The 57,671-nt window shown below is 35.0% G+C and carries 42 protein-coding genes and 5 tRNA genes (2 of these 47 running past the window's edge); 34 read left to right on the top strand and 13 right to left on the bottom strand.

Going from position 1 to position 57,671, the window contains the following annotated elements; genetic code table 11:
- The 6 genes from dnaK to phnW all read left to right on the top strand — a co-directional run.
- Nucleotides 1-1,685, top strand: partial view of a molecular chaperone DnaK gene (gene dnaK / locus BKH44_RS01320; RefSeq protein WP_095269311.1) — the 3' portion only. Its footprint begins 196 nt before the window's first position; only the last 1,685 of its 1,881 coding nucleotides appear in the window; its start codon lies beyond the left edge, outside the window; its stop codon occupies nt 1,683-1,685.
- A 181-nt stretch (nt 1,686-1,866) separates the two neighbouring features.
- Nucleotides 1,867-2,877: an extracellular solute-binding protein gene (locus BKH44_RS01315; protein WP_095269309.1), complete on the top strand. Its 1,011-nt coding sequence runs from the start codon at nt 1,867-1,869 to the stop codon at nt 2,875-2,877.
- Nucleotides 2,874-3,860: an ATP-binding cassette domain-containing protein gene (locus BKH44_RS01310; RefSeq protein ID WP_095269308.1), complete on the top strand. Its 987-nt coding sequence runs from the start codon at nt 2,874-2,876 to the stop codon at nt 3,858-3,860. The genes BKH44_RS01315 and BKH44_RS01310 overlap by 4 nt, the downstream gene beginning before the upstream one ends.
- Nucleotides 3,854-5,512 (top strand): ABC transporter permease subunit, encoded by a 1,659-nt coding sequence (locus BKH44_RS01305; RefSeq protein ID WP_095269306.1) that lies wholly within the window; start codon nt 3,854-3,856, stop codon nt 5,510-5,512. Before BKH44_RS01310 ends, BKH44_RS01305 begins: the two co-directional genes overlap by 7 nt.
- Nucleotides 5,509-6,291, top strand: coding sequence for a phosphonoacetaldehyde hydrolase (gene phnX, locus BKH44_RS01300; RefSeq protein ID WP_095269304.1), 783 nt, complete (start codon nt 5,509-5,511; stop codon nt 6,289-6,291). The genes BKH44_RS01305 and phnX overlap by 4 nt, the downstream gene beginning before the upstream one ends.
- A gap of 1 nt (nt 6,292) precedes the next feature.
- Nucleotides 6,293-7,393 (top strand): 2-aminoethylphosphonate--pyruvate transaminase, encoded by a 1,101-nt coding sequence (gene phnW, locus BKH44_RS01295; RefSeq protein ID WP_095269302.1) that lies wholly within the window; start codon nt 6,293-6,295, stop codon nt 7,391-7,393.
- Between the two features lie 8 nt (nt 7,394-7,401).
- Here the strand turns inward: phnW and feoB are convergent, their stop codons facing one another.
- The 5 genes from feoB to BKH44_RS01270 all read right to left on the bottom strand — a co-directional run bounded on the left by feoB (nt 7,402) and on the right by BKH44_RS01270 (nt 13,067).
- Nucleotides 7,402-9,573 carry a ferrous iron transport protein B gene (feoB, locus tag BKH44_RS01290; protein ID WP_095269300.1) on the bottom strand — a complete coding sequence of 724 codons (2,172 nt, stop codon included), beginning with the start codon at nt 9,571-9,573 and terminating at the stop codon, nt 7,402-7,404.
- A gap of 67 nt (nt 9,574-9,640) precedes the next feature.
- On the bottom strand, nt 9,641-10,864 hold the full coding sequence (locus tag BKH44_RS01285; protein ID WP_095269298.1) for an Opr family porin: 1,224 nt from the start codon (nt 10,862-10,864) through the stop codon (nt 9,641-9,643).
- Nucleotides 10,865-10,875: 11 nt separating this feature from the next.
- Complete coding sequence (gene panC / locus BKH44_RS01280; RefSeq protein ID WP_095269296.1) at nt 10,876-11,712, bottom strand: pantoate--beta-alanine ligase; 837 nt, start codon at nt 11,710-11,712, stop codon at nt 10,876-10,878.
- Complete coding sequence (gene pyrF, locus BKH44_RS01275; RefSeq protein WP_095269294.1) at nt 11,709-12,404, bottom strand: orotidine-5'-phosphate decarboxylase; 696 nt, start codon at nt 12,402-12,404, stop codon at nt 11,709-11,711. Before pyrF ends, panC begins: the two co-directional genes overlap by 4 nt.
- A complete protein-coding gene (locus BKH44_RS01270; RefSeq protein ID WP_257842561.1) occupies nt 12,405-13,067 on the bottom strand; it encodes a DedA family protein in 663 nt (220 codons plus the stop codon). It lies immediately after the preceding gene.
- A gap of 111 nt (nt 13,068-13,178) precedes the next feature.
- On the opposite strand from BKH44_RS01270, the gene BKH44_RS01265 reads away from it, so the two are divergent.
- From BKH44_RS01265 to nusB, 4 genes are read left to right on the top strand one after another with little or no spacing between them, the layout of a single operon-like run.
- Nucleotides 13,179-13,826: a carbonic anhydrase gene (locus BKH44_RS01265; protein WP_095269292.1), complete on the top strand. Its 648-nt coding sequence runs from the start codon at nt 13,179-13,181 to the stop codon at nt 13,824-13,826.
- Nucleotides 13,823-14,629: a 3-deoxy-8-phosphooctulonate synthase gene (gene kdsA / locus BKH44_RS01260; RefSeq protein WP_095269290.1), complete on the top strand. Its 807-nt coding sequence runs from the start codon at nt 13,823-13,825 to the stop codon at nt 14,627-14,629. The genes BKH44_RS01265 and kdsA overlap by 4 nt, the downstream gene beginning before the upstream one ends.
- Nucleotides 14,626-15,105, top strand: coding sequence for a 6,7-dimethyl-8-ribityllumazine synthase (ribH, locus tag BKH44_RS01255; RefSeq protein ID WP_095269288.1), 480 nt, complete (start codon nt 14,626-14,628; stop codon nt 15,103-15,105). Before kdsA ends, ribH begins: the two co-directional genes overlap by 4 nt.
- Entirely contained in the window at nt 15,095-15,526 is a 432-nt protein-coding gene (gene nusB, locus BKH44_RS01250) for a transcription antitermination factor NusB (RefSeq protein ID WP_095269286.1), read from the top strand. The genes ribH and nusB overlap by 11 nt, the downstream gene beginning before the upstream one ends.
- On the opposite strand, the gene BKH44_RS01245 is transcribed toward nusB, so the two are convergent.
- Nucleotides 15,523-16,920 carry a mannose-1-phosphate guanylyltransferase/mannose-6-phosphate isomerase gene (locus BKH44_RS01245; RefSeq protein ID WP_095269284.1) on the bottom strand — a complete coding sequence of 466 codons (1,398 nt, stop codon included), beginning with the start codon at nt 16,918-16,920 and terminating at the stop codon, nt 15,523-15,525. The genes nusB and BKH44_RS01245 overlap by 4 nt on opposite strands.
- Nucleotides 16,921-17,053: 133 nt before the next feature.
- On the opposite strand from BKH44_RS01245, the gene BKH44_RS01240 reads away from it, so the two are divergent.
- On the top strand, nt 17,054-18,676 hold the full coding sequence (locus BKH44_RS01240; RefSeq protein ID WP_095269282.1) for a DNA methyltransferase: 1,623 nt from the start codon (nt 17,054-17,056) through the stop codon (nt 18,674-18,676).
- Nucleotides 18,676-19,464, top strand: coding sequence for a TdeIII family type II restriction endonuclease (locus tag BKH44_RS01235; RefSeq protein WP_095269280.1), 789 nt, complete (start codon nt 18,676-18,678; stop codon nt 19,462-19,464). The genes BKH44_RS01240 and BKH44_RS01235 overlap by 1 nt, the downstream gene beginning before the upstream one ends.
- A 20-nt stretch (nt 19,465-19,484) precedes the next feature.
- Here BKH44_RS01235 and BKH44_RS01230 read toward each other — a convergent pair whose 3' ends face one another.
- Entirely contained in the window at nt 19,485-22,073 is a 2,589-nt protein-coding gene (locus BKH44_RS01230) for a TonB-dependent receptor plug domain-containing protein (RefSeq protein ID WP_095269278.1), read from the bottom strand.
- Between the two features lie 190 nt (nt 22,074-22,263).
- On the opposite strand from BKH44_RS01230, the gene BKH44_RS01225 reads away from it, so the two are divergent.
- The 21 genes from BKH44_RS01225 to BKH44_RS01125 all read left to right on the top strand — a co-directional run bounded on the left by BKH44_RS01225 (nt 22,264) and on the right by BKH44_RS01125 (nt 50,721).
- Nucleotides 22,264-22,339, top strand: a tRNA-Thr gene (locus BKH44_RS01225).
- A gap of 83 nt (nt 22,340-22,422) precedes the next feature.
- A tRNA-Tyr gene (locus BKH44_RS01220) sits at nt 22,423-22,507 on the top strand.
- Nucleotides 22,508-22,574: 67 nt separating this feature from the next.
- A tRNA-Gly gene (locus BKH44_RS01215) sits at nt 22,575-22,651 on the top strand.
- Nucleotides 22,652-22,698: 47 nt separating this feature from the next.
- Nucleotides 22,699-22,773, top strand: a tRNA-Thr gene (locus BKH44_RS01210).
- A 106-nt stretch (nt 22,774-22,879) separates the two neighbouring features.
- Nucleotides 22,880-24,079 carry an elongation factor Tu gene (tuf, locus tag BKH44_RS01205; protein ID WP_095269276.1) on the top strand — a complete coding sequence of 400 codons (1,200 nt, stop codon included), beginning with the start codon at nt 22,880-22,882 and terminating at the stop codon, nt 24,077-24,079.
- 14 nt (nt 24,080-24,093) lie between these two features.
- Entirely contained in the window at nt 24,094-24,252 is a 159-nt protein-coding gene (rpmG, locus tag BKH44_RS01200) for a 50S ribosomal protein L33 (RefSeq protein WP_095269274.1), read from the top strand.
- A gap of 19 nt (nt 24,253-24,271) precedes the next feature.
- A tRNA-Trp gene (locus tag BKH44_RS01195) sits at nt 24,272-24,347 on the top strand.
- Between the two features lie 36 nt (nt 24,348-24,383).
- Nucleotides 24,384-24,563 (top strand): preprotein translocase subunit SecE, encoded by a 180-nt coding sequence (gene secE / locus BKH44_RS01190; RefSeq protein WP_095269380.1) that lies wholly within the window; start codon nt 24,384-24,386, stop codon nt 24,561-24,563.
- Between the two features lie 11 nt (nt 24,564-24,574).
- On the top strand, nt 24,575-25,108 hold the full coding sequence (nusG, locus tag BKH44_RS01185; RefSeq protein ID WP_095269272.1) for a transcription termination/antitermination protein NusG: 534 nt from the start codon (nt 24,575-24,577) through the stop codon (nt 25,106-25,108).
- 26 nt (nt 25,109-25,134) lie between these two features.
- Nucleotides 25,135-25,560, top strand: a complete 426-nt coding sequence (gene rplK, locus BKH44_RS01180; protein ID WP_095269270.1) for a 50S ribosomal protein L11 — start codon at nt 25,135-25,137, stop codon at nt 25,558-25,560.
- A gap of 29 nt (nt 25,561-25,589) precedes the next feature.
- On the top strand, nt 25,590-26,294 hold the full coding sequence (rplA, locus tag BKH44_RS01175; RefSeq protein WP_095269269.1) for a 50S ribosomal protein L1: 705 nt from the start codon (nt 25,590-25,592) through the stop codon (nt 26,292-26,294).
- 101 nt (nt 26,295-26,395) lie between these two features.
- Entirely contained in the window at nt 26,396-26,878 is a 483-nt protein-coding gene (gene rplJ / locus BKH44_RS01170; protein WP_095269267.1) for a 50S ribosomal protein L10, read from the top strand.
- A gap of 17 nt (nt 26,879-26,895) precedes the next feature.
- A complete protein-coding gene (gene rplL / locus BKH44_RS01165; protein WP_095269266.1) occupies nt 26,896-27,270 on the top strand; it encodes a 50S ribosomal protein L7/L12 in 375 nt (124 codons plus the stop codon).
- 161 nt (nt 27,271-27,431) lie between these two features.
- On the top strand, nt 27,432-36,089 hold the full coding sequence (locus tag BKH44_RS01160; RefSeq protein ID WP_095269264.1) for a DNA-directed RNA polymerase subunit beta/beta': 8,658 nt from the start codon (nt 27,432-27,434) through the stop codon (nt 36,087-36,089).
- A gap of 88 nt (nt 36,090-36,177) precedes the next feature.
- Nucleotides 36,178-36,567 (top strand): 30S ribosomal protein S12, encoded by a 390-nt coding sequence (rpsL, locus tag BKH44_RS01155; RefSeq protein ID WP_095269263.1) that lies wholly within the window; start codon nt 36,178-36,180, stop codon nt 36,565-36,567.
- 11 nt (nt 36,568-36,578) lie between these two features.
- A complete protein-coding gene (gene rpsG / locus BKH44_RS01150; RefSeq protein WP_095269261.1) occupies nt 36,579-37,046 on the top strand; it encodes a 30S ribosomal protein S7 in 468 nt (155 codons plus the stop codon).
- Nucleotides 37,047-37,137: 91 nt separating this feature from the next.
- Entirely contained in the window at nt 37,138-39,216 is a 2,079-nt protein-coding gene (gene fusA, locus BKH44_RS01145; protein WP_095269260.1) for an elongation factor G, read from the top strand.
- 122 nt (nt 39,217-39,338) lie between these two features.
- Entirely contained in the window at nt 39,339-40,439 is a 1,101-nt protein-coding gene (locus BKH44_RS01140; protein ID WP_095269258.1) for a Fic/DOC family N-terminal domain-containing protein, read from the top strand.
- A 425-nt stretch (nt 40,440-40,864) separates the two neighbouring features.
- Nucleotides 40,865-44,533, top strand: a complete 3,669-nt coding sequence (locus tag BKH44_RS01135) for a hypothetical protein (protein ID WP_095269257.1) — start codon at nt 40,865-40,867, stop codon at nt 44,531-44,533.
- Nucleotides 44,515-49,533 (top strand): autotransporter outer membrane beta-barrel domain-containing protein, encoded by a 5,019-nt coding sequence (locus tag BKH44_RS01130; protein ID WP_095269255.1) that lies wholly within the window; start codon nt 44,515-44,517, stop codon nt 49,531-49,533. The genes BKH44_RS01135 and BKH44_RS01130 overlap by 19 nt, the downstream gene beginning before the upstream one ends.
- Before the next feature lie 498 nt (nt 49,534-50,031).
- Nucleotides 50,032-50,721, top strand: coding sequence for a hypothetical protein (locus BKH44_RS01125; RefSeq protein WP_095269253.1), 690 nt, complete (start codon nt 50,032-50,034; stop codon nt 50,719-50,721).
- Nucleotides 50,722-50,734: 13 nt separating this feature from the next.
- Here BKH44_RS01125 and BKH44_RS01120 read toward each other — a convergent pair whose 3' ends face one another.
- The 6 genes from BKH44_RS01120 to BKH44_RS01095 form a co-directional block, all read right to left on the bottom strand.
- Nucleotides 50,735-53,242 (bottom strand): autotransporter outer membrane beta-barrel domain-containing protein, encoded by a 2,508-nt coding sequence (locus tag BKH44_RS01120; RefSeq protein WP_095269251.1) that lies wholly within the window; start codon nt 53,240-53,242, stop codon nt 50,735-50,737.
- 67 nt (nt 53,243-53,309) lie between these two features.
- Complete coding sequence (locus BKH44_RS01115; protein WP_095269249.1) at nt 53,310-54,089, bottom strand: TIGR02757 family protein; 780 nt, start codon at nt 54,087-54,089, stop codon at nt 53,310-53,312.
- Entirely contained in the window at nt 54,086-55,906 is a 1,821-nt protein-coding gene (gene flgK / locus BKH44_RS01110; protein WP_095269248.1) for a flagellar hook-associated protein FlgK, read from the bottom strand. Before flgK ends, BKH44_RS01115 begins: the two co-directional genes overlap by 4 nt.
- A gap of 8 nt (nt 55,907-55,914) precedes the next feature.
- Complete coding sequence (locus BKH44_RS01105; protein WP_095269246.1) at nt 55,915-56,343, bottom strand: hypothetical protein; 429 nt, start codon at nt 56,341-56,343, stop codon at nt 55,915-55,917.
- A 61-nt stretch (nt 56,344-56,404) separates the two neighbouring features.
- Nucleotides 56,405-56,605 carry a flagellar biosynthesis anti-sigma factor FlgM gene (locus BKH44_RS01100; RefSeq protein ID WP_095269243.1) on the bottom strand — a complete coding sequence of 67 codons (201 nt, stop codon included), beginning with the start codon at nt 56,603-56,605 and terminating at the stop codon, nt 56,405-56,407.
- Nucleotides 56,606-56,676: 71 nt separating this feature from the next.
- On the bottom strand, nt 56,677-56,886 hold the full coding sequence (locus tag BKH44_RS01095; protein WP_095269241.1) for a hypothetical protein: 210 nt from the start codon (nt 56,884-56,886) through the stop codon (nt 56,677-56,679).
- 145 nt (nt 56,887-57,031) lie between these two features.
- Here BKH44_RS01095 and BKH44_RS01090 point away from each other — a divergent pair, with 145 nt between their 5' ends.
- Nucleotides 57,032-57,671 carry the 5' portion of a peptidoglycan DD-metalloendopeptidase family protein gene (locus BKH44_RS01090; protein ID WP_095269239.1) on the top strand. It continues 515 nt past the right edge of the window, so only the first 640 of its 1,155 coding nucleotides appear in the window; it begins with the start codon at nt 57,032-57,034; the stop codon falls past the right edge of the window.

Below are 57,671 nucleotides of genomic sequence, written 5' to 3'. Positions count from 1 at the left end.
TTTATTCAATAAAGAGGATTATGGGCTTAATGTTTAATGAAGACAAAGCCAAAGAAGCTGAAAAAAGGCTTCCTTATAAAATAGTAGATAGGAATGGTGCTTGTGCTATAGAAATTGCTGATAAGGTCTATACACCTCAAGAAATTTCAGCTAAAATTTTGATGAAACTTAAAGAAGATGCAGAGGCTTATTTGGGTGAAGAAGTAACAGAAGCTGTTATCACAGTGCCTGCATATTTTAATGACAGTCAAAGGAAAGCAACAAAAGAAGCTGGGACTATTGCTGGGTTAAATGTATTGAGGATTATCAATGAGCCTACTTCGGCTGCATTGGCTTATGGACTTGATAAAAAAGAGTCTGAAAAAATTATGGTTTATGATTTGGGTGGGGGTACTTTTGATGTCACTGTATTGGAAACTGGTGATAATGTTGTAGAAGTGCTTGCAACAGGTGGGGATGCATTTTTAGGTGGAGATGATTTTGATAATCGTATCATTGATTGGGCAGCTAAAGAATTCAAAGATGAAACTGGTATTGATATAAAATCTGATGTTATGGCACTTCAAAGGCTTAAAGATGCTGCTGAAAATGCAAAAAAAGAATTGAGTTCTGCTCAAGAAACTGAAATCAATCTACCTTTTATCACTGCAGATGCGAGTGGTCCAAAACACTTAGTTAAAAAACTTACTCGTGCAAAATTTGAAAGTTTGATTGATGATCTCATTGATGAGACTATCAAAAAAATAGAGTTTGTTATTAAAGATGCAGGATTGAGTAAAAATGATATTTCTGAAGTTGTAATGGTGGGTGGTTCTACTAGGATTCCAAAGGCACAAGAGAGGGTAAAAGATTTTATCGGTAAAGAGTTGAATAAATCTGTCAATCCTGATGAAGTTGTGGCTGTTGGTGCTGCGATACAAGGAGGGGTATTAAAAGGTGATGTTAAAGATGTATTATTGCTTGATGTAACACCATTAAGTTTAGGTATAGAGACACTTGGTGGTGTGATGACAAAAGTCATTGAGAGGGGTACGACTATCCCATCAAAAAAAGCTCAAGTTTTTTCAACTGCTGAGGATAATCAACCAGCTGTTTCCATCCATGTATTACAAGGAGAAAGAGAGTTAGCTAAGGATAATAAATCTTTGGGTAGATTTGACCTCACAGGTATTCCAGCTGCTCCAAGGGGTGTGCCTCAAATTGAAGTTACCTTTGATATTGATGCTAATGGTATCCTCACTGTTTCGGCAAAAGACAAAGCGAGTGGCAAATCTCAAGAAATCAAAATTTCAGGTTCTAGTGGCTTGAGTGATTCTGAGATTGAAAAAATGGTTAAAGATGCTGAAATGCACAAAGAGGATGATTCTAGACGCAAAGAGGTCATTGAGATTAGGAATCAAGCTGATAGTTTGGTATATCAAACTGAAAAAAGCCTCACTGAATTGAAAGAAAAGCTTGAAGCGAGTGAAGTTGAAAAGATTCAGAAAGCTTTAGATGAACTCAAAAATGCATTGAAAAATGAAAATGCTACCAAAGAAGAATTAGAATCCAAACTTAAAGCACTCACAGAAGCAAGTCATAAGCTTGCAGAAGCGATGTATTCTAAAGACAACAATGCACAAAATCCAAATTCAAACAATACGAATAAAAAAGATGATGATGTTATTGATGCAGAAGTAGAGTGAGATTTTCACTCTACTTTAGATATTTGAAATAATTATCCAACCACTCCAATCCACCTTTTTCTAAACTTCCAAAATATTATAAAATTGTCTTCATGATGAATAATTAAGTTTTTGTTAGTGTTATCAAAAAGTAATCTGTTTATTCTAAAGTCTGTTTTGTAAATCATTTGAAGGACTTGGAATGAGGTTTATATTTTTTATATTCATAATGTTATTTCTAAATGCTTGTATTTCGCAGGATCAAAAATCTTCATCAAAGACTTTGACTATCTATTCTGCTTTTGAAAATGAAGAGGTGAAGCAATATATTGATGCTTTTAGGCAAAAATATCCTGATATTAAAGTAGAGATGATCGTGGCTTCAAACGGAGTTTTGACAGCACGACTATTAGCAGAAAAAAGTCATCCTAGGGCAGATATTATTTATGGGCTTTCAGCTATGAATATGGAAGAACTCAGAGATATAGGTTTGTTGGAAGCTCATTATTTAGCAATAGAGCCTGCCATAAAATTAGATTTTCAAAATCCATATTATATAGGGCTTAATAATGTCGAAGGTGTGATTTTAGTTAATACCAAAGAACTTCAAAAAAAGGGTTTGAGTACACCTTTGAGTTTTAAAGATTTGACTAGAGCTGAATATAAGGGTTTGATTACAATGCCAAATCCAACATTTTCTGGTACTGGATTTGTAGATGTAGTTGGTTGGATAAGCTTGTGGGGAAGGCAAAAAGCTTTTGAATATATGAAGAAGCTGGATAAAAATATTGGTATTTATACACTTTCTGGCTCAAAGCCTGCTTATTTTGCAACTAGTGGAGAATATCCTATTGCTTTATCTTTCAGTTATAGAGGGTTACAGATAGTCAAAAAAAATCCTATGATGAAAATGATTTTTCCTAAGGAAGGATCACCCGCAGATTTGGAATCAATTGCTTTAGTCAAAAAACAAAATGAAAATGTCAATGCGAAAATATTTTTTCAATGGGCAATTTCTCAAGAGGCTATGAGGTTGTATGAAAAAAACAATGCTCATATAGCGATCAAGCGTAGCACTCCTTTACCTTCAGGATATAGGGATGTTTTTCCTAAAGTTATTTTGATTGATTTTGCTAAGTTCGCTAGAAATAGGGGAGAGATTTTGGATGAGTGGAATAAGCTTTTTTCTAACAAAAGTGAAGGCAAACAATGACTTATTTACAACTTCAGGGAATTTATAAGGGTTTTGATGATCAGAAGGTCTTAAGAGGGATTGATTTTTGTGTGAATGAAGGAGAGTTTGTGTCAATGTTGGGACCAAGTGGTTGTGGTAAAAGCACTCTTTTAAGGATAATAGCTGGATTGGAGTATCCTGATAAAGGAAAGATATTTTTAAAAGACACAGAGATTACTTTTGTCCCACCTATGGGGAGAAAATTTGGGATGCTTTTTCAGTCTTACGCACTTTTTCCAAATATGAATGTTTATCAAAATTTGCAATTCCCACTCAAGGAATGTGGGTTTGAGTCAAAAAAAATATCATCTTTAATCAATCAGAGTCTGGAGTTAGTAGGTCTTGAAGGCAGTGAACATAAAATGCCTTTTGAGCTCAGTGGTGGTCAACAACAAAGAGTAGCTATTGCTAGGGCTTTGTCTTTGAAGCCAAGAGTGTTATTGCTCGATGAGCCATTGAGTGCGTTGGATGCAAAGGTGAGGGTCAAACTACGTAGAGATATCAAAAAGATACAGAGGGAACTAGGAATGACAACTATAATGGTTACCCATGATCAGGAAGAGGCTATTGGTATATCTGATAAGATTGCTATTTTAAATAATGGAAAGATTTTACAGATAGCTACACCTAAGGAGCTTTACTTGCATCCAAAGGATTATTTTAGTGCAGTTTTTATTGGTCAGAGTAATCAAATACGATTGAAAAAACATATTTATGTCATACGACCTGAAAATGTAGAGATTTCAAGGATTAGAGGAAAATTTGAGGCGAAGATCAAAGATATTGAATTTTTTGGGAATTTTTTTAGGGTTACACTTAAACCAAAATGGAAATGGGATAAGGCCATTATCAGTAATCTTTTTTCTAGGGATTTTTATAAACTTGATTTAGAGATAGGGGAAAGGGTATTTTTTAATATTGAAAAAAAGTATTTTTTGAAATATAAGGTTCCTGTATGGTGATAGAAAAAACTTTATTCTTTATCTCATTGATTTTAGGGGCTATATTTTTTGTAACTCCATTGGGGTATTTATTTTTATATTCATTTATGGATAATCAGGGTGGATTTGTTGGTTTAGAAAATTTCATCATTTATATGAGTCGAGAATCTTTATTGATTTCTCTTTGGCATACATTATTTGTTTCTTCTTTTGTGACTATTATTTCAGTAATGAGTGCTTTTGTTTGTGCATATACTTTGAGTCGGACTTTGGTGATTGGTAAAAACATATTATATTTTTTATGTTTGATAGCTTTGTTTGTTCCTAGTCTTATACAAGGGATTGGGTTGATTTATTTATTTGGTCATCAAGGGATTTTTACTCAATTTTTTGGTTTTAGGCTTCCTTTGTATGGACCTTTTGGGATTATATTAGCCCAGAGTATTTATATTTTCCCTCAGATTTTTATTCTTTTGTATTCTGCATTGCATAAAGTAGATTTTAGACTTTATGAACAAGCAAAAATAATGGGGATTTCTAATATAAAAGTTTTTTTAAATATTACTTTGCCAGCTTTGAAAAATACTTTGATGAGTGCATTTGTGATTGCTTTTAGTTTATCTTTTAGTGATTTTGGTGCACCTGTTGTTGTAGGTGGGAATTATAGTGTGTTGGCTACAGATATTTATAAATATATTATTGGTCAGCAAAATTTTGCCATAGGTGGGGGTATTGCTATGATATTGTGTATACCAGCTATTGGAGCTTTTTTTGTTTTGAAAAAAATCAAGGTTCAAGAAATCAGTTCCAAAGCCACACCTTATAGGATAGGGAAAAATATATATAGGGATCTATTTTTAGGGAGTCTTACGAGCATTATTTTAGGTTTTGTGGTTTTGATTTTATGTGCCATTATTTTTACTTCTTTTGTGAAAAATTATCCTTATGAATTAGGTTTTACTTTCGAGCATTTTAAATTTAAATCTGAAGTAGATGGATGGAATATTTTTTATCATTCTTTGTTTGTTTCATTTTTTACAGGTTTGTGTGGGGCTTTAATTGTTTTTATGCTAGCTTATCTGAGTGAAAAAACAAATTTTAATAGATTTTTAAAATTTGTTTTAAAATTGATGATTTTATTGCCTATGGCTATTCCTGGATTAGTTCTAGGGATTGGTTATGCTTTGTTTTTCAATCAAGCAAATTTTAAGATCGCTTCAGATCTTTATGTGCATAATTGGTTTTATATCCTTTATGGTGGGTTTGCTTTGATGATTATTTGTAATATTGTGCATTATATTCCAGTGCCGTATTTGAACAATACCGCAGTATTTCAAAAAATCGAAAAAGATTTAAAAAGCGTAGGGGAATGTATGGGTATTTCGAAAATCAGTATGATTAAAAAAGTATGGTTTCCTTTATGCTTCCCTATAGTGATGGATAATTTTATTTATTTCTTTTTGAATGCGATGGTGAGCATATCAGCTGTTATTTTTATTTATAGTCCTTCTACGAAACTTGCTGCTATTAGTCTTGTACAGCTTGATGATAAGGGGTCATTGCAGGAAGCTGGGGCATTGTGTGTGTTGATTTTATTGGTAAATTTATTCATAGGCATTGTTTACAAGATGATTAGAAATAGATTTTATCAATTATTGAAAGGAAAAAAATGAAAATTCAAGCAGTGATTTTTGATTGGGCAGGGACAACGATTGATTATGGATGTTTTTCTCCACTTGGGGCTTTTGTAAAAAGTTTTGATGAAGAAGGTATTTTACTGAGTATACAAGAAGCAAGGAAACCTATGGGGTTGCTTAAAATTGATCACATTAGAGCTTTGCTTAAGATGCCTGAAATTTTGGGACAATTTTTAAATATATATGGGTATCAGCCTAAAGAAGAGGATATTTTAAGGATTTATGAACGATTTGAAAAGAATATTTTTGAAGTATTGAGCGATCATGTAATTTTGAATCCTTATGTATTTGAAACTACAAAAGAACTTGAAAAAATGGGCATAAAAATAGGTTCGACTACTGGCTATACAAAGTCAATGATGGAGATTGTTTTGCCACTTGCAAAAGATCAAGGGTATGTGCCTGAATGTTGTGTTGCCTCTGATGAGTTAGGTTATGGGAGGCCTTATCCCTATATGATGTATGAATGTGCTAGGAGGCTTAATGTTTATCCCCAAAATTCTATGATAAAAGTAGGGGATACGTCTGTAGATATTGAAGAAGGAAAGAATGCGGGTTGTGTGAGTGTAGGAATTGTTTATGGAGGTTCAGTTTTGGGTCTTAGCGTTGATGAAGTGGCAAGATATCCTCAAAAAGATCTTCAATTTTTGGTAAATCAAGCAAAAATTGAGCTTTATGATGCTGGAGCAGATTATGTCATTGATGATATGAGGGATTTGTTGCCTATCATTGAAAAAATACAACAAAAGGCTTGAAATGAAAAATTATGATTTGATAGCAGATAATGATTATTTACTATTGACACCAGGACCACTTTCTACGAGCAAAAGAGTTCGTTTTGCGATGCTAAAAGATCTATGTACTTGGGATGATGATTATAATCAAATTGTTCAAGATATACGTAATAAACTTCTTGATATTGGTTTTGTTGATGATAACTATACTTCTATACTTATGCAAGGGAGTGGGACTTTTGGGGTGGAAAGTGTATTTGGAAGTGTATTGCACTCAAAAGTTCTTATTTTGTCAAATGGTGCTTATGGAAGACGGATGGCAGAAATCGCCAAAATTCTAAAAATCCCTTATTTGCTCAAAGAATTTGATGAAAGACAGGTTGTCTCAGCAGAATCTGTTCTGGAAATATTAGAAAAAGATAAAGATATAGACAGTGTGTGTTTAGTGCATTGTGAGACCACAACAGGTATATTAAATCCATTGGAAGAAATAGCAGCAATTGTAAAAAGCTTTAATAAAACCTTAATAGTAGATGGGATGAGTTCTTTTGGTGGGATTGAGATTGATGTGCAAAAATTAGGGATTGATTTTTTGATCTCTTCGGCAAATAAATGTATACAAGGTGTTCCGGGATTTAGTTTTGTGATCGCCAAGAAAGAGGAGTTAGAGAAAGCAAAATCAAAAGCAAGAAGTTTGAGTTTGGATCTTTATGATCAATGGAGATGCATGGAAAATGGTAATGGAAAATGGCGTTTTACTTCTCCTACCCATAGTGTCAGGGCATTTTATGAGGCTTTGGGTGAGCTTGAAGATGAGGGAGGAGTTGTGAAACGTTTCAAGAGATATTCTTCAATGCAAAAACATCTTGTAAAAGGAATGAAAAAAAATGGTTATGAATGTTATATTGATGAGAGATTGCATTCGCCTATTATCACAACTTTTCTTTACCCAAGTATTGGTTTTATATTCAAAGATTTTTATGTTTTTTTAAAAAGCAAAGGCTTTGTGATCTATCCGGGAAAACTTAGCGGAGTAGATACTTTTAGGATAGGAAATATTGGGGCTATTGAGCTTAAAGATATAGAATCTTTATTGAAAACAATCGCTTCTTTTAGGCAATAGTTTTGGATTCAAGAGATCCAAATCATTAAATATTTCATAGCATAAAATCCAACTAGAGAAAAAATATAAGCCACAATAGTAGTGAAAACAAATAAATATAGGATAAAACGACTTCCCCCTGCTTCTCTACCAAAGGTAATAGTTGCTGCAAAGCAAGGTATATAAAACATTATGAAAATAATAAAAGCAATTGCAGTTGGCATACCGATATTTTTATGCAGGATTTCTCTGAAGCCTTCAGAGCTTTCATCAATAGTATCTCCAAGCGAATAAAGTACCCCAAGAGTAGAGACAACCACTTCTTTTGCTGCAAATCCTGCAACTAGTGAAACTGAAAGACGCCAGTCAAAATTCATTGGCTCAAAAATAGGTTTGATAAAAATCCCAATTTGTCCAATGTAGCTTTGCTGTAAAGATAATTCTTCAAGTTCATTTTTTAGCTCTTTGATTTGTTTTTGTTTTTTATTTTCTTTGATATTTGGATCTTTTTGTACAAAAGTGATTTTGGCGTGGTATTCTTTTTCTAGTTGATGACTTTTAGGATATTGAGAGCTGAACCATATAATCATTGAACCTATTAGGATAAAAGTGGCTGCTTTTTTCAAATACATCAAGGATTTTGTATAAATACTAAACCAGACAATTTTGTAGCTTGGAAATCTATATTTTGGCATTTCCATTACAAAGGGTTCATCTTTTCCTCTAAAAACACTTAATTTGAGTAGTTTTGCCATAAAAAGAGCAATCAAAGCTCCAAAGATATATATCCCAAATAAAACAATCCCAGCATATTTATCAGGGAAAAAAGCCCCTATGAATAACACATAAATTGGAAGTCTAGCACTACAACTCATGAAACCGATAATAAAAAGAGTGATAAGACGTTCATTTTTATTTTGGAGCGTTCGTGTTGCCATATATGCAGGTACGCTACAGCCAAATCCAGTAACCAAGGGTATGAAACTTTTGCCATGCAATCCAAATTTGTGAAAAATACCATCAAGCAAGAAAGCTACACGAGACATATAACCTGTAGCTTCCAATAAAGAAATACCAAAATATAAGATAATAATTAAAGGTAAAAATGAAATTACAGCTCCCACTCCACCAATAATACCATCACCAATAAGAGATGCAATATCTTCATTGTCAATAACTGTTTTTACCCATTCTCCAAGCCAAGCAATGCCATTTTCTGCCCAGCCTTGTGCCACTCCTCCTACGATGAAACTGAGATAAAATAGTGCAAACATAAAAAACAAAAAAATTGGCAATCCTAGATATTTATTCAATAAAATAGTGTCAATTTTTTGACTTTGTTGGAGAGGTTTTTTAGGTTTTAAAGTAACTTCTTGTGCCGCACCTTTGGCGAATGCTAAGGCATCTGAAGCGAATATATTATGCAGGTTGTTTTCTCCAGAAGATTTATAAAGAACTTGGAAAGAAGCATTCAGAAAAGCTGATAATTCAAGCCAGCAGGGCTTGTCATGTAAATAAGCATAGATCTGAGCTTGTTGTGATAGCAACATTATAGATATTTGTCTCAAAGAATAGGGTTCTTTGTTTTTTTCGCCAATCAAAAAAGTTGAAATTTCAGGGTAGTTTTTTTGTGCTAGGAATTCATTAAGTGAAATGATTTGAGCTTCAATAAAATCTGTATAAATTCTTTTTGAATGGGTAAATTTTGTTTCATAAAGCTTAATAATAGATTGAAGTAGTAGTTCAATATTGAGGCTTTTATTTGCTGAGGTTGGGATACATTGAACTCCTAAAATTTCTGAGAGTAATTGATGGTTGATGAGGATATTTTCTTTTTGAGCCTCATCCCACATATTCAGTGCAATGATGGTTTTCTTATTGAGTTCAAGGACTTGTGCACTCAGTGCTAGATTTCTTGCTAAATTCGTTGAGTCTATTACATTAAGGACAATATCATAAATACCATTTTCTAAAAAATTTTTAGTGACTTTTTCCTCAAGGGTAAAGTCATTCAAAGAATAAGTGCCAGGAAGGTCAATAATTGTGATCTTTGTATCGTTGTAATATAAACAAGCCTCTGCTTTTTCAACAGTCACGCCACTAAAATTTCCTACTTTGAGGTGAGCACCACTGATACTATTAATTAAAGAACTTTTTCCAACATTAGGTTGTCCTACAAGTGCTACAGTAATTTCTTGCATTTTTGTCTCTATTTAAAGTTTAAATTTTTTACAATCATAGCAAATTAGTATTAATTATTATTATTTTTTAAAAATATAGTCGAATCCCTCCATTTATTTGTGTGGTATTGGGGATGGATAAATTGTTTTTATGTGTATTGAGGATATTTAATATTCCAGATACATTGTGTGTGAATCCAATTTCTGTAGAAAAATCAATTTCATTTTGCCTCTGTCCAATTCCAAAGGATGTTGTTCCATAGATGAGTGAAAATTTGAATCTTTGCACATTGGCTTGAATGCTTGCATAAAATAAATTTCCATTATTTTGTGTTTTTATTGCTTTGCCTCCCCAAACAAAGAATGGGTCAATGCTATCACCCATAATATCAAGGTTTCCCCAACCTGAATCTTTTCCTGTGTGGATATAACCTGCTGCAATTTCAAAAAACTTCATTCCAAAAAAGATTTTAGCATCAAGTGCAGAAGCATTGTGTTTGTAGCGACTATAAAATTCTTTTCCTTCAAAACTATAAGCATAGCCAACATTCCCACCGATAAAGAAACTTGATATATTGTATTTTCCTTCAATTCTAGCTCCAAGTGCGGTAAAGATTTTAGGGGTGAAAAAAGTATAGGCTTTTAGAGTAAGCGTTTCTGTGATGTAATATTTAGCAGCTAAGTTGAGTAGTCCAAAGCTTGCATAAGGGTTTACTCTATCGAATTTTGTCATTTGATAATATGCCACTCTCCCATAATCATTTATCCAAAAACCTTCAAGCATTAAGTTTGTCAAAGAGCGGTTGCGTATCCATATCCCATCACTCATTGTATTTATCCATTCGTTCGGAATGATGAACCTTCCTGCTTTGATGTTTGTATCCCCATCAAAATATTCAAAAAATGATTCTGCAAGGGTAGCTTGATTGTGGTTGAAAAAGTCTTTAGAGGCATCGCCTTTACCTGAATCCCTTATATTTGGTATGGCTGGTATGGATAAATTTTTATGTGCATCCCAAAAAGGTGTAGCTGCCCTGAATCCAATAGCCGCACGTATATTTTTATAAAATCCTGATGTGTAACTCAACCCCACACTACCTAAAAGATACCCAGTATTACCCAAATAACTATAAGTAGCAAGACTATTTCCAATAGAGGTTGCTTGTCCATGATTGAGACCTTGATAATCACCATAAAAAATCACATCACCTTTAGATACTCCATTTTTGAGTGCCTCATCAATGCTATCATAAGCATAAACAGAACCAAAAGCCAAGCCATAAAAAAAGATAAAATTTAAAAGTTTTTTCACTATTTTCCTTATCATATCCAGAGGTTATCAATCAGTCTTGTTTTCCCTGCTTTTGCAGCTAAGAGTGCAAGGCTTTTATTTTTTTGGACTTTTGAGAGTGGAGTTAGATTATAGTCGCAAATATCAAAGTACTCAATATCTAGACCTTCAAGTATTGTTTTGGCTGATTTTATCAAAATAGAAGTTTTGTTTTCTCCTTTTTTTATAGAATCACTTATATGCTTTAGTGCTAAAGGGATTTTGATAGCATTTTGTCTTTCTTCTTTATTCAAATAAATATTCCTTGAGCTTAGGGCAAGACCATCAATATCTCTTTGTGTTGGACAAGGAATGATATTTATAGGTAAAAATAGGTCTAAAACTAGTCTTTGTATGAGTAGAAGCTGTTGAGCATCTTTTTGTCCAAAGTAAGCATTAGTTGGATAGATAAGATTAAATAGCTTTAAAACAATCTGCAAAACCCCTTCAAAATGTCCTTCTCGTATAAAACCTTCATAAACATAGGCCATATTTTTGGGTGGTAGTATGGCGATTTCATCTGTATTATGATATATTTCAGAGGCTTGTGGGGCAAACACTATATCCACTCCATTTTCTTCACATAACTTGAAGTCTTTTTGTAAATCTCTAGGGTATTGTTCAAAATCTTCATTTGGTCCAAATTGTGTTGGATTAACAAATATTGAAACAAAAGTACAGGCATTATTTTGTTTTGAAGCTTCAATCAAACTCAAATGTCCTTTATGTAGATAGCCCATTGTTGGCACAAAACCAATGCTAGAATTTTTAGTTAATTTGTTTTTGTAAGCTATGAGATCATTGATTGTAGTGATGAGTTGTGTTTTCATTTAAATTTTCCTAAGTTTGTTAATATTTTTTGAGTTATTTTTAATGGATCATTGGATTGATAAATAGGTCTCCCAATAACGATAAAATCTGAAAGTGCGTTTTTAGCTTCTTTGAGATCAGCAACTCGTTTTTGATCATCTTTGGTTTCATTAAAGGGACGAATACCGGGTGTGAGTGTGAGGAAATTGAAATTTGTAGCTTGCTTTATCAAAAGGCTTTCATGCACAGAGCAAACCACCCCATCAAGACCGCTTTGATAAGCAATTTTAGCTAGGTTTATCGTATGTGGTTGTAAAGAAGAATTGTAAATGCTCTTAAAACTCTCTTCATCAAAACTTGTTAAGGCTGTAACACCCATAACAAGAGGTCTTTTTAGGTTTTTTGATAGATTTTGCATTACTTTTTCCATTGCTTCTGCTGCACTGCTTGTATGTAAGGTAATCATATCCACACCAATTTTTGCACATTCTAAGGCTGCATTAGCCATTGTATTAGGGATATCATAAAGTTTAAGGTCTAGGAAAATTTTAAAATGTGAATCAATTTTTTTTATTTCTTCAATGAAACTAGCACCATCTCGAATATAAGCTTGTAAGCCAACTTTTATCCATATGTTGAGTCCTTTAAGTTCTCTTAAAAGGGATATATTTTTAGATTTTTCTTCAAAGTCCAAAGCAATACACAACTGCATTTATTTCCTTTTTTTTCGATACAAGATATATATCAAAGCAATAAAAATCACTATACCCAACATTGTAAGTATAATATAATGCAAATAAGATTTAATGTTAATTTCCACACTATTCAAAGAAGAAGTATTGAAAGTTTGTATGATTTCTTTAATATTTATTTCATTTCCTAGCCACACTCCAAGATAATAACCAAAAAATGTTAAAATCATAATCCATATGCCTGCCCCAATAGCAGTATAAAGACAAAACTTATACAAATTCATTTTTGCTATACCTGCTGGTAGGGAAATATATTGCCTCACACCCGGAATTAGCCTGCCTAAAAAAGTACTGATTTCGCCGTGTTTTTTAAAAAAAGATTCCATTTTTTTCATTGAAGATTCTGTAAAAAAAAGATACCTCCCATATTGAAGGATAAATCTCCTACCCAATTTCAAAGCAATATAATAATTAAAAAATGCCCCAGCTACACTGCCTAAAGTCCCTATAATAATTGCAATATAGATATTGATTTCTCCTTTATAAGCTAGATAACCTGCAGGTATCATTGCTATTTCAGAAGGAAAGGGGAAGAAGCTTGATTCTAAAAACATCATCAAAAAAATACCAAAATACCCCAGATTCCCTACTATTTTTACGATAAAATCAATAATTTCTGACAAATTTATCCTTTAAATTAGTCTAAGGCTAGATAAGCATCAATGTTTAATGTTGGTATTATATGCTATTAGTTTGGTATAATTCAAGACTTTGTTTGAAAAATAAGGGAAGGGATGAGAGAGTTATTTGAAGGGGCATTGAGATTTCAAGAGGATGATTATACTAAGTATAAAGATCTTTATGAAAGTTTAAAAAAACATCAAGAGCCTCACACTTTATTTATTTCTTGTGTGGATTCTAGGGTGGTTCCTAATTTGATTACCAATACCTTGCCTGGAGATTTGTTTGTCGTGAGGAATATGGGGAATATTATCCCCCCTTATAGAGAAAATGATAATATGATGCGTGCAGGATATTTGGCTACGACAGCTTCAATAGAATATGCACTTAATATCTTAGGTATTAAAAATATCATTATTTGCGGGCATAGTAATTGTGGGGCTTGTAGTGCGATTTATCATCCTGATGAGAGGCTTGAAAATACCCCATATGTAAAAAAATGGATAGAGCTTTTAGAACCTGTGAAGAAAAAAGTCCAAGCACTCAAGCCTACGAGCAAAAGTAAACAAATTTGGCTTACTGAACAAATCAATATTGAGCAACAGCTTGAGAATCTTATGACTTATCCTTTTGTAGAGGAGAGATTTGATAGAGGAGAGATTAATATTTATGGGTGGTATTATATTATCGAAACAGGTGAAATATTCAATTATAATATGATAACGCGTGAATTCAAACCTATCAATAGGGAGAAAAAATGACTAAAATGATACTTTTGAGTGGTCCTTGTGTGATAGAAAGTTATGAAAATTTATATGATGTTGCTTTGGCATTGAAAGGCTTGGCTCATAACCCTAAAATAGATTTTTATTTTAAAGCAAGTTTTGATAAAGCTAATCGTACTAGTCTTGAAAGTTATCGTGGTCCGGGTCTTGATGCTGGTTTGGAAATGCTAGCTCAGATTAAAAAAGAATTTGGTTACAAAATCATCACAGATATTCATGAAAGTTTTCAAGCCCAAAAGATTGCACAAGTAGCAGATATCATTCAAATACCTGCATTTTTATGCAGACAGACTGATTTGATAGTCAGTGTAGCTAAAACTGATAGGATTATCAATATCAAAAAGGGACAATTTATGAATCCTGCAGATATGAAATATTCTGTACTTAAAGCCATTAAAACTAGAGGTGGTGATAGGGTTGAATATGATGAGGCACAAAAATATAATGTTTGGCTTTGTGAACGTGGTTCGAGTTTTGGGTATGGCAATTTAGTCGTGGATATGAGGAGTTTGGTTATAATGAGGAGATTTGCTCCGGTTATTTTTGATGCTACTCATAGTGTGCAAATGCCTGGTGGTGGGGATGGAAAAACTAGTGGTGATAGTTCTTTTGTCCCTTACCTTTCAAGGGCTGCTGCTGCTGTAGGCGTAGATGGATTTTTTATGGAAACCCACCCTGATCCAAAAAATGCACTTAGCGATGGACCTAATATGGTTGCTGTTGATAAACTACCTGCATTGATTGATGAAATTTTATATATACAAGGAGGTTTGAAATGAATACAATAGAAGGCAAAATTAATTTAAACGGGGATGAAAAAGTCGCAATCATTGCTTCAAGATTCAATCATATCATTACTGATAGATTGATAGAAGGGGCTCAAGATAGTTTTTTACGTCATAATGGTGATGAGAAAAATCTTGATTTGATTTTAGTCCCTGGTGCTTATGAGCTACCATTTGTTTTAGACAGGGTGCTTGGTAGTGCTAAATATGATGGTATTTGCACATTAGGTGCTATCATTAGGGGTGGGACACCCCATTTTGATTATGTGAGTGCTGAAGCCACCAAAGGTATAGCAAACACGACGCTCAAATATAATATACCTGTGAGTTTTGGTGTTTTGACAACAGATAGCATTGAGCAAGCTATTGAGAGAGCAGGGAGTAAGGCAGGTAATAAAGGTTTTGAAGCGATGAATGCTTTAATAGAATTGATAAATCTTTATAAAAAATTGGTTGAATATGGCGACTAGGACTCAAGCTAGAGAAGCGGTAACAGGACTTCTTTATGCTTATGATAGTGGCAATACAAAGATTGATAATTTTGCCAAAAGCCTATTAGAGGAGAAGAAAATAAAAAATAAGCAACAAGAGTTTGCATTAGAACTTTTTAAGGGTGTTTTGGATCACTTAGATGAGCTTGATGAGCTTATCAAAGCACACTTAAAGGATTGGGATTTTGGAAGGCTTGGGGGTATGGAAAGAGCAATATTGCGTTTAGGGGCTTTTGAAATAAGATTCACACAAACAGATTCGCCAGTTATCATCAATGAAGCCGTAGAATTAGGCAAAATATATGGTGGGGATAACGCACCTAAATTTATCAATGGAGTCTTAGATGCCTTGCATAAAATCTGCAGACAAGACATAACAGACTCAAAAAAATCTATTTAACATCGTCTGAAATCATCTTCTATACGGATAATATCATCTTCTCCTAGGTATTCTCCGACTTGGATTTCAATCACTTCCAGATCAATTTTTCCGGGATTTTCTAAACGATGGGCTTGCCCCATTGGAATATAAGTAGATTCATTGGCTTTGAGGAATATTTCTTTTTCTCCTATGGTTACAATAGCACTCCCACTCACCACGACCCAATGTTCATTGCGGTGAAAATGTTTTTGTAAACTTAGACGAGATTTTGGTTTGACAATGATTTGTTTGATTTTATATCCGTTAGATTCAAGCAAAACGCTATAGTTTCCCCAAGGGCGATATGCAGTTGTGTGAATTTTAATTATTTCTGGATGATTTTTTTTGAGTTCTTCGACAATATCTTTTATCTTTTGTGATTGCCCTTTTTTTGCTATCAGTAAAGAATCTTTTGTATCAATGACAATCAAATCATCTATGCCAATAGTAGCAACGATTTTATCTGATATCACAAAATTGTTTTTAGATTCTTTTGCGATCAATGTATTTTTTGAAGCATTATCCTGAGCATCTTTTTCCCATTCCTCGCTTAAAGATTCAAAGCTTCCTATATCATTCCACAAAAATTCTCCTATTACACATTTTACATTAGAACTTTTTTCCATCAGGGCATAATCAATACTAATATCAGGGATTTTTTTTGATAATTCAGGGTCTAAACGGATGTATCCACCCTCTTTTTTTGAATGATCATAGACTTTTTTGCAGGTTGTGAGTAGTTCTTTTGCATATTTTTCTAATTCATCAAGTAATACGGAAGCTTTGAAGCAAAACATCCCACTATTCCAAAAATAATTTTTTTCTTCAAGATATGTTTTGGCAAGTTCAAGACTTGGTTTTTCGACAAATTTCAAAACATCATTTTCATTTTGGCATTGGATATATCCATATCCTGTATGCGGGCTTGAGGGTTTTATACCAAAGGTTACTAAGTGATTTTTTCCTGCAAGTTCTAGAGCTTTTTGTATAGCTTTTTGATAGTTTTTCATATCTTTTATTAAATGGTCGCTTGGCAAAGCTAAAATGATTTCATCTTTTCCATATTTTTCAATGCTATTGAATGCACTGAATATCAAAGCAGGTGCAGTATTTTTGCCAATAGATTCTAAAATATAGTTTTCAATCTCAATACCTGTGTTTTTTGAATGGTCTTGAGCAAGGAAGTAATGATCTTGATTGGCTATGATTTGAAAATGTGTATCAAAAGTTTTTGTAAGCATTGCATTGCGTCGTAAGGTTTGTGTAAAAAATGAAGTATCATCAAGCAATGGAGTAAATTGCTTGGGTAATAAAGAACGTGAAAGTGGCCAAAGCCTTGTGCCAGAACCACCACAAAGGATAGCTATTGTCATTTTGGATTCCCTCAATTATAATTTAAAATTATATAAAAATATAGATTAAAGTATCTATATTTATGATGTTTGATACTCATGCTTGTTTGTATTCAAAGTTGTGGATTATTGGATTTTATTATATAATAATCCAATGTATAGTGAACCATTATTTGATAATACCCCAAAAACGGATTTATTAACCATAAAAGAAGCTAGCAAATTTGCAACTGAATTTATGGGAAGAAATATTACTATTTCTAATATATCTTATCTTATTCAGTATGGACGAGTTAAAAAAATAACAGATGATAGTGGCATAGTTAAAATCAATAAATATGATTTGACAAAATATTATCAATCTTATAGGGATAGTCGTGAGATAATCTATAAAGAGGAATTAGGTAGTGATTTGAATTGGACATTATCTTTTGATAAGTATAAAGAAAGTGAAACTACCAAGCATGTACATAGATTGCATCCATATAAAGGTAAATTTATCCCTCAATTAGTTGAGTATTTTTTAGATAGCAGGACTGATAGTTTTAAAACTGAAAGTTATTTTGAATCTGGTGATATCGTGCTAGATCCATTTAGTGGCAGTGGTACAACTATGGTGCAAGCAAATGAATTGGGACTTAATGCCCTTGGAATAGATATATCTGCTTTTAATGCTTTGATAGCCAATGGCAAGGTAGCTATTTACAATTTGATTGATGTTGAGCAAGAGCTTAATAAAATAACTACTCAATTAAATATATTTTTAAATAATTCTTCTATTATTGAATTTGAAAATGAATTGTTGAAAGAACTCTATGAGTTCAATAGTTTGTATTTTCCCTCACCAGATTATAAATACAAACTCAGACAAAAACAAATCAATGAGACAATTTATGGAAGAGAGAAAGAAGAGGAATTTTTATCTATTTATCATAAACTCATTGATAAATATAAAATTGAGCTACAACAAAGTAGCATAAATAATTTTTTAGATAAATGGTATTTGGTTCATATTAGAAAAGAAATCAATATAGCACTTGATGGAATCAAACAAATCACTGATTCAAACACTAAACAAATAATTAGCTTAATTTTAAGTCGTACTGTACGTAGTTGTAGGGCAACTACTCATGCTGATCTTGCTACTTTGATAAATCCAGTTATAGCTCCTTATTATTGCAGCAAGCATGGAAAAATCTGCAAGCCACTTTTTTCTATTTTGAAATGGTGGCAAACTTATAGCAAGGATACCTTAAAGCGACTTAAGCACTTTGATACCTTGCGTACGAATACTTATCAATATTGTTTGACTGGTGATAGTCGCACGATAGAGATTTTATTTGAATTACAAAAGAAAAAATCATTTTTAGCAGAATTGATAAAAAAACAAAAAATCAAAGGTATTTTTTCATCCCCTCCTTATGTTGGCTTGATTGATTACCATCAACAACATGCTTACGCATATGATTTGTTTGGTTTTAAACGCAACGATGATTTAGAAATTGGACCCCTTTTTAAGGGACAAGGCAAGGCAGCTAGAGATAGTTATATCGATGCTATAGCAGATGTTTTGAACAATAGCAAAAGATTTTTTGCTGATGATTATAATGTATTTTTAGTCGCCAATGATAAATATAATTTATACCCTACCATCGCTAAAAAATCTGATATGAAAATAGTCAATGAGTTCAAACGACCCGTATTGAATCGCACTGAAAAAGATAGAAGAGCTTATTGTGAAACTATTTTTCATTTAAAATCTAAAGTGAAAATCTAATGTTTTTGACTCATCAACAATCAGAAGATATTAAAAATGTTTTGAAGAATAGTTTACGTAATAAATTTCAAAATTATCAACCTGAAACAACTTTTATGCCTTTTCATATGAGATTGTTAGGCAAAGATAGAATAGCTTTGTTTTCTTTTATCCATTCGCTTAATACTAATTTTGGCACTACAATATTTGAGCCAGTTGCTTTAGAATTAGCCAAAACTCAGTTTAAAGAAGCAAAATTACAAACCGTGGTTGGTTCAGCGATTAGCACTCAAGCACAACGAGTTATCCAAGATATTATGGATGATTTAACCGTGGCTAATTCAAAACCAGATAAAAATCATGAAATCCAATCCATTAGAAAGGTTTGCAGGAGTGGTGAAATAAGAAAGATAAAGCCTACTAAAGTTGATATTTGCTTGCATACTCATGATGATAAAATTTATTTGATTGATATAAAAACTGCCAAACCAAACAAGGGTAGTTTTAAAGAGTTTAAACGTACACTTTTAGAATGGGTAGCATGTATATTGTTTGAAAAACCACAAACAGAAATCAACACACTCATTGCTATCCCTTATAATCCTTATGAGCCTAGAGCATATAATCGTTGGACAATGGCTGGTATGTTAGACCTAGATAATGAGCTTAAAGTAGGTGAAGAATTTTGGGATTTTTTGGGTGGACAAGGGACATATTTAGAATTATTGGATATTTTTGAAAGTGTAGGCTTAGAACTTAGGGCAGAGATTGATGATTATTTTAGAAAATACAATGAACTTATAAATTAAAATATCATAATTAATCATGCTCAATATTCATACCCTATTTGTATCCAAAATTGCCTGCCTAATTGATAAGTATTGCTTGCAATGATATTGATATTATCCAAGAGGTTGTAAATATCTAGATTAAAAAATAGCTTATTTTTCCCACTCATTTTTATTTCTGTTCCTATATGTGTATCCCAGCTGAAAGAATCTCTGAAATATATTGTTTTGTATTCATCAAACCCGCTTTGACTTAATTTTTGATTTTTGTTTGTCGGTTTAGCATAAGCAGTTTGAACGGTATTTTTAAATCCGGAAGAATAATTGAAAAAATTTGTCCACGTGAATATAAAAGGTGTTAGAGGGAATTGCGAAATAGTTGTAAATCTTCCTGTCCAAGGTTTGGCAAAATTGCTAGCAGGGAGTTGTGAAAACAATATTTTTTTTCCATCATAGAGGATTTGAGTGTCTTCATATTGGCTTTTGTTCATACTTTCAATGTAGTTTTCAAAATCCCTTTTGATGATGCTAAAATCAATCCCCATTAAGAAAGAATGGTAAGTGTGCAAAAATTCAAATGGTTTTGTTGTAGAAAGATTGAACGTGAAGATGTCGCTATTGCTTTTGCCATTATTGGTATAAATAGAATATCTTGGCAAACAGGTTTTACCAATGCAAATCGAATCATAATCTGGAGTGATAGAGAGCTTAGCTATATTGGCACTTACTTTTGTGATTTGATCGCGTCCATTCCTCCTGACATATTTAAAATTACTTTCAAAATTCCAAAAATTTTGAGAAATCCCCGCTACAAATTCATCATTATAAGGGACTTTGAGTTGAGAAAACTTTACATTACTTTTATTGGTTATGAGTGTGGCATTTTTCCAGTCGGTGAGTGGAGAAGTCCTTATGTATTCTTTCATTAACGCATTCCTGCCATCATAGAGTCTATAAGCAAAAAGATTCCTGCCATAATAGCGATTGTATCCTGCGATCAGATTGGTGCTTGTATATTGATTTTTAAAGACTTCATAACGCACTGCCATTCTTGGAGCAAAAGTGATTTTATCCATATAAGTATCGCCATCAAGTCTTATGCCTGGACGAAAATGAATTTTATATATTTGCATATCATCTTCTATATAAGCAGCATAACTCAAGTTATCAAGATTGATTTTGCCTTTTTCATATACATTGAGACGTTTGAAAAATTGCCCACCTGCATATTTGATGAAAGTTTTTGTTTTTGGATTGAGTCTTATGCTAGGTGAATTAGAACAAAACTCATTTTCAACACATTTATCCTCAACATTGAGGATACCAGTTTGTTGTGATCCACTATAGGCATCTTGGATCCTTTGATAATACGCATTTGTATAACCTATAGAGATACCGAAGTTAAAGTTATGTGAGCTATGCCAAAGTGAGATTTCATTAAAGTTGAAATCACTTTTGAAATTTAAAGTCATTTGATTTTCTTTTATATTTCCCCAAGAGCCTTCTGAGCTAGACTCACCAAAAACAGGAGAGTAATTTTTTTCTGCTGAATAAAACCAAGATTTATAATAATTTGTTTTAGATTTTCTATTGTTTGAGAGATTTGAAAAATTCAAATCATTGCTCCAGTTCCCAAAACTAAAGATATATTTTTCTTTCAGTGTTGCTTGGATACCTCCTGATTGGATATTGAAATCAGAATCTTTTGTATTCATGATGAAGTATTGATTGTCTTGAGGTGCATAGGTGGCAATTGCTTCTAAAAATAGATTTTGTATAGGGTTATAGGTCAATTTGAAAAAGTAATTATAAATGCTGCGATGTTGGTCTTTGGTTGGTGGATTGGGGTAAATTTTTGAATTATAGTGTTTTAGAGGGATGGTTGATTGGGTAGTGGTAAAACTTGCGATAAGCCCAAGATTTTCACTCACATATCCATTGACATTTGCACGGATGATTTGTTTGACAAATACAGGTTCTGCTGAGCTAGTGGTAGAATTATTGAAATCTTCTTGTGATAAGGAGCCAATATGGTATTTAGTCATCGCTGAAGAGGTTGTTTGATAAGATATTTTAGCACTAAAATTTTTATCAGGGTCTTTTGTGATAGCTTCCACAACCCCACCTTCAAAACCCCCATAGCTTGCAGATACATTGCTATCATAAACATTGATTGATTTGATTAAGGACACATCAATGTCTAATCTTTGAGACAATCCAGGCACATCTGTAGCACTATTTTGATTTTTAAAAGCAGGATTGAGATCATTATTGATACTCACTCCATCAAGCATAAAATTATTTTGATAATAAAGTGCCCCATTGATAGAAATATTTGCCGGGTCTATTTCGCCCGGATTCCTTGAACTTGATTGATTGTTGTCAAATTGTATATTTGGGTTGATTTTTAACAAAGAAGTAATATCACCATTCCCTTTGAAGAAATCATCAATGAAATTTTCATTTATTTGCCCACCTCCGCTTAAGTTGTAGCTATCTTTAGGGTTTGCTTTCAAAGTGATAGTTGGGAGTTGAAAGGATTGGATTTTTGTAGTGTTTAGATTGCTTGCAACGCCAATTTTTGATGAGATAAATAGGCTAAAAGCTATCACAAAAAAGGTTTTTTTCATCAGATTTTATCCTTCATATATAATATTAATAATCAATATTATAATTATTTTAAATAAAATTTTTTTTAAAGTTGTTTGGAACAATGTTTTCAATGAAATGCTCAATAGCACTTGACAAAAGATTTATAAATATATTATAATTCCGCCCTTACATTTACTTTAAATAGATAATAATTAATTGTGAGTGTGTGCTGGTTTAGCTCAGTTGGTAGAGCAGCTGCCTTGTAAGCAGCAGGCCGGGGGTTCAAGTCCCTTAACCAGCTCCATAGTATTTTTTTCAAACCTTAAACAGATATTCTCTGAATCAGTGTTTGACCAGTGTTGTTTTACTATAAATTATCGTTGTATTGGTGAGATACTCAAGTGGCCAACGAGGGCAGACTGTAAATCTGCTGACTATGTCTTCCGTGGTTCGAATCCACGTCTCACCACCACTTATACTATCTTAAAATGTTTTTGAGGTGATTGAGTGTTGATTTATAGTTGTTAGATTTTAAAGATGCGGGAATAGCTCAGTTGGCTAGAGCATCAGCCTTCCAAGCTGAGGGTCGCGGGTTCGAGCCCCGTTTCCCGCTCCATAACTGGGAGCTGAATTTCTACAAAAAGTCATTATAGCTCCAAAATTGCCCATATAGCTCAGTGGTAGAGCACTTCCTTGGTAAGGAAGAGGCCGGCGGTTCAATCCCGCTTATGGGCTCCAGTTTTTCTAGATTTTGGTATTTTGTTTTTAATGCGTTTTTTAACATTGCTATAAGAACATCTTTATTAAAATCAAAATTCAAATTTTAATTTTCAGGAGAAAACAAATGGCGAAGGAAAAATTTGTCAAAACTAAACCCCATGTTAATATTGGGACTATTGGACACGTCGACCATGGTAAAACTACATTAAGTGCCGCTATTTCTGCTGTTCTATCTCTTAAAGGTCTTGCAGAAATGAAAGACTATGATAATATAGATAATGCACCCGAAGAAAAAGAAAGGGGTATTACAATAGCAACTTCTCATATTGAATATGAAACAGAAAATAGACATTATGCTCACGTAGATTGCCCTGGACACGCTGACTATGTAAAAAATATGATCACAGGTGCTGCTCAAATGGATGGTGCGATTTTGGTTGTTTCAGCAGCTGATGGTCCTATGCCACAAACTAGAGAGCATATCCTTTTGTCAAGACAAGTAGGCGTACCTTATATTGTTGTGTTTTTGAACAAACAAGATATGGTCGATGATCAAGAGTTACTTGATTTGGTGGAAATGGAAGTTCGTGAGCTTTTGAGTGCTTATGAATTCCCTGGTGATGATACTCCCATTGTTGCAGGTTCTGCACTCAAAGCATTAGAAGAAGCCAAGAGTGGTAATGTTGGTGAATGGGGTGAAAAAGTATTGAAATTGATGGCAGAGGTTGATAATTATATCCCAACACCACAAAGAGATACTGATAAGACTTTTTTGATGCCTGTTGAAGATGTTTTTTCAATTGCAGGTCGTGGAACTGTTGTTACCGGCAGGATTGAAAGAGGCGTTGTAAAAGTTGGCGATGAGGTTGAAATCGTTGGTATCAGGGATACTCAGAAAACAACCGTAACTGGTGTAGAAATGTTCAGAAAAGAGCTTGATAAAGGCGAAGCTGGAGATAATGTTGGTGTCCTCTTGAGAGGTACTAAAAAAGAAGATGTTATCAGAGGTATGGTTTTATGTAAACCCGGCTCTATCACTCCTCACAAAAAATTTGAAGGTGAAATTTATGTCCTCTCAAAAGAAGAAGGTGGTAGACACACTCCATTTTTTGACGGATATAGACCACAATTTTATGTTAGGACTACAGATGTAACAGGTTCTATCAAATTACCTGAAGGTGTTGAGATGGTCATGCCTGGAGATAATATCAAAATCAATGTTGAAATGATCAGTCCGATTGCATTGGAGCTTGGAACTAAATTCGCCATCAGAGAAGGTGGACGTACTGTTGGTGCAGGCGTTGTTACAAAAATCATTGAGTAACTTGGGAAAATACTATGAAAGTTAAAATAGGGCTAAAATGTTCTGAATGTGGTGATATTAACTACAGCACAACAAAAAATGCAAAAACAAATACGGAAAAACTGGAGCTCAAAAAGTTCTGCCCTAGGCTTAATAAACATACTATCCATAAGGAAGTTAAGCTAAAAAGTTAGGATTTTTTCCTAGCTTGATAGGTCAGTAGCTCCAATGGTAGAGCGTCGGTCTCCAAAACCGAGTGTTGGGGGTTCGAGTCCCTCCTGGCCTGCCATTTTTAAATTGGGTTAAATTTAGAAGTGAGATTTTAATGAAAAAAATATTTTTATATTATAGGTTGGCTAAAGAAGAATTATCAAAGGTGATTTTTCCTACAAAAGAGCAGATAAGAAATGCTTCAATATCTGTTGTTATTGTTGTGAGTATCATTACTTTGTTTTTAGCATTAGTTGATCTTATTTTGTCTGCTTCTGTATCTAGTATTCTGTAATAGGAGATTTTATGTCATTAGATTGGTATGCTATACAGACTTATTCGGGTAGCGAGCAGGCTGTTAAAAGAGCAATAGAGAATCTTGTCAAAGAGTACAATATTGGTGATAGGCTCAAAGAGATTGTTGTACCTACAGAAGATATTATTGATATTTCTAAGAAGAGTAAAAATAAAGTAACCGAACAAAGCTTGTATCCGGGCTATGTTTTTATAAAAGTCGACTTAGATACAGCTCTTTGGCATAAAATACAATCTCTCCCTAAGGTCGGTAGATTTATAGGTGAGAGTAAAAAGCCTACTCCATTGAGTGAAGCTGATATCAATCATATCCTTGAAAAGGTTAAAAATCGTGCAGCTCCCAAACCAAAAATTTCTTTTGATTCAGGTGAGGTTGTTCGGATTGTAGAAGGTCCTTTTGCAAATTTTACAGCAACAGTTGAGGAATATGATATTGAACATAGAAAACTAAAATTAAATGTTTCTATTTTTGGTAGAAATACTCCTATAGAAATACTATATTCACAAGTAGAAAAAATAGTATAGCTTGATATTTTTTTAAGGAAGCAAATATGGCAAAAAAAGTTATTGGAGAGTTAAAACTTCAAATCCCTGCTGGTAAGGCAAATCCTTCCCCTCCAGTTGGTCCTGCTTTGGGTCAAAGAGGGGTTAATATTATGGAATTTTGTAAGGCTTTTAATGAGAAGACAAAAGATATGGGTAATTTTAATATCCCTGTTGTCATCACCGTTTATCAAGATAAAAGTTTTACTTTTATCACCAAAAAGCCACCTGTAACAGATCTCATAAAAAAGACTGCAGGTATCACAAAAGGTTCAGACAATCCATTGAAGAATAAAATTGCTAAATTGTCTCAAAAACAAGTTGAGGAAATAGCAACGCTTAAAATGGAAGATTTAAATGCAAATACCCTTGAAGCTGCTAAAAATATTGTTGCAGGTAGTGCTAGGAGTATGGGCGTAGAAATAGTTGATTAAAATAATAAAATAAAGATGGAGTTTAAGGTATGGAAAAAAAGGTAGCCAAAAGATTGCAAGGATTGCTTTCAAAAATTGAACCCAATCGCATATATGATATAAGCAGTGGAGTGAGTACTGTGAAATCTTTAGCATCTGCTAAATTTGATGAAACAGTTGAAATAGCTCTTAGGCTTGGCGTAGACCCAAGACATGCCGATCAGATGATAAGAGGTGCAGTTGTATTACCACACGGTACAGGTAAAAAAGTCAGAGTCGCTGTATTCGCAAAAGGTTTGAAAGCAGATGAAGCTAGAAAAGCAGGAGCTGATATTGTTGGAGATGATGATTTAGCAGATGAAATCAAAAATGGCAATTTGAATTTTGATATGGTGATTGCCACTCCTGATATGATGGCTCTTGTTGGAAAAGTAGGTAGGATATTAGGACCTAAAGGTTTGATGCCAAATCCAAAGACTGGTACCGTTACAATGGACGTACTCAAAGCTGTTAATAATGCAAAAAGTGGACAAGTCAACTTTAGAGTCGATAAAAAAGGGAATATTCACGCTCCTATTGGCAAGGCAAGTTTTGCAGAAGATAAGATAAAAGAAAATATGCTAGAGTTTCTTAGAATGGTTAATAAACTTAAGCCTGCGAGTGCAAAAGGAAAATATATTCGTGGTGGTATTTTATCATTAACTATGTCACCTTCTATTAAATTAGATTCGCAAGAATTGATGGATGTTAAATAATTTTTAGATAAAAGTTTTATCTTTGGACTCAAGACTACAAGGGCATTTGCTTAATTGATTTTAATCTCCTTGTATAAGTCTAGTCTGGAAAGGAGGAAAAAATGACCAAACTTCAGAAAACTCAGACGGTACAATATTTGACATCAGAATTCAAGGATGCAGCTGCATTGATTGTTTGTGATTACAAAGGGTTGAGCGTGAAGAATCTTGAAAAGCTTAGGCATTCTGCTAGGGATTTAGAATTCAAAGTCCAAGTAGTTAAAAATACTTTAGCTAATCTTTCAATGAAAAATGCACAATATCCTGATTTGGAACTCAAAGAGACAAATATTTTTATTTGGGGTAATGATCAAATAGCATTATCAAAAATGGTTGCTAAATTTGCTGAAGAAAATAAAGAAAAATTCGTCGTGAAGTCAGGCTGTTTTGACAAAGAAAAAGTTGATTCTGACCATATCATGACTATTTCTAAATTGCCTAGCAAAGAAGAGCTTATTGGAATGTTGCTATCTGTTTGGACAGCTCCAGCAAGATATTTTGCAACTGCAATGGACAATCTAAAAAAACAAAAAGAACAAGAATAAAATAAAAGGAGCCCATTATGGCGATCACAAAAGAAGAAATTTTAGACTATATCGGAGGCTTGTCAGTCCTTGAATTATCAGAACTTGTAAAAGCTTTTGAGGAAAAATTTGGCGTGAGTGCTGCACCTACAGTTGTAGCTGGTGCTGTTGCTGCTGGTGGAGCTGCTGCTGCAGAAGAAAAAACAGAATTCAGTGTTGTTTTGCTCGATAGCGGTGCTAATAAGATCAATGTCATTAAGGTTGTGAGAGAAATCACAGGACTTGGTTTGAAAGAAGCAAAAGAAGCTACTGAAAAAACACCTCATAATGTAAAAGAAGGTGTAAATAAAGAAGATGCAGAAGCATTCAAGAAAAAACTTGAAGAAGCTGGTGCTAAAGTTGAGATCAAATAATCTTAGCATTAAAAAATGTTGCTGCCCAAAGATAGATTTTTCTATCATTTGGGCTATTTGTATTTATAAAGACATTCTAAATAATCTTAATTTTATAATGAAGATTAAGCTTATTTGGAGTGTTTGACTCTTCTAAATTCTACTGAGCGAAGGTTAAGAATATGCTGACAAAGATAAAAACAAAAAATAGATTACGAATAGATTTTACAAAATTGCCCCAAAGCTTAGAAGTTCCAAATTTATTGCTTTTGCAAAGGGATAGCTATGATTCTTTTTTGTCCCCAAAAGCTGATAAAGAAAGTGGAATAGAAAAAGTTTTTAAGTCTATATTCCCAATTCAAGATGCTCAAAATAGAATCACATTGGAATATGCTGGGTGTGAATTTGGAAAACCAAAATATACAGTTCGTGAAGCGATGGAAAGAGGGATTACCTATGCGATTCCTTTGAAAATAAAAATCAGGCTTATTTTGTGGGAAAAAGATGAAAAAGGTGAAAGGACAGGGATAAAAGATATCAAAGAACAAAGTATTTTTATCCGGGAAATCCCTTTAATGACTGATAGAACATCATTTATTATCAATGGCGTAGAAAGAGTCGTTGTCAATCAGCTGCATAGAAGCCCTGGTGTTATTTTTAAAGAAGAAGAGTCAGCCACTTCTTTTAATAAGCTCATTTATACAGGACAAATTATCCCTGATAGAGGTTCTTGGTTGTATTTTGAATATGATGCTAAAGACACTTTATTTGTCAGGATAAACAAACGCAGAAAAGTCCCAGTAACCATACTATTTAGGGCAATGGGGTATAGCAAACAAGATGTCATTAAAATTTTCTATCCACTCTTGAAAGTCAGAGCTGAGAAGGGAAAATACCTTATTCCATTTAACCCAAGCGATTTTGATGGTAGGATAGAATTTGACATTAAAAATGCAGATGGAGAAATTGTTATCCCCGCAGGCAAAAGATTGACTGCTAAAAAAGCCAAAGAGCTTTATGAAAAAGGACTTGAATGGATAGAATATCCTGTAGAAGTTTTGTTGAATAGATATTTATCTGAGCCTATTATTGAGAAAAAAACAGGTGAAGTATTGTTTGATACTCTCACACAGATAGATGAAGGTAAACTCAAGAAAATATCTGAAGCAAAAATAAAAGAATTTGAGATAGCCAATGATCTTGCATTGGGTTATGATGCTTCTATTATCCATTCTTTTGTAGCAGATGCAGAATCTTTGAGGTTGCTAAAGCAGGTTGAAAAAATTGATGATGAAAATGAATTAGCTGCTATTAGGATTTATAAAGTAATGAGACCTGGTGAGCCTGTCACAAAAGAAGTAGCAAAACAATTTGTCAAGCAGCTATTTTTTGAACCAGAAAGGTATGATCTTACTCGTGTTGGTAGGATGAAGATGAATCATAAGTTAGGCTTGAATGTCCCTGATTATGTTACTGTTCTGACACATGAAGATATCATTGAAACCGTCAAATACCTTGTCAAAGTCAAAAATGCTCAAGGTAGGATTGATGATAGGGATCACTTAGGGAATCGAAGGATAAGAGCCATAGGTGAGCTTTTGGCTAATGAGTTGCACACCGGATTGGTCAAAATGCAAAAAGCCATTAGAGACAAACTGACTACTATGAGTGGGGCTTTTGATACGATCATGCCACATGATTTGATCAATTCAAAAATGATAACAAGCACTATCATGGAGTTCTTCACAGGTGGACAGCTTTCGCAGTTTATGGATCAGACAAATCCTCTCTCAGAAATCACCCACAAAAGAAGACTTTCTGCTCTTGGTGAAGGTGGTTTGGTGAAAGAAAGGGTTGGTTTTGAAGCCAGAGATGTTCATCCTACCCATTATGGCAGGATCTGCCCTATAGAAACACCTGAAGGTCAAAATATTGGTCTTATCAATACTTTATCAACTTTTACAAGAGTGAATGATCTAGGTTTCATCGAAGCCCCTTATAAAAAGGTCGTAGATGGAAAAGTAACAGATGAAATCGTTTATTTGACTGCTACTCAAGAAGATGGACACATCATTGCCCCTGCAAGCACAAAGCTAAATGATAAAGGTGCTATCATTGAAGATTTGATAGAGACTAGGGTAGGCGGGGAGATCATGTTGAATGAAAAAAATAGGGTTACGCTCATTGACCTTAGCCCTAGAATGCTCGTAGGTGTTGCTGCTTCTTTGATACCTTTTTTAGAGCATGATGATGCCAACCGTGCCTTAATGGGTTCGAATATGCAACGACAAGCTGTGCCTTTGCTCCATCCTGATGCTCCTATTGTCGGTACGGGTATAGAAAGCATTATCGCAAGAGATTCTTGGGAAGCTATCAAAGCTATCAGGGCAGGTGTTGTAGAGAAAGTTGATGCAAGGAATATCTATATTTTGGGTGAAGATGAAAACGGAGCTTATATTGATACTTATTCATTGCAAAAAAATCTACGAACCAATCAAAACACGAGCTTCACACAAAAACCTATCATCAAAGTAGGTGATAATGTCCAAAAAGATCAGATAATTGCAGATGGTCCGAGTATGGATAATGGAGAATTAGCATTAGGCAAGAATATTCGTGTTGCTTTCATGCCTTGGAATGGCTATAACTTCGAAGATGCGATTGTCGTGAGTGAAAAAGTCATCCGTGAAGATGCTTTTACCTCTATCCATATTTATGAAAAAGAAATTGAAGCTAGGGAGTTGAAACACGGTATTGAAGAGATCACTTCTGATATCCCAAATGTACGTGAAGAAGAGATTGCACACCTAGATGAGAGTGGCATCATAAAAATTGGTACTTATGTGAGTGGTGGGATGATACTTGTAGGGAAAGTCTCGCCAAAAGGAGAAGTCAAGCCTACACCAGAAGAGAGACTTTTGAGAGCTATTTTTGGTGAAAAAGCAGGTCATGTTGTGAATAAATCACTTTATTGCCCACCTTCATTAGAAGGCACAGTTGTAGATGTGAAGATTTTTACCAAAAAAGGTTATGAAAAAGATTCAAGGGCTATCAGTGCTTATGAAGATGAGAAATCTATTTTGGATATTGAGCATCATGATCGTTTGACGATGTTGAACAAAGAAGAAATGCTCAGGATTGGGCTGATGCTTTCAAAAGAAAAATTGAATGCAGATGCGATGATAAATGAGAAAAAATATAAAAAAGGTGAAATGATACCAAAAGAAGAGATAGCCAATATCAATCGTTTCGCCTTAAACACGCTTATAAAAAGTTATTCAAAGAATGTCCAAAGCAAATACGAACAAATCAAAACAAACTTTTTAGAGCAAAAAAAGACATTAGGTGAAGAACACGAAGAAAAGCTTTCTATTTTGGAAAAAGATGATATTTTACCTAGTGGTGTTGTCAAGCAGGTCAAAATCTATATCGCTACAAAAAGGAAACTCAAAGTAGGCGATAAAATGGCAGGAAGACATGGGAATAAAGGTATTGTTTCAAATATAGTCCCTGCTGTTGATATGCCTTATACTGCAGATGGTGAGCCAGTAGATATAGTTTTGAATCCTTTAGGTGTGCCAAGCCGTATGAATATCGGGCAGATACTTGAGGTGCATTTAGGGTTGGTAGGTAAGCAATTTGGAGAACAAATTTCTGAACTTTTACACAAACACAAAGGGATGTTCAGTAAAAACCTCAGAACCAAAATGATTCAAATCGCAGAGCTTGTCAATCAAAATGAACCTGAAATCATTGATGTATTAAAAAAATCCACTGATGAAGAATTGCTAGATTATGCCAGAGATTGGAGCAATGGAGTTAAATTTGCTATCCCTGTTTTTGAAGGCATCTCTCAAGAAAAATTCAACAAGCTTTTTGAAATGGCAAAAATCTCTATGGATGGCAAAACCGATCTTTATGATGGTAAGACTGGCGAAAAGATGAGAGAAAGGGTTAATATTGGTTATATGTATATGCTCAAGCTTCATCATCTTGTCGATGAGAAAGTCCACGCAAGGAGTACAGGACCTTATTCACTTGTTACCCAGCAGCCTGTAGGTGGGAAGGCATTATTTGGAGGTCAGAGATTTGGAGAAATGGAAGTTTGGGCACTTGAAGCTTATGGAGCTGCCCATACTCTAAAAGAAATGCTCACAGTCAAATCTGATGATGTCAAGGGTAGAGAAAATGCCTACAGAGCCATAACCAGAGGAGAACATGTAGGAGAATCTGAAATACCTGAAACTTTTTATGTTTTAACCAAAGAGCTCCAGTCTCTAGCTTTGGATGTCAATATTTTTGGTGATGATGTTGATGAAGATGGCAACCCTAAACCTATCGTAGTCAAAGAAGAAGATAGACCCAGTGATTTTAATTGTTTCCAATTAGTTTTAGCAAGCCCTGAGAAAATTGCTTCTTGGAGTCATGGAGAAGTGAAAAAACCTGAAACAATAAACTATAGAACCCTCAAACCTGAAAGGGATGGTTTATTTTGCACTAAGATTTTTGGTCCTGTGAGGGATTATGAATGTTTGTGTGGCAAATACAAAAAACCTCGTTATAAAGGCATTGTTTGTGAAAAATGTGGGGTTGAAGTTACAAGTTCAAAAGTCCGTCGTTCCAGAATGGGGCATATTGAGTTAGTAACTCCAGTGGCACATATTTGGTATGTCAGTTCTCTGCCTAGCAGGATAGGTACATTGCTTGGTGTCAAGATGAAAGATCTAGAACGTGTATTGTATTATGAAGCTTATATTGTCAAAGAGCCCGGTGAAGCTTTTTATGACAATGAATCCACAAAGCCTGTGATGAAATATGACGTACTGAATGAAGAGCAATATCAAAATATCCATCAGAGGTTTGAAGACAGAGGATTTGTAGCACAAATGGGTGGTGAAGCAGTCAAAGAATTGCTCGAGCAGCTTGATTTGACCCTTTTATTACAAAACCTCAGAGAAGAAGTCAAAAACACAAATTCAGAAGCCAAAAAGAAAACAATCATCAAACGTCTCAAAGTCGTTGAAAGCTTTTTGAATTCTGGAAATCGTCCTGAATGGATGATGCTCACCGTCTTGCCTGTCTTGCCACCAGATTTGAGACCTTTGGTCGCTCTTGATGGGGGGAAATTTGCCGTCAGTGATGTGAATGATTTGTATCGAAGGGTTATCAATCGAAACCAACGATTGAAAAGACTTTTAGAACTAGATGCTCCTGAAATCATCGTTAGGAACGAAAAGAGGATGTTGCAAGAAGCAGTAGATGCACTCTTTGATAATGCTAGGAATGCAAATGCTGTCAAAGGTGCAAATAAACGACCCCTTAAATCGCTATCAGAGATCATCAAAGGGAAACAAGGTCGATTCAGACAAAATCTACTTGGCAAACGTGTCGACTTCTCTGGTAGGAGTGTCATCGTTGTAGGACCCAATCTGCATATGGATGAATGTGGTCTGCCTAAAAATATGGCTTTAGAATTATTCAAACCCCATCTTTTAGCAAAACTTGAAGAAAAAGGCTATGCCACGACACTCAAGCAGGCTAAAAAAATGATAGAACAAAAAACCAATGAAGTTTGGGAATGTTTACAACAAATCACAGAAGGTTATCCTGTGTTGTTGAATCGTGCTCCTACTTTGCACAAACAATCCATTCAAGCATTTCACCCTAAATTAGTCGATGGCAAAGCTATCCAATTACACCCTCTTGTTTGTTCTGCATTCAATGCTGACTTTGATGGGGACCAAATGGCAGTCCACGTACCATTATCTCAAGAAGCGATAACAGAATGCAAGGTTTTGATGTTAAGCTCAATGAATATTTTGCTCCCTGCAAGTGGAAAGGCAGTCGCTGTCCCTAGCCAAGATATGGTTTTAGGATTGTATTATTTGTCTTTGGAGAGAGTGGGTGTGAAAGGTGAGCATAAATTATTTGGGAATATCAATGAGATAATGATAGCCATTGAAGCTGATGAGCTTGATATCAATGCTAAGATACGCACCGTGATTGACAGGAGAGTATTGCATACGACTGCAGGTAGGCTGATTTTAAAATCCATATTGCCTGATTTTGTCCCTTCAAATCTATGGAATCATGTGATGAAGAAAAAAGATATCAGTGCCTTGATTGATTATGTTTATAAAGAAGGCGGCATTGGTATCACAGCGACTTTCTTGGACAACCTAAAAAGCTTAGGTTTCAAATACGCTACCAAAGCAGGTATTTCTATTTCTGCAGCAGATATTATTGTCCCTAACGACAAAGAAAAAGTTGTCAATACTGCCAAAGCTGAAGTCAAAAAGATTCAAGCCCAATACGATCAAGGTCTCTTGACAGAACAAGAAAGGTATAACAAAATCATCGATATTTGGACAGATACCAATAATAAGATGGGCAAAGAAATGATGGCATTAGTCGAGGCAGACAAAGGAGGGTTTAACTCCATTTATATGATGGCAGATTCTGGAGCAAGGGGTTCAGCAGCCCAGATAAGACAGCTTTCTGCGATGAGGGGATTGATGGCAAAACCAGATGGCACTATCATCGAAACCCCTATCATCTCAAACTTCAAAGAAGGCTTGAATGTATTAGAGTATTTCAACTCCACACACGGGGCTAGAAAAGGTCTAGCTGATACAGCACTCAAAACAGCCAATGCTGGATATTTGACAAGGAAACTCATTGATGTTTCTCAAAATGTAAAAGTTATAATGGAAGATTGTGGCACGCACGAAGGTATTGAAATCACTGATATTACTGTGGGTAGTGAATTGATAGAGCCTTTGGAAGAAAGGATTTTTGGTAGGGTATTGGCTGAAGACATTATCGATCCTATCACGAATGAAATCCTCTTGAGTGCAGGTACCCTCATTGATGAAGAAAAAGCCAAAAAAATCACAGAATCAGGTGTGAAATCAGCTATTATCCGCACACCAGTTACTTGCAAGGCTCAAAAAGGTGTTTGTGCCAAATGTTATGGACTCAATCTAGGTGAAGGTAAAATGTCCAAACCCGGCGAGGCAGTCGGTGTTATCGCAGCTCAATCTATTGGAGAGCCCGGTACGCAGCTTACCTTGAGGACTTTCCACGTCGGTGGGACAGCCTCTAGGAGTCAAGAAGAGAGAGAAATCTTAGCAGAAAAAGAAGGCTTCATAAGGTATTACAACCTCAAAACTTACAAGAATAAAGAAGGCAAAAATATCGTTGCCAATCGTAGGAACGCAGCTATATTAGTCGTAGAGCCAAAGATAAAAGCTCCTTTTGATGGTATCCTTAGGATTGATAGTGCTCATGATGAGATCATATTGAGCGTGAGCAATGCGGAGCAAGAAATGAAATTTGTCTTGAGGCGAGGAGATGTCGCCAAGCCAAATGAGCTTGCAGGTGTGAGTGGTAAAATCGAGGGCAAAATCTATTTGCCATATGCTACTGGGCATCAGGTCAAAAAAGGTGGTAGTATTGTTGATATCATCAAAGATGGTTGGAATATCCCCAATCGTATCCCTTATGCGAGTGAAATCATCGTTGATGACAATGCTCCAATTTCTCAAAATATCCATGCCAAAGAAAAAGGTATCGTCAAATACTATACCCTTGAAGCTGATCACCTCCAAAGGAACAAAGAGATCAAGAAAGGCGATATAGTGAATGAAAAAGGTATTTTTGCAGTTGTAGCTGATGGCAATGACAGAGAAGCAATACGGCATTATATCGCTAGGAATTCAAAAATACTCATAGGGGATAATAGCCAAGTAGATATTGAGACTTTGATAGCCAAGCCAGATTCTAATACAAGGAATGTCGTAGCCACTTGGGATCCTTACAACAATCCTATCATCTCTGATAAGCCTGGTGTCGTAAAATTTGAAGACATCATACCAGGCGTTACTGTCGCAGAAAAAGAAGATGAAAGTACAGGCATCACAAACCTTGTAGTCAATGAATATGTGCCTGCAGGATTCAAGCCAAGCATATTAGTCGAGGCACAAGATGGTCAAACATTGCGTTATATCCTCGAACCAAAAACTTCTATCTCTGTATCAGAAGGTTCAAAAGTTCATATAGCTGATATTTTGGCAAAAACGCCTAAAGCAACAGTCAAGTCCAGAGACATCACAGGAGGTCTTCCAAGAGTTTCTGAACTTTTTGAAGCACGCAAGCCAAAAGACGCAGCAATGCTTTCAGAAATCGATGGTATCGTAAGCTTTGGTAAGCCTATTAGGAACAAAGAACGTATCATAGTCACAGCTGATGATGGCAGGAGTGCTGAATACCTTGTGGACAAAAATAGGCAGATTTTAGTCCACGCAGATGAATTTGTCCACGCAGGCGAAGCGATGAGTGAAGGAGTCATTTCTAGCCACGATATTTTAAGGATAAGTGGTGAAAAAGAATTGCACAAATACATCGTGAGTGAAGTGCAGCAAGTTTACCGCAGACAGGGTGTGAATATCGCTGATAAGCATATTGAAATCATTGTATCACAAATGCTCAGACAAGTCAGGATAGTTGATAGTGGCAATACCAAGTTTATCGAAGGAGATTTGGTCAGTAAAAGACTCTTCAAAGAAGAGAATGAAAAAACGATGCGTCTAAATGGTGAGCCAGCGATAGCAGAGCCTATTTTACTTGGTATCACCCGAGCAGCGATAGGGAGTGATAGCATCATCTCTGCAGCTTCTTTCCAAGAGACTACAAAAGTCCTCACTGAAGCAAGCATCGCTGCGAAAAAAGACTTTTTAGAAGACTTGAAAGAAAATGTGGTCTTAGGTAGGATGATACCTGTAGGGACAGGACTTTATAAAAATAAAAAAATCATCCTCAAAACAGAGAAACAAGACTAATCTTTTGTTTTTCTAAGATAAACAAAAGATTTTTTAGTGTAGAATTGTGCTATTTTTATTTTAAATTTTTAAAAAAGGAATTCAAGAAGTGCCAACCATCAATCAGTTAGTCAGGAAAGAAAGAAAAAAAGTTATCAAAAAGACGAAATCCCCAGCTTTATTAGAATGCCCTCAAAGACGAGGTGTTTGCACACGTGTTTACACAACAACGCCAAAAAAACCTAACTCTGCTTTGAGGAAAGTAGCCAAAGTAAGGCTCACGAGCAAAGTAGAAGTCATCAGCTATATACCTGGTGAAGGACACAACCTTCAAGAACACTCCATTGTCTTGGTCAGAGGCGGCAGGGTAAAAGATTTACCAGGTGTGAAATACCACATTGTCAGGGGTGCTTTGGATACAGCAGGCGTAGCGAAGAGGACAGTATCTAGAAGTAAATATGGTGCCAAAAAAGCAAAACCCGGCTCAGATAAAAAATAACGGAGGAAGGAATGAGAAGAAGAAAAGCCCCAATCAGAGAAGTCTTGGGTGATCCTATCTATGGGAATAAAGTAGTAACCAAATTCATCAACAAAATGATGTATGATGGCAAAAAAAGCATTGCTGAAAAAGTCATTTATGCTGCACTGAGTAAGATTGAAGAAAAAAGTGGTGAAAAAGGCATTGAAATATTTGAAAAAGCCCTTGAAAATGTAAAGCCTCTTGTTGAAGTCAGGAGCCGAAGAGTAGGGGGTGCGACTTATCAAGTCCCTGTAGAAGTCAGACCTGTGAGGCAGCAGTCTTTATCAATCCGCTGGATTCTAGAAGCCACAAGGAAAAGGAACGAGCGAACGATGACTGATAGATTGGCAAATGAACTCTTAGATGCTGCTAGTGATAAAGGAGCAGCGTTTAAGAAAAAGGAAGATGTGCATAAAATGGCAGAAGCAAACAAAGCGTTTGCTCATTATCGTTGGTAATTTGAGTGAGTTTTCACTCTCCTTCTTTTTGACCTTCATTGATTGCATATTGATTGAATATTAAAAACTTTTAAAAATATTAAGGAAACAGATGGCACGGAAAACACCATTAGATAAAATCAGGAATATCGGCATAGCTGCCCATATCGACGCAGGGAAGACAACGACTTCAGAAAGGATACTTTTTTATACAGGAGTCAGCCATAAGATAGGTGAAGTCCATGATGGTGCTGCGACAATGGACTGGATGGAGCAAGAAAAAGAAAGAGGCATTACCATCACTTCTGCTGCGACGACTTGTTTTTGGAAAAACTATCAAATCAACCTCATAGACACTCCAGGACACGTCGATTTCACCATAGAGGTCGAACGTTCTATGCGTGTTTTGGATGGAGCTGTGGCGGTATTTTGCTCTGTGGGTGGTGTGCAACCTCAAAGTGAGACCGTATGGAGACAGGCTAATAAATATGGTGTCCCAAGAATGGTATTTGTAAACAAAATGGACAGGATTGGAGCCAATTTTTACAATGTAGAATCACAAATCAAACAAAGGCTCAAAGCCAACCCTATCCCTATCAATATCCCTATTGGTGCTGAAGATACTTTTAAAGGCGTCGTTGACCTCATTGAGATGAAAGCCATTGTTTGGAATGATGAGACAATGGGGGCAAAATATGATGTTGAGGATATACCCACAGATCTGATGCCAAAAGCTCAAGAGTATAGAGAAAAACTCATCGAGGCAGCTGCCGAACAAGATGAAGCCTTGATGGAAAAATATCTTGGGGGTGAAGAGCTTAGTGTTGATGAGATAAAAAAAGGCATCAAAATTGGTTGCCATAATATGAGTCTTATCCCTATGCTTTGTGGTTCATCATTCAAAAATAAGGGAGTGCAAACGCTTTTAGATGCAGTCGTGGATTTCCTCCCTGCTCCTACTGAAGTCATTGATATCAAAGGCATTGATCCAAAAACTGAAGAAGAAGTCTATGTCCAGTCCACTGATGATGGTGAGTTTGCAGGACTTGCTTTCAAAATAATGACTGATCCTTTCGTCGGGCAGCTGACTTTTGTACGTGTGTATCGCGGTATGTTAGAATCAGGTAGCTATGTGCTGAATTCTACAAAAGGCAAAAAAGAACGAGTCGGTCGATTGCTCAAAATGCATTCTAACAAGCGAGAAGACATAAAAGAAGTTTATGCCGGTGAGATTTGTGCTTTTGTGGGCTTGAAAGATACTTTGACAGGGGATACACTTTGTTCTGAAAAGTCTCCTGTCATCTTAGAGAGGATGGAGTTCCCAGAGCCAGTCATCCATATCGCTGTGGAGCCAAAGACCAAAGCAGATCAAGAAAAAATGGGTGTCGCACTAGGTAAATTAGCAGAAGAAGACCCAAGCTTCCGAGTCAGTACCCAAGAAGAGACGGGTCAAACCCTCATCGGCGGGATGGGTGAGCTGCATTTAGAAATCATCGTGGATCGTTTGAAAAGAGAGTTCAAAGTAGAAGCTGAAATCGGACAACCTCAAGTTGCCTTCAGAGAGACGGTCAGGGCTTCAGTGAATAAAGAATGCAAATACGCCAAGCAATCAGGTGGTAGGGGTCAATACGGTCATGTCTTCATCAAGCTTGAGCCAAAAGAAGCTGGTAGCGGCTATGAATTTGTCAATCAAATCTCAGGTGGGGTCATCCCCAAAGAATATATCCCCGCAGTAGACAAAGGGATTCAAGAGGCAATGCAAAATGGTGTTTTAGCTGGCTATCCGGTCGTGGATTTTAAAGTAACGCTTTATGATGGGAGTTATCACGATGTGGATTCTTCTGAAATGGCTTTTAAAATCGCTGGTTCTATGGCTTTTAAAGATGCTTGTAGGAGTGCTAGCCCTGTTTTATTAGAGCCGATGATGAAAGTCGAAGTCGAAGTCCCAGAAGAGTATATGGGTGATGTCATCGGTGATCTCAATAGGCGTCGAGGTCAGATAAATTCTATGGATGATAGGATGGGGCTAAAAATCGTCAATGCCTTTGTCCCACTCGCAGAAATGTTTGGTTATTCTACTGATTTGCGTTCAGCCACGCAGGGAAGAGGGACTTATTCAATGGAGTTTGACCATTATGGTGAAGTCCCAGCCAATATTGCTAAAGAGATAGTAGAGAAACGAAAAGGCTAATCCTACCTTTTCCCTTAGCCCTTCGCCTTTTTTCTCCCATTTTTTATTTTTAAGTCTTAATCCTTTTTAACTTTTATACAATGAGTTGTGTTAAAATAAATTTTATAGTCTAAGGAGGATTTATGTCTATTGATAAAGGTTTCTTGCCACAGGAATTACCCATACAAATCAATCTTACCCCTCAGATTTATCAAAAACTAATCAATGCTTCAAGAGCTTTAGGAAATCTAAATGGTTTTATGAAGATTATCCCTAATCAAAATATTTTGATAAACTCTTTAATCCTTCAAGAAGCAAAAGATTCAAGTGAGATTGAAAATATCATCACTACACATACTGAATTATTTTTAACCCAAGCTAGTGATGAAGCAGTGAGTCAAAATGCAAAGGAAGTGCAAGATTATAGCAGGGCACTCAAAAAAGGATTTGAACTCATCAAAAAAGATGGCTTGTTTTTAAACAAACATATTTTAGAGATACAGCAAGAACTTGAACAAAATAACGCAGGTTTCAGGAAACAAAGTGGCACGATACTAAAAAATCCTTCTACCAATGAAGTCAAATATATTCCCCCTCAAGACTATAATGATATTTTGCACCTTATGAAAAACCTTGAAAAATATATCAATTCGGATATGGATTCTCTTGATCCTCTTATTAGGATGTCGATGATTCACTATCAATTTGAGAGTATCCATCCCTTTTATGATGGGAATGGTAGGACTGGAAGGATATTGAATATCCTTTATCTTGTTTATATGAAGGTTCTTGATTTGCCTATTTTATATTTGAGTGCTTATATTATCCAGACAAAAAATATTTATTATGATCTTTTACAAAAAGTCAGAGAAGAGAATAAATGGGTTGAGTGGATAATATATATCTTAGAGGGTGTTGAAAAAACTGCTATTGAGACAATAAAAATGATAAAATATATTGATGAACTCATCAAAGAAACAAGTGATTTGATTCAACTCAATGCACCTAAAATCTATAGTAAAGACTTAGTTGAATTGATTTTTTCACACCCTTATACAAAAATCAATTTCATATTAGATAAAATAGATATTTCTCGACAAACTGCTTCAAAGTACCTAAAAATCTGCCAGAAACTTGGCATTTTAGAGTGTCGTAAAATAGGTCGCAATCATTTTTATATCAATACAAAGCTTGTAGAAATATTCCAAAGAGGAATATGTGTTAATGAAATTGATTTTTTTTAACTTATCATTCATATGTGTTAATGAAATTGATTTTTTTTAACTTATCATTCATTCAAAAATACCTTCTTTTTTCCCAAAATTTCCAAAAATTTTAATCTCTTGGTTTTGTCTCAAATAGGTCTTTGAAACGATAGTTCTACTCAAAATTTGGTTCAAAAAAATTAAATGTTTAAGTTTACTTTAAATAAATTTATGTTCTAATCCCACCCTCAAAAAGTTTTTTTGTATTCACATCAAAAATGACTTGAAAATAAAATAATAAGGAAACTTAAAGATGATGACTCAATCTAAAATCTTGACTCCAAAAATACCTATGGGGGGGGGGGGCTAAATCCTTAAAAAGCCTTTCTCCAAAGTCTCTTCAAACTCAAAAACCCAAAAATAAAAATTTTTTCCCTATTGTTTCTATCGTCTTATCTGCTTTTTTGCTCCCATTCACTGGAGTGCTCAAAGCAGATGAAGCCACCCCTTCAGCCACTATCAATCAAAATTCGAATGTCCTTAAAACTGGTATCAAACTCACTCCAGATAGTTCAAAAAATGATGTTTATACCTTGAAATATGGAGGAAGTGATCATCAATTCGCTTCTACTAATCAAACTATTAACCTCAAAGCCACAAATTCTGTAGTCAATGCTGATGATTTCTCTTTCCTCCAAGGGAACTTTAGTTTACTTAGAATGCATGATAAAATTCCTGGTTACTTTGATTTTGATTTTAAAAATTCTCTCTATAAAGGAAATATCACTTATCAGCTGGTTTCAAATGATGGAAAGGATTCTAATTTGAAATTTGATGGAAGTTATACTGGTGCTAATGCAGGTGAAAATAAAAATTATGCCTTTGTAGGGAATATAACATCTGGTCTTAACACGCTAGTTGAAGGTTTATCATATTATGGGTTCAATGTATTCCTAAGCAATGGAGCTAAATGGAAAGGGGATTTATCACATTATGGTAACCCAAATAGAAATCTTCTAAAGACTATTTCTCTGAGTGGTGCTGGCACTGAGTGGGATGGGAATTTTACAGATCAGGCTGCACATTATCAAATCCTTGTTACTGATGGTGCGAAATGGAATGGTGATTATAAGAGCTTATGGAATGCTTATTATGGTTATGGGGATAGATCGCCAAGTCCTAGTATCAAGATAAGTGGTTCAGATAGTCAATGGAATGCCAAAGATGTCTATTTTGGATTCTCTTCCAATACTTCAATTGATATTTCAAATGGAGCTGATTTTTCATTTCAAAATTATGTCGATAGGAACAGGAATAAATCTACATTCAACCTCAACAATGCCACTATCAATAAAAATCAAAGCAAAGATGAATCCAACAAACTAATATTCGTAGCAAACACATTTAACCTCACAGCGACTAATAATAGTAATATCAAAGCTCATTTTTACCTCTTAAGCTCTAATATTTCGCTCAAAGATTCCAAGATAGAAGGTAGTATAGACACTTCTACTCCTAATGAACAATCTAATTTGATAAATAATATCGTTCTTGATAATTCAAAAATCTCTCAAGTAAAACTAAATGGCACTTTCAACAACGTGACTTTGAAAAATGGTTCAAAAATTGATGATTTGCAGTTCAAATCTGGAGTTAAAAATTCAAGGATTACTAATTCACTCTTAGTTGATAATGCAACAATAAATAAATTTAGTATAAGTGGTGGAGATTACTTCAAAAAATTTGATATGACTATTGAGAATAATTCTACTGCGAAAATGGTCAATTTGAATGTCAGTGGTATCCAGGATTTTAATCTTTTGGTCAAAGACTCTAATTTTGAAGTAAATAAAGATACTTCTTTAGGTTTATTTTTTATTGCAAATAATCATAACAAAGTAACTTTCCTTAATTCTAAAATCAAAAACGACGGTGGAATGTTATTTCATGGTAAAAATTCTGCTATAGATTTTGAAAATACTACAAGTGAATCAAATATAAGCATAAAAATTGGAAGTATGGGTTTTGCAACTATTAATCTCAAAGATTCTGATTTGTCTAACCTATCTCTAATGAGAGAAAAAACTGATCAAAATTCAAATATTAATGCTACTTTTGATAATAGTTCAATAGGGGATATTAAAGGTTTTAAATCCTCTACTTTATTGACTTTCCTCAATACAGCAGGAAAGAGTATTGGGAATATTGGTGTGAATAATAGTAATTCATATTATTATGGGATTATTGATGGGACTTTTGATTTCAGGAAAACTACAGATTCCAAACAATTAAGTATGGGTAATATCTATGGGAATAATGCAAATTTAAATATGAATTTTGTATTTGGCGGAGATGATGGCTCTGGTAATACAAAAGACAAGTCATCTAAACTCGTAGAAATCTATGGAGGCTCAAAAAGCTCAGTCGTTAATTTTGATAATATTGGCACTTTGGATTTTTCTGCCACTAATAAAAATATCATTGATTTGATCAAAGATAAGACGAATATATCACTCTTAGGCAGTCCAGCAGTGTCATCAACTGACAAACAAGCAACCTATACTGTCTCACTCACTAGGACTAATGTAGTTTTGGATTCTTTTGCTAATAATCAAGCAAAAATCCAAGGCACAGGATTCCAATTTGGTGAGCTCAACATCTCTCAAGGAAATCTCATCTCTGGACTCAATGCCACCTTTGGGAATGGCAGCCTTTCAAAAGATGATGCAGGCAATACCATTGTCGTGGCAAACAATACTGATGATGCACAAGATACTTCATCATTTTATAGGCTAACTCAAAAAGATTCTATCTTTTCATCTGATGCTAGTTTTGTGACTGCAAAGAGTTCGGATGGGGATATTGGCTTTAAAGACGATCATTTCAAAAAGAACATCACTTTTGCTTTCACTAAAGGCACTTTTAGCGTCAAAGACAATCAATCTGGCTATACTGGACATATCTATGGTGGTACAGATGACTCAAGCTATAATTTTTATAACGCAGGTGTGCTCAAATATGACCAATTCAAAGAATCTGTAGGGAGTCTGAACTTAGTCAATACTTTTATCAATGGCATCATTGGTCAAACCACAAAAGTAGATTCAGTTGATAAATTTGTAGATGTAAATATGAACCTTGATTATTCAGGTAATGATGTTTCTACTTATGGATTGGTTATCGTAGGACAGGGCAAGCATAATATCAACCTTGATTTTACCGATAATACAAATGCTGTGAAGTTTGCTGGGAGTATTTTGGGCGGTAGTGCAAGTGGTGCTAATCAAATCTCTGTATTCAACCTAAAAGGTATCAGCACTTCTTCTGATAAAAATACAATTCAGAGTGCATTCCATAATGCTGGATTCCTTGCATTCAATAATAAATCCCCTCAAATCTCTTCTGGTAATACTAGCAATGTAACTGGATTTGATGGTGTAAGCTCAGATGACAAAAAAGACATTACAAAAGGCACTAAGATTGTTTTAGCAGGTTCTTCATTCACTGGAAGCTTAAAAGATAATGATTATGCCTTCAACTTTGCCTTCGATACTGCCCCTGATAAAAGTATCACTTATTCAGGCTTGAGTAATGCACTCCAAGCTTCTGCATTCAAAGGGGATATGATTGATCTTTCAAGCAATTCTTATGATCAGTCTTTTTCTTTTAGCCATTCAGGCTCTATCAAAAGCCAAAGTGGCACTAACCCAGTTGAAATCAAATTGGGAACTGGAAAGACTGATTTGAGCTTCAAGGATACAGATGGCACTGTCGCACTCAAAAACACAACAGGCATCAAAGAAAACTCTAGCCTCATCGCTACAGCCACGAGTATCATAGGTGATTTTAAAGGCAATGTGAATGCAGTCTTTGGGGATACTACAACCACAGGTGCTGATGGCAAAGCGAATACTTCACATTCTAAATTTTATGGAGTCTTGGAGAATGGAGCTTCTGATACACTCAATGTGACCCTCAATCCTAATTCGCTCTATAGCAAATCTGATTCTATCATCACTTATAATTATGATGGCTCTGCGAGTAATGTGACTCTAAAATTTGCTGGCACTCAATCTAAACAAAATATCCTCAATATCAATAATCCGGGGGGGTATTGGAAATTCAAGGTTTGAGTTCGACTATCACACTTGCCCCTGACACTTCATTGATAGCGAATAATACCTCTATTATCGGGGATATTTATGGCAATATCACTGGAACTAGTCCTAAAAAAGTTAGCAGCACTTTTGCCAACTTGAGCTTTGATACTACGGGTGATAATAAGACTTATTATAAAGGCTCTGAGATTTCTTTGCTAAAAGATGGTTCGAAGCTATCTTTCAAAGGCAAAGGATCATTACTGCCATCTAATCCTACAGGAACTGATGCCAAAGACAAAATGACTACTATAACTTTAGCAGGGAATGCAAGCTTGGATTTGACTTTGGACAATACAGCAGCGACTGTGTCTATGAATCAAGATATAACCAATACAGGTGGTGCTGCAAAAGGGAATTTTTATGTCAGGGGGACTAATCTGATTGTAGAAAATGGTTTATATTCTGCCTCAGATAATATAAACGCAACAATGATATTTGCAAAATCTTCTGAATCAACCAAAAATAAACAGCTCTTAACTTCTGATAATTCATTATTGACTGAAAATAGTTATATTTCAAATAGTGAGGAGCACAAAAAGGATTTTAAAGATTATGTTGAATCTTCTTCTCTTGTGATGAAAAAAACTGTGGCTTTGGCAGGAGGAGACAATCATTTTACCTTCATAGGGGATAGTTCTATAGTGCCTATGAGTAAAGAGGATATGATCGAACTTTCTGGTAATGCTAAAGCTACTATCAATCTTATCAATATGGGTTCTGCCCTGACTACCAAAGATTCTACCAATACAGATGCGACCACAGAACACCTCATTGCTGATAAAATCTTTGCTTCAAAAGCTAATATTGGAACAGGTACTGCTAATTATGTCTATAATGTATTTGGCTCTGATATCAAAAATGCTACGATCAAAGCCCCGACCAAAACTACTGATTCTAAAACTCAAACCATAAACACTACTTTCAATGCGACTTTTGATAGTAGAAATTTTAATGATAGGGTTTATGATGAGCAAAAATACTGGAATGATCCCTCTATCATAGGCGATACAAAGCTCATCAAAGCTACTTCAAGCCTGAGTGGCAAACTTGATTTGGGTGGTAGTGATGCAGATGAACAAGGAAGAGTAACTGCCAATTTATATTTTTATGGTCAAAATGCTTTTGGCAAAGATGCTTCAATTTTGGGTGGGAGTGAAAATTCTACATTACTCATCGATGGTTTTGATAATAAAAATCCTTCTACCACTGATGATAGTGCTTTGAAATTTGATGCTTTGAAAGGCTTTAATGGTTCTATCAATATCATCAATGAGCAATTTAGCGGCAATATAGAGGATAAAGCAGGGGTAAGTTACAAAAATACAGATGGAACTTGGAGCACTTCTATCTCATCAAGTGATAGCTATGAAGCAAAAGATAAAAGCAAGTTCAAAAATTTCCAAATCACTTTCAATGGGACTGATTTGGCAAAACTCCCTGGTGAATCTAGTGATGAAACAAATACTTTGTCTACAACAGCTCAAAAATTTGTAGATGATAATATCCTCTCACATACAAAAGATAGTGCTGGGAATACCCAAACACTTGACTTGAATACCAAACATCAGTTCAAAGGTCAAGTAGGCTATACCAATAAGGCTGTTACGCTTAATTTCATCGGAAAAGATTCCATTTCAAGCTATGGTTACACAAAAAGTGATGGTTCTTATTCAAAAGCTACTTCAGGTAGTGGATTTGTCATTTCAAATGACAATCAAGACAATATATATAATTTTATTGATTTTGGTTCTTTGGATATAAATCTTTTTTCTGATAGTTCTAGTAAAATCAATGGCTCTGTGATTTGGGTAGGTAACACTTGGCAACTAGGTAAAATCACAAATTCTTTAGGCTCAGAAGATAATGCACAAAAGATTGATTTGGATAATCTACCTGATGAGGAGATGAGTAGCAATATTTATCAAGCTCAAGATGGAGACCAGCATATTGTCTTTGATTTTGGTGGGGATGTGCTTAAAGCTGATAAAACAGAAGGAAATGCAGCGAGTGATTATAAAATGGATGGCTCTATCCAAGAGAGTGATGATTCTAAAGATTCTTCTTATATCTTTTCGCATCTACCTAAATTAGACTTATCTCAAAGCGGATCTGAGACTGAACCAAAAAATATCATAGACGTGCTCAATACCACTATCAATCCTAAAAATACTGATAGTGATAAAAAACCCATTCAAGTGTCTCAAGGCACAATTGGTGTGGCTGGTACAGAAATCACAGGGGATATTTACCTTAAAAATACAAATACAAGCGATCTATCAAAAAATATTGCCTTAGATTTGAGGTTTGATAATACAGGGAGATTCAATGGGCATAAAATCTATGGAGATGCTAAGAAGACTGTGTATTTTGATGGAGACAATAGCTTCAATAAAGATAGCTTGAAGATTTATGATGGCTCCAAAGATTCTTCATATACTTTTGACAATGTCGGTGATCTCAATCAAACAACGATAAATAATGTTATGAATGGTAATGGTAGCTCATATACAAAAGGGGATTTTAACTTCAGTGGAGATAGCACTTTGATAGGTAATATTACTGATATGTATAATGAAACTTCAAAAGATCAAAACATCAGTATAGATAATGCCAAAGTCATAGGACAAATTTCTACTATTGTTAAAGTCGATGCGAAGTTTGGTGTAGGCTCTAGGGTGGACATAGCGAACAAAAATGGCAACTCTGTTTATGACTTCTCTGCCTTTGCTAATAATAAGGCTCCTGTCATTGCTAATATTGATTTAGATTCTAATAAGAAAGCAGCGACCATAAAAGGATTTGATGGGAGTACTAGTTTGATTGGATCTATCAAAGATACAGATGTCTCTGAGCTACAAAATACTACTTCTACTGATCACGCAACGATTCAAACTTTTGTAAAAGTAAAAACAAGCAATAATAAATATGTATTTGGAGATATTGGAAAGAAAATATATGGTGGGAAATGGATCGTAACAGATAACTCATTTGTCAAAGAGCTTATTATGTATGGTAATCCTAAGAACTTCAATACAAATGGTTTAGAGCCTATTGGTTTTGTGCCTGATGATATCAGCTTGATAGATTTGCGTGGGGGTAGGGCATTAGGCTCTAATACATATTCAAATACCACTGGGGCACTCTTGAGTGGAGCTGTGAGTGATAGCACTATAGCGTCTAATGATAGTTTCCATTCCCTTTATGTAGATCATTTGACAATGGGCTTTGGTCTGATTCGTATGGGTGTAGATACAGCTGATGGTGTAGGTGATAAGTTGAGTGTTAATAAAGTAGAAGCAGCTAGCGGTAATAAACTCCAAGTATTTTTAGAAGGTGGTGATTATAAAGGCTTCACTCCTATTGTCTTGGCGGATTTTAACAGTGATATTAGAGATAATTATTTTGTGCCAGAAGGTTATACTACTGGTATATATGATATCACTCCTATCATATCTGTGCATAAATATAAAAAAGATGATACTAATGAAGATATCACCAAAGAAGCAGCTTATAATCCTACAACAGGAGCATATAATCGTGATATTGATAATAGTCAATATACATTGGATGGGTTTTTGATCAATGCTGATACAGCTAGAGTAAATCCTCTTCAAGAGTCTTTGAATACTTTTTATCGTGGCTTTAGGATCGCGACTAATAATCTGAACCTAAGGATGGGAGAACTCAGAGGTATAGGAGCTAATCAAGGGGCTTGGGCTAGAGTCATCAATGGTTTGGGCAGTGATAAATCTGGTAATGAAGATTTCTATACCACACTCCAAGCTGGGTATGACTATAAGTTTGATGTTTTGGGCGGTGTGAATTATCTAGGTGTCGATGCAGAGGCTACTTTACTCACTTCAAAAGGTTCAGGCTATAGCAATTCAGGCAGGAATCTTGGTCTTGGGATTTATAATACTTATGTGATGGACAATGGATTTTATGTCGATGCGAGTATGAAATACCTCAACCTAAGCCAAAGGATTTCAATCAAAGAGCCAACCATCACTTCTCCGGCTGATAGTGTTTATTCTAATGCTTTCTTATTGGGTGGTGAGGTAGGCTATCGATATGGGCTTGATACTTTGATGACTCAAGTATTTGGGGCACCTAAGAATATCTATACATTAGGGTATTTTGTTGAGCCACAAGTTGAGCTTATCTATGGCTATATTGGTAGTTCTCAATACAATATGACAGTTTCAGGTTCAGATTACTCAGCGACATTGATGGGTGATAATGCACTTATTAGCCGTGTTGGAGCTGTGTTAGGCAAAACTTTCAAGACCAACACAGGTTTGAGTGCTGATGTGAGGTTGGGTCTTTCTTATATCAATGAGATAAATACAGGGGGAGATACTAAGATTATGCAAACTGGTTCTGCTATATTGCCTGCTGTGCTTAGCAGCACTCCAAGCAACAACAAACTCAACCTATCTTTAGGCACTAACATTGCCTTCAATGATAGCTGGAGGATGTATGCAGATATTTCTAGGACTTTCTTAGGGGTATATAACTTTGATTACAACCTCAATATTGGAGCGAGGTTTAGCTTTGGTGCTAAAGAAAATGCAAGGGCAAAAAATATCAGGTATGAAAAACAACAACAAAAAGATCAAAGATTCAACACTGAGATAAATCAAATCATCAAAAATAAGCAAACTTATCAATCAAACAAAAGTCTAAAAGTAGGTTGCCAAGGATGTGCTCCTGAAGAAGGATTGTATCTACAAGTAGCGGTATTAGTCCATCAAGACCCTAGCATAATGAAGTTGTTTGAAAAATATTCTTATCGAGTGATTCCTTTTGCCTATAAAGATAAAAAAGGCAATACAATGCAGGCTAAAAGGTACCTCATAGGACCTTTCAAAGATATACAAGCTGTATATTCTGCTAAGCCTCAAGCTGATAGGATTGTCCAAGCTATTGATAAAAATCCTAAAGCTTATTCAGTGATGTGGGAGGTCAAATAAATTTATCAAAAGCTCATCCCATTATGACCCGTTTGTGTGTTTGTGCATGGAGGTTTAGAGAGTGCCTCCATAGAAAAACAATAGTAAAACCTAATATTTATATTTTCTTTATAATCCTTTTTTTGGGGAGGGATGGGGCTTATACAGAGTAGAGATTTGGATTGAGTATCAGAGATTTATGCCCGCTAATACCCATTTATCTTTTTGTCAAATATGAGATGAAGACACAATGTTATTTTCGAGATCCTGACGGGGAGGGCATAGATTTAATGATAGAAATTATTACCTGAAAAAATGAATATAAAGAGGAGAAATAATGAAGTTTGTCTTGATAATATTTAGTTTAGCTATTTTGACTTATGTGATTTATGTTATCAAGAGAAAAATCATTGATGATTGAGATATAATTTTTATTCCTTCATATTATTTTTAACAAACAAGCTCATTTAAAAAAGATTAATTATGTTACAATCACAGCTAGATTATCAGGAGAAGCGTATGGAAACTAGCAATTATGGTTATGAACCCAATAAAAGAGTTTATGATGCAATTTATGCGAATTTTCCTGATAAAAAGCAAGCTGATACAATCATATTTGTTTTCAAACAAGCACTATCTGAACAAAAAGAATTTATCAAGCAAACTATCAATAATAATATTCAAGAGATTATCTATCACTTGAAAGCTGAGCTTGGACAAGAGCTTAGCACGAAAAAAGATTTAGAAGTCGTGCGTGTTGTGATAGAAAAAGAAATAGCAGAGCTTAAAACTGAGCTTGAAAAAAGATTTAGCAGGCTTGATAAAAAAGTTGACAACTCTAAGACTGAACTCAAAGAAGATATTATAGCTGTCGAAAACAGACTCAATGAAAAAATCACTTCAGTTGACATAAGGCTCACTCGAGTTGAAGAAAAGATTGAAGGATTAGAAGATAAAGTTGATAGACTTGATACTAAAATCGATAATGTGAGGACTGAACTCAAAGAAGATATCAATGAGAAGTTTCAAACCTTAGATAAGAAGATTGACACACTATTCCAAACCCTAGACAAAAAGATTGATACACTTTTATCCTCAAATTTTAATGATAAAATTGGAGCATTCAAATTTAAAATCATTGCTTGGATAGGGGGATCAATCATCATTGGTTTTGGACTTTTAGGCTCTATGCTCAAATTTTTTCACTGAATCAAAAATATAATCAAAACATAAATTTTAAAGAAGCTGTTGTAGCGATGATGAATGTTTTTTGATTAGAGACTTTGGCTATGGCATTCATATTGATAAAAAATCTTTTATCAATGGGTAGCTCTGTGCCTAAGATCACTGAAGCAAAGTTTTCTTTAGCTGGGGCAGGGATGGATATGATAGAATCAAGGAAGATGATTTTAGTGGATTTTAGATCGCTATAAAAGGTATATTCTAAGCTTGGGCGGATGAAAAAATAGCCATTAGAGATATATTTTTGATATTCTAAGCCTATCATTCCACTGAGAAAAACATCATTTTTGAAATCATATTGAGCATCAAAAGGAGATGTGGTTTCTGTGATGGGTTTGTTAAAATCCATATTGAGTATCAGTCCTAAAAAAGGCTTGATAGTATGGCTGCCAAATTTAAATTTTGGAGCAGTTTGTGCCAAGATATTGAGTGAATTTGTATTGTATAGGGCTTTGGCAGAGTAGGTATTTGATGGAAGAGAGGTATTGCGATTGGATTTATTAAAGCCATAGTTGTAGCTTACAATCAGATTGCTTTCAAAAATTCCTGTATTGATACTGCTATAAGCACCGATTTGAAAACCTTGGGTTTGGATGTCGAGTGAATCTAGTTTTGTCCCTCCTCCTATGTAAGAGAAATATGTACCTAAGAATAAATTTTGATTGATGATTTTATCATAGCCTATATTGATGCCATATCCATACCCTAGAGCTGAAGTATTTCCCTCGTATGCACCTAATAAGCCCACATAAATAGCATTTTCAAGTGATTTTTGTTCTGTTGCTTCAGGAGGGGTATATGTGAGGAGGGATTGATTTTGGATTGTATTGGCTGCGTATCGCACATAGGGTTCATAAAATGAGGTTTTGAGTTCATCCCTTGATTGGATTTTAGCCATACGACCAAAAATAATTGTTTTATTGATGTCAAAATTCAATCTTGAGGCTTTATTTTTGTTATCAGTAAAATTTTTAAGTCCTGATTCAATATTTGTAGCGAGATTTTTGATTTGTTGTGTGCCTAGATCACGAATGTTAAAACCTGCAATAGGTTTTTGTGTGTCTATGGCATCAATGATGATTTTTTCATTTTGAGTGATGGATATGTGTTTTGAGAGGATATCAGAGGCACTCTCTTGAGTGCTACCACTTCCTCCACTAGAGTCTCCACCACTCCCTCCACCACCGCTAGAACCACCAGAACCCCCCCCTCCTATAGGAGGATTTTTATCTTGAAAGGTTATTTGGAGTTGGTTGCCATTTTGAGATATATTGGCTTTATAGAATATATTCAGGGTGCCATCTTGGGCTATCACATCTTTTATGCCCAACACAGAAAGATCAAAGTTCAAAGAAGTCGTTGCATCTAGTAGGGTATAAAGGGTATCAGCCTTTGCACTACCCATATAAAATATCATTTTAGAATCTTTGACATCGATGTTTTTAGCAGTGATTTTTCCATAACCAGAGGCATTTCCACTGAAGTAGATGTTTGTATTGATAGTGCTGGTGAAGTTTCCAGTTATGTTGATTGAACCTCCATTATTGACATAAATATTACTATATTCTCTGTTGTTAAAATCACCCCCAATATTTATCTGTCCTCCATTGATAGCAGAGACTTGAGAATAAACGATATAGGAGGCAAATTTTGCCCCCAAGCCTTTGCCTGAGCCTTCTGAAGCTAAATTATTTTGCACATTGATTGTCCCATTATCAGCGATGAGGTAGGCTGCCCCAGAATGGTATATCCCATATTGTTTATAACCTATTCCATTATAGACATCTGGTGCGTTTAGGTTGAGCGTAGAGCTAGAAGAAGATTTTAGCACAGATACTGCATTCAGGTGAGTGTCAGTGGTAGGATTGATGATTTGACCACTATTGTCAACATCATATGTATAGCCAAAATTGTTGATTTCATTTGCATTGATAGAAGTCGTAGCATTGTTAGTGGTTTCAAAGATTCCATAGGTGCCTTTTCCATTATCCCAATTATCGTTATTGAATCTATCGGTATTGATGATGAGTATACCAGTGGAATTGCTAATATTTCCAGAATTATTCAAAGATGATGAGAGATTGAGGGTGGTATTGCCTTGATTGGAGAATGAAGTCCCCTTGAACATAGTGAATTCTTTGCCATTTGCTTGAAATGAGGCATTTTTATCAATATAATAAGCACTCCTCCCGCTTAAGCCCATTATATAACTCTGAAAATTTTTTAAAGTGAGTTTTGAGTTGGCTTTGATATTGATTTTTCCTTCATTGTAAAATGATTGGTTTAGACCTGTGGCTTGAAGGATGAGTTCTGAAGAAGGGGTACCATTTGTAGAATAGCTGACATTGCCACGACTATAAAAAGGATTTGAGCTGACATCTATAGTCTTTGTCTCCCCGCCATTTAGCAGGATATTTGATGGCATAGTAGTCCATTGTTCTGCATAGAGGTTGAAAATACAACCAATTATCAAAAATATTTTTTTCATAAATTTTAACTTTTTAGATGATATTATACATAAAAAACATTGAGTTCTAATCTGTTTTATTAAAATTTCAGGTCAAGGTTTTTTCTTGCCCTAGTCGATAAAGTGCAAAATCATATTTTATCGGATCTTTTGGATCAAATATTTTGAGTGATTGTGTTGCTAATATGGCTGATTGGAGATCGTAAGTTTTCCTTTTGAGGAGACCTAGCTTTTGACAAACTTTGAAAGTATGTGTGTCTAGGGGGAGTATGAGGTGGGATGTATCAATATCTTTAGCCCAGTAGCCAAAATCTAAGCAATCTTTCCTGACCATCCAGCGTAAATACATATTCCAACGTTTTAATGCGGATGCACCTTTGGGATTTGAGGCACTTTTACCGATAAGGAAATCCAATCCATAGCTTTTGCTTTGAGGGATGAGGCTTTGCATACTTTCTTTGATGTGTTCGATAATACCATAGATTCCAGCTATGATGTTGTTTTCTTTTTTGTAATGTTTGAGGATGATGTCTTTGAGGCTTGTGGTTTGAGTGATATGATAGATGATGATGAAGAGATTTTGAATATCACAAGCTTTTTGGAATCGATAAGAGGGAAATTTTGCTTTTTTGATAGAATCTAGCGAAGTTTTTAGCAGGGAAAAATCGAGTTTTTTGAGTGTGAGGACGATTTGTTTTGCATTTCCATAAGATAAAAGGGCACAAATAAGTGCGATAGCTTCAAAAGACTCATCATTTTGATAATCCTTAAGCACGATGAGGGGATCAGGTTTGTCCTGTGTGAGTTCTGAGGGAGTGTTTTTGAGCCTATAGTATTTGTCTAAAAGTTCTTTGAGGTTTTTCCTCACTGTTTGATGCCTAAGAGGGTATCTATCATCCTATCGATGGCTGTGATGACTTTTGCATTAGCAGCATAGCCGCTTTGGAATTTGATGAGGTTGACCATTTCTTCATCGATGCTGACTTGTGAAATAGCAAGGTGTTCTTTTTTGATCGCTTCAAGGACAGATTTTTTTGTATCAAGGGTTTGCTGTGTTTTTTGCGTGTCGGTGGCTAGTTGGGTGTTGAGGTATTGATAAAATTCACTGAGTTTCATTTGATTGATATTGAGTTTATTGTCATAAAAATCGACTTTTTCATACTGGAGCTGCTGCATCATATTAGCAATATCGAAGTTTCCATTGATAGGTGCTAGCCATGGACGAATATAGGTAGGGTCTTTTTTGTATTTGGTATTGAGGCGAATGGTTTGGGCATCCTTGCCTTCAAAAAAGGCATTGAGTCCTAAGGCTCCTGTGAAGTTAGTGCCATTGTCTTTGATAGAAACATAATAGCCCTTAGATGGCTCTTTTGCCTGAATAGAAAATTTTTTGGCATCATTATCAAAATAGGCACGGAAATAATCATCAAAGTCATTGGAAGCATTGTTATCATGATTGTCATCAGTATTGGCATTGATAGCTTTGATGATATCTTTCATCGTTGTGATATTGTTGATATTGATGGTTTTTTTTGCGATTTGTTCGCCATTGGTGTTATAGGCTATGAGGTCAAAACTACCATTTTTGATATTGTAATTAGTGTCTTTGAGCGCTTCATCATTTTCAAAATCTACTTTTTTTCCTTCGATTTGGTGGCTAGCACCTTGTGCATAGATAGCATTAGTCGCTTCGATGAAGCCCTTTGCGAATGAATCCAAAAGATTGATATAATTTTGCAGTTTACCGACTTTTGTGCCATCATATCCAGTGTTGTAGAGATTGATGAGGGCACCAATTTTTCCTTCGTTTAACTTATCAGTTATATCGACATTTTTGAAATCATAGCCACGAAAATAGACTCGATTGAGGTGTTGTGCGTTATTTTGTTTTTCTAGTGCGAGGGGATGAAAATTCACACCATCTACGATATTGAATCCATTTGCGATATTCAAAACATACCCATCATCAAAATCAGCTACTTTTTTATCATTGATAGAATTAGTTTTGATGTTATTTTTAAAGACATTACCCCCTACTATTTCTCTGAGGTGGAATTCTAGCTGATCCCTTCGGTCTCGTAGTTCATTGGCTTGTTTGAGGGTTTTGGCATCTTCCATTTCTTTGAGACGTTGATTGATTTTGGCTATTTGAGAACCTAGGGCATTGACTTCTTTTACAGTGCTTTCTAGTTCTTCACTTGCTTTTCTTTGCAATGTGGTGAGTTTTTCTCTTGTATCTTTGATGTTGTTGGTGAGGATTTCTGTATTTTCTGCAAGTACTTGTTTTTGGGCTGCATCACCAGCATTTTTAGATAAATCTTTCCAAGCATTGAAATATTGTTCCATATCATTATAGATACCTACTCCATCTACATCTGGGAAATAGGCTGAAGCTTCTCTAAGGTTGGCAAATTCTGTGTCATAAAATTGGTGTTCTTGGGCTGCTTTGGAATATCTGGAGAAGACAAATTCATTATGAATCCTTTGGATAGATTCTACATCTACACCCCTGCCGATATTTTTATCACCCATAGGGATGGGTTTTTCAGGCTTAGCGATGACTCTTTGCCTGCTGTAAAATTCATCACTCGCATTAGAAATATTGTTGCCTGTAACATCTACCATTGCTTGATGGGCTTGAAGCCCAGTATAAGAAGTGTTGAGTGAAGATAAAATACCGCCCATACTCCCTCCTAAGCCCTGACTTTTAAGAAGTTGCTTTGAGGGGTGCGAGTATTTTTATAATCAGCGACTTCATGAGGGATGATTTTTTGTATCAAAGAAGAATAAAACTCAGATACTGCAAAAACAGTCCTCGCATAATCGGCATTGAGTGTTTTGAGTGTTTTGAGATTTTTTTTCATTTCTCCTAAGAGATCGCTAGAAGTATCATCAATAAGATCAGCGAGGCTTTTGTCTGGGGATTTATTTTTTAGGTTGAGCATTTCTTGATCTATGAGGGATTTTTTGCTTTCAAAAGCTTTGAGCAATTCTTGTTTTTTGGCATTGCGTTGGAAGATATTTTCATGATTGGCTAGCTTTATATCTTCAGTGTCAGCTTCTGTAAGTTCTATGAGGGAAGCGAGATCGTGAACGGCACCTTTTAGGTAATTATGCAACATGAAGTCATCCTAAAAATATTTTGCTATTCCTCCATTTATGTATGGAGAAGCTTTTTGTATTTTATAGGTTAAGCAAATTCAGTGCCATTTTTTCAGAAGTTTTTTGCAGGTCGATTTTATAATTATCTTTTTTGATAGACTCTTTGATTGTATCTGTTTTCTCAGAAATCTCTTTTGTTTCTTGAGCTTTCATATTGTCAAAAAACTTTTTATTCTCATTGGCTAGCAAGGTTGGGGTAGGGGTTCCTATTGACTTTATCATTTTTTGAAATCTCCTTGAAAATCTATAATTTTGAAATCATACAAACAATATCGACAAAGATATTAAATATTTTAATTGATCTTTTTGATTTGCTTGAGCATTTCTTCTTTGAATTTATTGACATCAGTTACCCCTGATGGAGTTTTGTTGTTGTTGAATAGCGAAACATCGGCATTTGAAGTATAAGTATAAATCACAATGAATGCCATCCCATAGCAAAAAAGCAAAAAACAAATAGTTGGGAAAAACCATGTTTTAAGGTCAAAGTCTTTAAAATTCATCTTCAAGCCCTCGTTAAAAATTTTTATGATTTTTTGTCATTAAAAGCCTATTGTATCAAAAATTGACTTGTTTTTAAATTCAGTATTTGTTTAAATGGTATATAATTTTAGCTTTTTACTCCAAAAGAGAAGCAGGGAAGATTGAATGAAGAAGATTGTGCTTTTGTTTTTTTTGTTTTTTTCTCTGAGCTTTGGAGCTGTAGGGGAGAGACTCATATGGGACAAAGGCTCTACTTTATTGACTTTTTTTGAACAAAATAGCATCCCTTTAAAACTGTATTACAACCTTTCTTCTCAAGACAAAGAACTCACTGCAGAGATTTATGCAGGAGTTAATTATTATACCCTTAGGGATGAGAATGGAGATTTGCTCCAAGCCCTCATCCCTATCAGTGATGATGTTCAGATACAGGTGTATCAAGATAATGGCGATTATAAAATGGATTTTATCCCCATTATTTCTGTCTCTACTCAAAAAATCCTAAGCCTTTCAATCCAAAAATCACCTTATCAAGATATTGTAGATGCAACTCAAGATGTCAATCTTGCCAATGAATTCATCAATGCTTACAAAAAAAGCATTAATTTTAAAAAATTTGTCCTCAAGGATGATAAACTAGCTATTGTCTATAGTAGGAAATACAGATTAGGCAAGCCATTTGGTTCACCTGATATCAAAGCAGCTGTGATTGAGACAAACAAAAAATCTAATTATATTTTTTCCTATAATGGTAGATTTTATGATAAAAATGCCAAAGAAGTGGCTGGATTTTTGCTTGAAGTGC

Origin of the sequence: Helicobacter sp. 13S00477-4, assembly GCF_002272785.1 — a bacterium.
GTDB lineage: Bacteria > Campylobacterota > Campylobacteria > Campylobacterales > Helicobacteraceae > Helicobacter_J.
Note: the sequence above shows the minus strand (reverse complement) of the source record. Positions and strands in the feature narration are given on the sequence as shown.

Bases quoted from the DNA above. Each gene is read 5' to 3' on its own strand.
- BKH44_RS01265 (WP_095269292.1), top strand. From the start codon at position 13,179: ATGAGAGAGTTATTTGAAGGGGCATTGAGATTTCAAGAGGATGATTAT.
- BKH44_RS01240 (WP_095269282.1), top strand. From the start codon at position 17,054: ATGTATAGTGAACCATTATTTGATAATACCCCAAAAACGGATTTATTA.
- BKH44_RS01245 (WP_095269284.1), bottom strand. From the start codon at position 16,920: ATGACAATAGCTATCCTTTGTGGTGGTTCTGGCACAAGGCTTTGGCCA.
- nusB (WP_095269286.1), top strand. From the start codon at position 15,095: ATGGCGACTAGGACTCAAGCTAGAGAAGCGGTAACAGGACTTCTTTAT.
- BKH44_RS01310 (WP_095269308.1), top strand. From the start codon at position 2,874: ATGACTTATTTACAACTTCAGGGAATTTATAAGGGTTTTGATGATCAG.
- ribH (WP_095269288.1), top strand. From the start codon at position 14,626: ATGAATACAATAGAAGGCAAAATTAATTTAAACGGGGATGAAAAAGTC.
- secE (WP_095269380.1), top strand. From the start codon at position 24,384: ATGAAAAAAATATTTTTATATTATAGGTTGGCTAAAGAAGAATTATCA.
- pyrF (WP_095269294.1), bottom strand. From the start codon at position 12,404: ATGCAGTTGTGTATTGCTTTGGACTTTGAAGAAAAATCTAAAAATATA.
- phnW (WP_095269302.1), top strand. From the start codon at position 6,293: ATGAAAAATTATGATTTGATAGCAGATAATGATTATTTACTATTGACA.
- BKH44_RS01140 (WP_095269258.1), top strand. From the start codon at position 39,339: ATGTCTATTGATAAAGGTTTCTTGCCACAGGAATTACCCATACAAATC.
- rplK (WP_095269270.1), top strand. From the start codon at position 25,135: ATGGCAAAAAAAGTTATTGGAGAGTTAAAACTTCAAATCCCTGCTGGT.
- kdsA (WP_095269290.1), top strand. From the start codon at position 13,823: ATGACTAAAATGATACTTTTGAGTGGTCCTTGTGTGATAGAAAGTTAT.
- rplL (WP_095269266.1), top strand. From the start codon at position 26,896: ATGGCGATCACAAAAGAAGAAATTTTAGACTATATCGGAGGCTTGTCA.
- feoB (WP_095269300.1), bottom strand. From the start codon at position 9,573: ATGCAAGAAATTACTGTAGCACTTGTAGGACAACCTAATGTTGGAAAA.
- BKH44_RS01230 (WP_095269278.1), bottom strand. From the start codon at position 22,073: ATGAAAAAAACCTTTTTTGTGATAGCTTTTAGCCTATTTATCTCATCA.
- rpmG (WP_095269274.1), top strand. From the start codon at position 24,094: ATGAAAGTTAAAATAGGGCTAAAATGTTCTGAATGTGGTGATATTAAC.
- phnX (WP_095269304.1), top strand. From the start codon at position 5,509: ATGAAAATTCAAGCAGTGATTTTTGATTGGGCAGGGACAACGATTGAT.
- rpsG (WP_095269261.1), top strand. From the start codon at position 36,579: ATGAGAAGAAGAAAAGCCCCAATCAGAGAAGTCTTGGGTGATCCTATC.
- rplJ (WP_095269267.1), top strand. From the start codon at position 26,396: ATGACCAAACTTCAGAAAACTCAGACGGTACAATATTTGACATCAGAA.
- nusG (WP_095269272.1), top strand. From the start codon at position 24,575: ATGTCATTAGATTGGTATGCTATACAGACTTATTCGGGTAGCGAGCAG.
- rplA (WP_095269269.1), top strand. From the start codon at position 25,590: ATGGAAAAAAAGGTAGCCAAAAGATTGCAAGGATTGCTTTCAAAAATT.
- flgK (WP_095269248.1), bottom strand. From the start codon at position 55,906: ATGGGCGGTATTTTATCTTCACTCAACACTTCTTATACTGGGCTTCAA.
- BKH44_RS01095 (WP_095269241.1), bottom strand. From the start codon at position 56,886: ATGAATTTTAAAGACTTTGACCTTAAAACATGGTTTTTCCCAACTATT.
- BKH44_RS01305 (WP_095269306.1), top strand. From the start codon at position 3,854: ATGGTGATAGAAAAAACTTTATTCTTTATCTCATTGATTTTAGGGGCT.
- BKH44_RS01125 (WP_095269253.1), top strand. From the start codon at position 50,032: ATGGAAACTAGCAATTATGGTTATGAACCCAATAAAAGAGTTTATGAT.
- BKH44_RS01235 (WP_095269280.1), top strand. From the start codon at position 18,676: ATGTTTTTGACTCATCAACAATCAGAAGATATTAAAAATGTTTTGAAG.
- BKH44_RS01315 (WP_095269309.1), top strand. From the start codon at position 1,867: ATGAGGTTTATATTTTTTATATTCATAATGTTATTTCTAAATGCTTGT.
- BKH44_RS01120 (WP_095269251.1), bottom strand. From the start codon at position 53,242: ATGAAAAAAATATTTTTGATAATTGGTTGTATTTTCAACCTCTATGCA.
- BKH44_RS01100 (WP_095269243.1), bottom strand. From the start codon at position 56,605: ATGATAAAGTCAATAGGAACCCCTACCCCAACCTTGCTAGCCAATGAG.
- BKH44_RS01160 (WP_095269264.1), top strand. From the start codon at position 27,432: ATGCTGACAAAGATAAAAACAAAAAATAGATTACGAATAGATTTTACA.
- tuf (WP_095269276.1), top strand. From the start codon at position 22,880: ATGGCGAAGGAAAAATTTGTCAAAACTAAACCCCATGTTAATATTGGG.
- fusA (WP_095269260.1), top strand. From the start codon at position 37,138: ATGGCACGGAAAACACCATTAGATAAAATCAGGAATATCGGCATAGCT.
- panC (WP_095269296.1), bottom strand. From the start codon at position 11,712: ATGAAAACACAACTCATCACTACAATCAATGATCTCATAGCTTACAAA.
- BKH44_RS01105 (WP_095269246.1), bottom strand. From the start codon at position 56,343: ATGTTGCATAATTACCTAAAAGGTGCCGTTCACGATCTCGCTTCCCTC.